The organism is Streptomyces sp. NPDC057438 (assembly GCF_042802995.1).
In the GTDB taxonomy this organism is placed as follows: domain Bacteria; phylum Actinomycetota; class Actinomycetes; order Streptomycetales; family Streptomycetaceae; genus Streptomyces.
This window is the reverse complement of sequence record NZ_JBHVDD010000081.1, coordinates 1-47507: the sequence shown is the minus strand read 5'-3', so window position 1 is coordinate 47507 and position 47507 is coordinate 1. Positions and strand designations below refer to the sequence as shown.

Genomic DNA, 47507 nt, shown 5'->3' with positions numbered 1-47507 from the left:
CGTGCCGTGGGGCTGGGAGGGGGTGCCCTCGGACCGGGGGAAGAACTCGTACCAGGAGCCGAACAGGGCGCGTTCGCGCTCCACCAGCAGGGGCAGGGGTTCGGAGGAGGTGACCAGCTCCCGCAGGGGGTGGCGGGCCAGGACCTCGTCCACCTCCGGCGCCAACGCCGCCGCCAGCCGGTCGGCGACCGGGAGGGTGTCGTCACGGAGTTTCCGTACGGCTGCCAGCAGCACCGCGTGCAGGTCCGCCTCGGGCACCCCGGCGGCGGCGCGCGCGTAGAGTTCGGCGCCCTCCTCCAGGACGAGCCCGGAGTCGATGCCGGCCGGGATCTTGATGCGGGCGGTGTGGCGCCAGGTGGCGACCGGGTCGCTCCAGGCCTCGACGCGGTACGTCCACCGGCCGACGGCGGTCGGAGTGACGCAGGCGCCCCATCGGTCGGTGCCGGGGGCCAGTTCGCGCATCGGGGTCCACGGGGCCGGGCGGCCCTCCGGATCCTTGAGCACCACATTGGCGGCGACCACGCCGTGCCCCTCCCGGAAGAGCGTCGCGGTGACCTCGAAGGTCTCGCCGACGACCGCCTTCGCGGGACGCCTGCCGCACTCGACGAGCGGGCGGACGTCCCTGACGGGGACGCGGCCGAGGGCCGGGGCCGGGATCGGACTCATGGGTCTCACCTCCGCCGTGCTCGGGATCGGCGCTGGGCCGAACGGGTACTGAACGGGTCCTACCGCCCCGCCGCGAAACGCTGCCCGGACGGCGGACCGCGTCGGGCGGAACGGGGCGTGCCGGGCTGGTCCTGACGGGTCTTGCCGGTCTGCTCCTTACGGCTCCTGCCGTGCTGCTCCGGCTGGGGGCGGCCGGTCTGCTCCTTACGGCTCCTGCTGTTCTGCTCCGGCTGGGGGCGGCCGGTCTGCTCCTGGAGATAGGCGGGCAGGCTCGTCTGCAGATAGCGCTCGGCGGCCGTCACGGCCTCGCGGGCGCACCGCTTGCCCATCAGCACGCACAGCGTGTAGCCCGAATCCTCGAAACTGTCCCGGGCCGCGCGGTCGGTCGGGGACGCCAGCATCGCGCGCTCCCAGGTGCGGTAGCGCCGCAGATGTCTGGCCACCTCGTTCTTGGCGGGCAGCAACATGCGCTGGTCCCTCCCGGCACTCTCGACGGAGCACGCTTCCCGTGGGAGGTCGTGCACGGAGGGGCACCGGCGCCTCGCGGGGCCGATGCCTTCACTCATGGTGCACAGGTGGCGACCGGGCGTCTTGTTGGCACTTCAACTACCTTGGCGGACGCTCGTGTTGCACGAATGGCGTAGCACTCCCACTCTGGGAGCTGACTCAGAAGTGATCGGTGCTCACGCTTCGTGCTCATGGGGCGGGAGCTTCGCCGGTGAGGAGCCAACGACGATGAAGACCGCAGTGCCTCGCTACTACCACCTCGACGTGGAGGTCGGTCCCGAACGGGTCGGCCAGGTCAAGCGCATCCTGGCCGCCCACCTCCGGTTCTGGGACCTGGAGACCCTCGCAGGAACCGTCTGCCACAGTGCCGAACTGCTGCTGCGCGCGATCGACGAACACGCGACGGACAAGAACACCTCGATCGAGATGTGGTGGAACGGCCAGCACCTCATCGCGGCGGTCGGCGCGAACGACCGGGAGATGCGCCCGGACCGGGAACTGCGCCCCTGCCTGACCCGTATCGCCGCGCTCAGCGACGGCTGGGGCTGTTGTACGACGGCCGCCGGCAGCACGGTCGTCTGGTTCACCCAGCGGGCGCCGGTCGACCAGGGCGTTCCCCTGGTCCCCACCGTGCCCGAGCCGGCCCTGCGCGAAGTGCTCCAGGTCCCCCGCGAAACGCATGTCGCCCTGCTCGCCGGAGTGCCCGGCGACGAGACGGCGGACCCGTGCGAGGCCGCGCGGTGACGCTGCGACCGGACCGGACAGGGGTGCCCGTGTGGACCGGGCACCCCTGTCCGCTGGGTGCCTCCTTCGACGGCACCGGCACCAACTTCGCGCTGTTCAGCGAAGTCGCCGAGCGCGTGGACCTGGTCCTCGTGGACGATGACGGCGCCCACCGACCCGTCCCGCTCACCGAGGCCGACGGATTCGTCTGGCACGGCCACCTCCCCGGCGTCGGGCCCGGACAGCGCTACGGCTACCGCGTGCACGGCCCCTGGGACCCCGCCGCCGGCCACCGCTGCGACCCGGCCAAGCTGCTGCTGGACCCCTACACCCGGGCCGTGGACGGGCAGACGGACAACCACCCCTCCCTGTACGAGCCCGGTGGCGACAGCGCCGGACACACCATGCTCGGCGTGGTCACCGACCCGTACTTCGACTGGGGCGAGGACCGCCCGCCCCGGCGGGCTTACGCCGAGACCGTCATCTACGAGGCGCACGTCCGCGGCCTCACCCGCACCCACCCCGAGGTGCCGCCCGAACTGCGCGGCACCTACGCGGGGCTGGCCCACCCCGCCGTCGTCGAGCACCTCACCTCGCTGGGCGTGACCGCGATCGAGCTGATGCCCGTGCACCAGTTCGTCCAGGACGGCGTCCTGCTGGACCGCGGCCTCACCAACTACTGGGGCTACAACACCATCGGGTTCTTCGCCCCGCACAACGCCTACGCCGCCCACGGCACCCGGGGCCAGCAGGTCACCGAGTTCAAGTCCATGGTCAAGGCCCTGCACGCGGCCGGCCTCGAAGTGATCCTCGACGTCGTCTACAACCACACCGCCGAGGGCAACGAGAAGGGCCCCACCCTCTCCTTCCGCGGCCTCGACAACTCCTCGTACTACCGGCTCGTGGACGGCGACTGGGCCCACTACTACGACACCACCGGCACCGGCAACAGCCTGCTGATGAGGCACCCGTACGTCCTGCAGCTGATCATGGACTCGCTGCGGTACTGGGTCACCGAGATGCACGTCGACGGGTTCCGCTTCGACCTCGCGGCCACGCTGGCCCGGCAGTTCCACGAGGTGGACCGCCTCTCGGCGTTCTTCGACCTGATCCAGCAGGACCCCGTGATCAGCCGTGTCAAGCTGATCGCCGAGCCGTGGGACGTGGGCGAGGGCGGCTACCAGGTGGGCAACTTCCCGCCGCTGTGGTCGGAGTGGAACGGCAAGTACCGGGACGCCGTACGGGACTTCTGGCGCGGGCGCCCGCACACGCTCGGCGAGTTCGCCTCCCGCCTCACCGGCTCCGCCGACCTGTACGAGCACAGCCGCCGGCGCCCGCGCGCCAGCGTCAACTTCGTCACCGCGCACGACGGATTCACCCTGCGCGACCTCGTGTCGTACAACGACAAGCACAACGAGGCCAACGGCGAGGGCGGCCGGGACGGCGAGAGCGTCAACCGGTCCTGGAACTGCGGGGTCGAGGGGCCCACCGACGACCCGCGCGTGCGCGCGCTGCGCTCCCGTCAGCAGCGCAACCTCCTGGCCACACTGCTGCTCTCCCAGGGCATCCCGATGATCGGGCACGGCGACGAGTCGGGCCGCACCCAGCTCGGCAACAACAACGCCTACTGCCAGGACAACGGGATCTCCTGGCTCGACTGGCGGCCGGACCCCGAACGCGACGCGCTCCTGGCGTTCACCCGCGGCCTCATCGCGCTCCGGGCCGCGCACCCGGTGCTGCGCCGCCTCCGGTTCTTCCGCGGTGACACACCGACCCGCGCGGACCAGCCGCTGCCCGACCTGGTGTGGCTGCTGCCGGACGCCGCCGAGATGACCGACGCCGACTGGGACCGATCCGACGCGCACGCCGTGGCCGTCTTCCTCAACGGCGACGCCATCGCCGAACCCGACCCCCACGGCGGCCGGGTCGTCGACGACTCCTTCCTGCTGCTGCTCAACAGCCACTGGGAGCCGAGGGAGTTCCGCCTGCCGGGCACCACGTACGGCGAGCGGTGGGCGAGCCTCCTCGACACGGCCGCGGAGCCGGACGGCGTCCCCGACGAGACGGAGCACAAGGCGGGCGCGGCGATCACCGTCGAGGCCCGGAGTCTGGTCCTGCTGTCCCGGCCCTGCCGGGGCACCTGACCCGGGCCGGGGTCCGGCGCGGGTCAGCGCCTGGTGCGTGAGGTGATCGTGAACTGGGCCCCGTCCGGGTCGCGCAGCACCGCCTCGTCCGCGTCGTGCGCCAGGATCGTGCCGCCGTGGTGCTCGGCGGCCTCGACGCAGGCCGCCACGTCGGAGACGGAGAAGTGCACCTGCCAGTGCGGACGGATCGTGGGGTCCGGCGCGGCCTCCAGCGCGCCGGAGGTGATCCGGGCCACGGCCTCGCCCTCGCTGCGCAGCACCACCTCGTTCCCCTCGTAGTGGACCTCGCAGCAGCCGGGCTTCTCGGTGGCCCACTCCAGGACCTCGCCGTAGAAGATCGCGGCGTCGAAGGCGTCACGGGTGTGCAGCCGGATGAAGGCGGGGGCGGCCTTGCGCCAGGTCTCCCAGTCGGTGAACAGGGCGCCCTCCCAGATCCCGAAGGAGGCACCGTGCCGGTCGGCCAGCAGGGCCGCCCGGCCGGGCGGGAAGGACAGGGGGCCGACGGCGACCGTGCCGCCGCGCTCCCGGGCCCGGGACGCCGCCGCGTCCGCGTCGGACACCGCGAAGTACGGGGTCCAGGCCACCGCCATCTGCCACAGGGACGCCACCCCGGCGATCCCGGCCACCGGCACCCCGCCCGCCAGCGCGATCCGGAAGTGGTCGCCCAGTTTGGCCGTACGCCATCGCCAGCCCAGCACGGCGGCGTAGAAGTCCTCCGTGGCCGGCAGGTCCCGGCTGGTGAGGGTCACCCAGCAGGGGGCCCCGAAGACGGAATGGCTGGAGACGACGTGCTCCGCGCCCCCGAAATTGCTGTCGCTGTTCATGGCAGTCGCGTCCTGGTCTCGTCCGCCGGCACACCCCGGCCGCACTCCAGTGTCCAACCGGATCCGGGGCCGGCGCGCGTCGAGTACCCCCGAGTCGGCGTTCCGATCCCGGTGGGCGGGCGATCTTCGGACGACCGTTCGGGTGATGACCAGGAGCTACGGGCCCTTACCGGGTGCCCACGCCGCGCGCATGCGCCAGGAGGCCGATCAAGGGAAAATTCTGCCCATGGCCGACACAACGGAACGTTCCGGGCCCGGGCCGGGCGCATCCGGCTCCGCCGCGCCCCACCAGACACTCGCTCTCGTGGCGATGATGTTCGCCGTGTCGATGACGTTCATCGACCAGACGATCGTCGCCATCGCGGCCCCCAGCATCGTCGACGAACTCGGTCTCTCCTCGTCGGGCATGCAATGGGTGGTCAACGCCTATCTGCTCGCCCTCGCCGCGTTCTTCGCGCTCGGCGGGCGGCTCGCCGACATCCTCGGTCACCGACGGATGGCGGTGACCGGCACCCTGCTTTTCGTCGTCTCCTCCGTACTCTGCGGCTGCGTCCCCGACGACGGTTTCGCGCTGGGCTGGCTGATCGCCTTCCGGGCCACGCAGGGCCTGGGTGCCGCGCTGATGTTCCCCGCCGCGCTCGCCGTCGTCATCGCCGTCTTCCCGGTCGACAAGCGGGGCCGGGCCCTCGCCCTCTTCTTCGGGCTGACGGGCGCCCTCACGGCGCTAGGCCCGCTGCTCGGCGGCTGGCTCACCGGCTGGACCTGGCGGGCGATCTTCTGGGTCAACGTGCCCGTCGCCATCGTCGCGCTCGTCCTCACCGCCCTCGCCCGCATCCCGCACCAGGCCCGCCGTGAACGTCTCGACGTGCCCGGCGCCGTGCTCGTCGCCGTCGGCATGGGGCTGAGCGTGCTCGGCCTGCAACAGGCCTCCGCCTGGGGCTGGAGCAGTGTGGCCACCTGGGCCTGCATCATCGGCGGGCTCGCGGTCCTGGTGCTGTTCTGCGCCTACGAACTGCGCGTCGACGAACCGCTCATCAAGCTCCACGTCTTCCGCGACAAGGCGTTCAGCGTCGACGCGGCGGTCCTGTTCTTCGCGATGCTCGCCTTCGTCCCGCTGTTCTTCTTCGCCTCGGTGTACGCGCAGGTCTCGCTCAGCGCCTCACCCAACCAGGCCGCGCTGTTCCTGCTGTACTTCTTCATCGGCTTCGCCATCGCCTCCCAGTGGGGCGGCCGGATCCTCGACGAACGCGGCGCCCGGCCCGCCCTGAAGCTCGGCACGGCCCTCGGCGCGGTCGGCTTCGCCCTGTGGGCGAACAAACTGACGGACCTCTCGATGCACGACCAGTGGCCCTACGTCGCCCTCGCCGGCGCCGGCATCGGCTTCCTGCTCGCGCCCGCCTCGACCGACGCCGTGAACCGCTCCCTCAACGCCTCGTACGGCGAGGTCACCGGCATCACCCAGACCGTCCGCAACTACGCGGCCGCCGTGGGCCTCGCGGTGTACGGCACGATCCTGACGCACGTCACCACCGACAAGGTGGTGGAGACGCTCACCTCGAAGGGGGTGCCCGACGCCACGGCGCGGGACGTGGCCCGTGACATCTCCGAGTCGGTCACCGGCAATCCGGACGGCCAGGCGCCGAGCGGCGAGGGCCCCGTCGGCACGGTGGTGCGGGACTCGACGGACGCCATCCGCATGGACTTCGCCGAGGCCAACCAGTGGGTGTTCTACGGGATGGCCATCGCGCTCGGCATCGGCTTCCTGTGCGCGCTGCGGCATCCGGGCACCCGCGTCACCGAGGAGAAGCGGACCCCCGACCGGCAGCCCGTGCACCACTGAGGCCGGACGGCGGGGCGGCCCGGGAAGCCTGCTCCCCGGGCCGTGCCGCGCGGCGTCCTACGTCGACTCCCGCCGCACCAGTTCCGTCGGGAGGATCACCGCCGCCGGGTCCTCCCCGCCGATCTGGGCCAGCAGCACCCGCACCATCTCGGTGCTGATGCGGTCGTAGGGCTGGCGGATGGTGGTGAGGGCGGGAACCGCCTCGGTCGCCGCCGCCGAGTCGTCGAAGCCGCCCACGGCCACGTCCTCGGGAACCCGGCGCCCCGCCCGGCGCAGCGCCGCCAGGGCGCCCTGCGCCATCAGGTCGGAGGCCACGAACACGGCGTCCATGTCGGGGGCCCGCTCCAGCAGCAGGTCGGTGCCCGCCTCGCCGCTGGCCCGGCTGTAGTCACCGGAGACGATGAGCCGCTCGTCGATCCCGATGCCCGCCTCCCCGAGGACCTCCTTGTACCCGGCGAGACGGTCGACGCCGCCGGGGGTGTCCAGCGGCCCGGTCACGACACCGACGCGGCGGCGGCCCAGCGACAGCAGATGGCGCACCATGTCCCGGGCGCCGTCCCGGTCGTCGGCGGCCACATAGCTCACCTTGGAGCCGGGAGTCATCGGCTTGCCGCACTGGACCAGGGGGATGCCCGCCTCGCGCAGTTCCCGGGCGACCGGGTTGCCGGAGTGGCTGGACACCAGCAGGACCCCGTCGACGTGGCCTGCCGTGATGTAGCGGGTGATCCGGCGCCGCTCGTCCGCCGTGCCGGCCACCATCAGCAGCAGGGGGATGTCGTGCGCGGCCAGGGCCTGGGTGCAACCGCGCAGCAGCACGTTGAAGTTGGGGTCCTCGAACAGCTTCTCCTGCGGTTCCGTCAGCAGGAAGCCGATCGAGTCGGAGCGGCCCGTGATCAGCGAGCGGGCGTGCCGGTTGACGACGTAACCGGTCTTCCGGATCGCGGCGTTGACCGCCTCGGCTGCCGTCGGGCTGACGTAGTGGCCACCGTTGAGCACACGCGAGACCGTCCCCCGGGAGACTCCCGCCTCGCGCGCCACATCGTGAATGGTCGGCGCCCTGCGCCTGCCCCCGGTGTTGCTCATGGTCATGACTTTACGGCTCCGGAGAGCAGATCGAGGCTCCAGAAGCGCTGCACGACCAGGAAGAGCGCGATCAGAGGGATCACCGCGAGCAGGGCGCCCGTGATCACCAGGGTGTAGAGCGCCGGGGTGTTCGCGCCCTGTTCGAGGAGGGTGAACAGGCCCAGGGTGATCGGGAACTTCTCGTCGTCGCTGAGCATGATGTACGGCAGCAGGAAGTTGTTCCAGACCGCCACGAACTGGAACAGGAAGACCGTCACCAGGCCCGGGACCATCATCGGCAGCGCGACCCGGGCGAAGATCCGCCACTCGCTCGCCCCGTCCATCCGCCCGGCCTCCACCACGTCGGCGGGGACGGCGGCAGCGGCGTAGATCCGGGACAGATAGACGCCGTACGGGGAGAGGATCAGCGGCAGCAGCACCGACCAGTGGCTGTCCGCGAGGTCCGCCTTCGCCATCAGCAGGTACTGCGGGATCGCCAGGATCACCGGCGGCATCAGCACGCCCGCCATCAGGACGTTGAAGACGGCCTCGCGGCCCCGGAAGCGGTAGATCGCCAGCGCGTAGCCGCTGATCGCCGAGACGGCGGTGGACAGCAGGGCGCCGAGACCGGCGTAGAGGGCGGAGTTGCCCATCCACTGCCAGTAGATGCCGTCGCGGTAGGCGTTGAGGTCGGACAGGTTGTCCGAGAAGCCGGTGCCCGGCAGGAAGGTGAAGGTGGAGAACAGCTCACTGCCCGACTTGGTGGCCGCGATCAGCACCCAGGCGACGGGCAGCAGACAGTAGAGCGCGCCCAGCAGCAGGGTGAGCGTCGGGACGAGCGCGATCCGGCGGCGCAGCGGCGGGCCCTGGGCGGTGCCGGGCGTGGTGCCGGTCGCCGGGGCGGCCTTGCGGACGGCAAGAGAACTCATCGTGCTGCCTCCTGCTTCTGACGGGAGTTCGCGGCCCTGAGGAAGCCGAAGGAGAGGACCAGGGTCGCCACGGCGATGATCACGGCACCTGCTGCCGCCGAGTGGATGTCACCCTCGCCGAACGCGTCCCGGTACACCTTCATCAGCGGACTCCACGTGGTGGAGACCGAGTTGGTGAGGGGCTTGAGGGTGGTGGGCTCGCTGAACACCTGGAGTGTGGCGATGATCGAGAAGAAGAAGGTGAGCACCAGCGAGGGCGCCACCATCGGGATCTTGATCCGCAGGGCGATCTGCAGCGGGCTCGCGCCGTCGAGCTTCGCCGCCTCGTACACCTCGGCCGGGATCGCCTGCAGCGAGGTGTAGATGACGATCATGTTGAAGCCGGTGCCGCCCCAGATCGCGATGTTCGACAGCGCCGCGTACAGGCCGCCGCCGTCCAGCAGGTCCGGCTGGGGGAGGCCCAGCTTGTCCAGCAGGAAGTAGAAGGGGCTGACGTCGGGGAGGTAGAGGAAGCCCCAGAGCAGGGCCGCCACGACGCCCGGGACCGCGTACGGCAGGAAGATCGCCAGCCGGGTGAAGGGGGCAAGGCGCACCTTGTCGCTGTCCACCATCAGGGCGAGGACCAGCGCCAGGCCGAGCATGACCGGGACCACGATCGCGCCGTAGCCGAGGACGCGCAGGGCGCCGGCCAGCAGCTCGGAGTCGGTCAGCGCGTCGGTGTAGTTCTCGATGCCCGCCCACACCTCGCTGCGCGCGCCCGAGCCGAGGCCGAGCCCCTTGACCTGCACCTTGTGGAGGCTGAGCCAGACCGCGTAGCCGATCGGGAGCGCGAAGAAGAGTGCGAACAGGATCGTCGCGGGGAGGAGGAAGGCGTACGGGGCCCCCTTGACCCCGTACGACCTCCGGCGTGCCGTTGTCACTGAGCGACCTCGAAGCCCTGCTTCTTCATGTCGGCGACCGTGTCGTCCTGCATCGTCCTCAGGGCGGTGCCGAACCCCGACCTGTTCTTCGCGGCGGCGCCGAACGCGTCCTTGAAGGTGGTGTACGCGACGTTCACGTTCGGGCCCCACGCGGAGGGCGCGGTCGTCTTCGCGATCTCGGAGGCGACGCCGTAGAAGTCGGCCTGGTTGGAGAAGAAGGCCGGCGGCTGGGCGAACGCGTCGCTGGTCTGCGCGGTGGTGGCGGCCGGGTAGATGCCGCCCTCCTTCGCCAGCGCCGTCAGCGCGTCGGGGTCCGTGTTCAGCCAGGTGGCGAACTTCGCGGCGGCACCCTTGTTCTTCGAGTCCGTGGTGACGGCGGTCGAGGAGCCGCCCCAACTGCCGGTGGTGTTCTCCGAGGCCGACCACTGCGGCAGCGGCGCCACCTTCCACTTGCCCTTGGTGTCGGGTGCGGCGGTGGTCAGCGTGCCCGGCGCCCACACGGCGCTGACCCAGGCGATCTGCTTGCCGGTGTTCAAAGCCTTGTTCCAGGCCGGGGTGTACATCGGCTGGTTGTCGACGGCGCCCTCCTTCACCAGGCCGCCCCAGAAGTCGGCGACCCGCCGGGTGGCGGTGTCGTCGATGCCGACCTTCCACTTCTGGCCCTCGGTGGTCCACCACCGCGCGCCCGCCTGCTGGGCGAGGCCGGCGAAGAGGCCGGAGTCGTTCGCGGAGAACGTCGTCAGATCGATGTCCGCGTCCGCCTTCTTCAGCTTGCGCGCGGTCTCGGCGAACACGTCCCACGTCTTCGGAACGGTGAGGCCGTACTTCTTGAAGAGGTCCTCGCGGTAGTAGAACATCATCGGCCCGATGTCCTGCGGTATCGCGTACACGGCGTCCGAGCCCAGCGTGGTCTGCTGCCAGACACCGGTGGCGAACTTGTCCTTCGCGTCGCCCGCCTCGCCCGCGATGTCGGCGACGGCGTCATTGCTGACCAGCGTCGGCAGTGCCTGGTACTCGGCCTGCACCAGGTCGGGGCCCTTGCCCGCCTTGTGCGCGGTGAGGATCTTGGTGACCAGGGTGTCGCCGGAGGCCTGCTTCTTCACCGTGACGGTGATCTGCTGCTCCTTGCCGGGACCCTTGTTCCACAGGTCCACGACCTTGTCCATGCCCGGCGTCCAGGTCCAGTACGTCAGCTTCGCGGGCCCCGCCTGGGACTCGCTGTCGTCGTCGGACCCGCCACAGGCGGCGAGTGTGGTGGCGCCGAGCGTGACGGCGACGGCGGTGGCCACGAAACGCCCGTGCTTCGTGATGTTGGGCATGGATCCTTCTCCCCTGACCTGGGTCCTCGGCTGCTGCGAGGACCGTGCCATGCTTCTGTGAGCGTTCACAGTAGAGAAACATTCTGGACACTTGTCAATGGTTGTTGCTGTGCGGTTACTGACTTCGGCTTGTCAGGGTGACGGTGGTTCGTCGAGGGCCAGGCCGGTGCCGGCTATGAAGCCGTCGAGGGTGTCTGGCCGGTACTGAAGGCGCTTGAGCCTGTTGCGTACGAGAGTCTCAAGCCGGTCGAGGGCGACGACGGCGAGGTTGGCCAGGCTGCGTTTGACGTGCGCCCATACCCACTCGACGGGGTTGAGGTCGGGTGAGTAGGCGGGCAGCAGGAACACCGTCAGCCATTCACGCTCGGCGATCAGCTCGCCCATGGCGCGGGAGACGTGGGTGTTCAGCCGGTCCCATACCAGCACGATGGGCGCCTTGACGAGCTGGTGCACGCCGTCGATCAGCGCGATGAAGTCCCGCTCGCCCATGCTGCGACGTCTGCCTTTGCCCGCTCGGTGCGTGCGTAAGCGGTGGCACAGCCGGGTCCGAAAACCGGGCCGCATCGCGATCAGCCCGGCCACCGACAGGCGTCCTGAGCGCCGCCCGCTCACCGTCACGACCGGGGTGCGGCCGCGTCGGCCCCAGGTGCGTCCTTTGGGCGGCCGCCGGGTGAAACCTGCCTCGTCCTCGAAGCAGATGTAGCCCCCGCAGGCCGCCCGGGCTCTTTTACCTCCGCCCAGGTTGCCTCCTTCCACGCGGTCACGGCCTGCTCGTCGCGCTCGGCGACCCGCCGCGCGGGAACCTGCGGACTGAAGCCGAGCCGATGCATCAACCGCGTCGCACCCGAGACGCTGTAGGAGACATGGAACTTCCGGCCGATCAGCGTGGCCACCCTCGCCGCGGTCCACACCTGGTCCTCCACCCATCCATGCGCGGCCGGCCCCTGCTCGAGATACCCGGCGAGCTTCTCCAGGCAGCGCGGTGACAAACGGCACCGCGACCCGCCCGGGCCACGGGAGGCCAGAGCCTCACGACCGCCGTCCCGCCACAGCTGGTGCCACTGGTAGGCCGATTTCAGGCTCACCCGCAGGCGTCTTGCGACTTCCCGCGGCGTGATCTTCTGCTCGAACAGCTCGGCTGCCTGCATCCGTACCGTCTCCCGGCGTTGCCGCCCCGCAGGGGTCAGCCCGCCCCCATCCGCATACCTCACACAGCACGAGATACAGCCACCGCTCCGGGCCCCTCAGGGACTTCGCGAAGATTCACCCTGACGAGCCGAAGTCAGTATGTTGGGCTCAAGCACCGCCGATCCTGTGTGTGCACGTTCCCAAATGATCAACACAATGGGAGAGATCCATGCCGGAGACCACCCCCACGGGCCTCACCAGGCTCGCCTTCGGTGGGGACTACAACCCCGAGCAGTGGCCGGAAACCGTCTGGCAGGAGGACGTCCGGCTGATGCGCGAGGCCGGCGTCACGATGGTGAGCGTCGGGATCTTCTCCTGGGCCCTGCTGGAGACCGAGCGCGGGGTGTACGACTTCGCCTGGCTCGACCGGCTGCTCGACCTCCTCCACGACCACGGCATCCGCGTCGACCTCGGCACCCCCACCGTCGTCCCGCCCGTCTGGTTCTACCGCGAGCACCCCGAGGCGCTGCCCGTGACCGCCGACGGCACCCGCTACGAGTTCGGCTCCCGGGGCGCCATCTGCCACAGCAACGCCGACTACCGCGCCGCCGCCGCGACCATCACCACCAGGCTCGCCGAGCGCTACGCCGGCCACCCGGCGCTCGCCCTGTGGCACGTGCACAACGAGTACGGCGTCCCCGTCTCCGCCTGCTACTGCGACTCCTGCGCCGCGCACTTCCGCCGCTGGCTGGAGCGTGTGTACGGCGACGTCGAGGCGGTCAACGAAGCCTGGGGCACGGCCTTCTGGGGCCAGCACTACACGGACTTCGCGCAGATCAACCCGCCGCGTACGACCCCCACCGTCGGCAACCCCGGCCAGGCACTCGACTACAAGCGGTTCGCCGACGAGACCGTCCGCGAGAACTTCGTCGCCGAGCGGGACATCCTGCACCGCCTCGCCCCCGGCATCCCGGTCACCACCAACTTCATGACCGCGCTCAGCCAGTGCGACTCCATGGACTACTGGGCCTGGGGCCGCGAGGTCGACCTCGTCACCAACGACCACTACCTGATCACCGACGGCCGCCGCACCCACGTCAACCTCGCGATGGCCGCCGACCTCACCCGCTCCGTCGGCGCCGGCGCCCCCTGGCTGCTCCTGGAACACTCCACCTCGGGCATCAACTGGCAGGCCCGCAATCCCGCCAAGGCCCCCGGCCAGATGGCCCGCAACTCGCTCGCCCATGTGGCGCGCGGTTCCGACGGCGCCATGTTCTTCCAGTGGCGGCAGTCCCGGCGCGGCGCCGAGAAGTTCCACTCGGCGATGCTGCCGCAGGCCGGCACCGAGTCGCGCGTGTGGCGCGAGGTCGTCGAACTGGGCGCCTGTCTCGACTCGCTGAGCCAGATCCGCGGCAGCCGGACCGTCGCCGACGTCGCCGTCCTGTGGGACTGGCACTCCTGGTGGGCGCAGAACCTCGCCTGGCGCCCCACCGAGGACCACGACGCCCGCGAACGCGCCGACGCCTTCTACGCGGCCCTCTACGACCGCCACCTCACGGTCGACTTCGCCCACCCGGAAGCCGACCTGTCGGCCTACCCCCTGGTCGTCGTCCCCGCGCTGTACCTGACCACCGAAGCGGCCGGGAACAACCTCGAGGAGTATGTCGACAACGGCGGCACCCTCGTCGTCTCCTGCTTCTCGGGAATCGTCGACGAGCACGACGCCGTCCACGAGGGCCCCTACCCGGGCGCCCTGCGGGACGTGCTCGGCCTGACCATCGAGGAGTTCTCGCCGCTGCAGGCCGGGGAGAGCGTACGGATCACCGGCCCCGACGGCTCCGAGCTGACCGGCGACGTGTGGACGGAGTTCGTGGTGCCGCGCGGCGCCGACCCCGTGTGGACGTACGCCGACGGCCTCACCGCCGGCCGGCCCGCCGTCACCCGCCACCGGCTCGGCGAGGGCTCCGCCTGGTACGTGTCGACCCGTCTCGACGCGCACGGCCTGGACGCGCTGCTCGGCTGGGCCGCCGACGACGCGGGCCTCGCGCCCCGCGGCGACCTGCCGCGCGACGTCGAAGTGGTGCGCCGCGCGGGGGAGTCGGGCGACTTCCTCTTCGCCATCAACCACACCGCGGCCGACACGAAGGTGCCGCTCGACACCGAGGGCACCGAACTCCTCACCGGCGAACGGACGGCGGGCCATCTCGCCGTCCCCGCCGGCGGCGTCCGGGTCGTACGCCTCGACCACTGATCACCGCGTACGATCCGACGCCCGCCACCCCCCCCCCGAACACCGGCCGGATCTCTGGGGACTTCCGGCCGGTACCGGCGGCGCCGCGCCCACGGCCTTCGGGTGCGGCGCCGCCACGGCACCGTGCAACCAGGTCCCCACCTTCGTCGAAGGGACGACGATGTTCCACGCGAGACGCGCCCTCCGGGCCCTGCTCATACCGCTGTTCGCAGGTCTGGCACTGACCACCCTGCCCGCCGGCCCGGCAGCCGCGGCCTCCACCCTCACCAACGGGGGCTTCGAGTCCGACGGCACCGGGACCGCGACACCGGCCGGCTGGTCGACCTATTCGGCGACCGGGCAGAACTCCGCCTCCTTCACCGAGTCCGGTGGCCACGGCGGCAGTTACCGCCTCAGCCACTGGTCGGCCTCGGCCTACAAGGTGGAGACCTACCAGTACCTGTCCGGCCTGACCAACGGCACCTACAAGCTCACCGCCTGGGTGCGTTCCGGCGGCGGCCAGAACTCCGCGTACCTCGCGCTGAAGAACTGCGGCAGCGCCGAACAGCGCACCGACATCCCGGTCTCCTCCAGCGGCTGGATCCGGATCGTCACCTCCATCGCGGTGACGAACAACCAGTGCACCATCAGCGTCAACTCCGACGCAGGCGCGGGCAACTGGCTCAACGTCGACGACCTGACCTTCACGTCCGGCTCGACCGGCCTGTCCATCAAGGGCTCCGACGTGTCCTCCCTCGTCAAGAGCGAGGCCAGGGGCGGGGTCTACAAGAACAGCTCCGGCACCACCGGCGACGCGCTCGCCATCCTGAAGAACGCCGGTCAGAACTACGCCCGCCTCAAGGTCTGGGTGAACCCGGCCGACGGCTACAACAACAAGGCGCGCGTGCTGGCCGCCGCCAAGCGCGTCAAGGCGCAGGGCATGAAGCTGCTGGTCGACTTCCACTACTCGGACACCTGGGCCGACCCGGGCGCCCAGACCGTGCCGTCCGCGTGGGCCGGGCACAGCTACAGCCAGTTGAAGGCGGACGTCTACAACCACACCCACGACGTCCTCAGCGCCCTGAAGTCCCAGGGCACCACCGCCGACATGGTCCAGGTGGGCAACGAGATCAACGGCGGCATGCTCTGGTCCGCCGGCTCCACCTCCAACTGGCCGCAGCTCGCCGGACTGCTCAACTCCGGCTACGACGCGGTCAAGGCGGTCAACTCCGGCACCCGGGTGGCGCTGCACCTCGCCAAGGGCGGCGACCTGTCCGGCACCCGCTGGTGGTTCGACAACGCCGTGTCCAACGGCGTCAGGTTCGACGTCATCGGGCTGTCGTACTACGGCTACTGGCACGGCACGCTGGCCGACTTCCAGACCACGCTGGACGACGCGGCCGCCCGGTACGGCAAGCCGGTGTACCTGGCCGAGACGGCCTACCCGTTCCGGCTGGACAGCAAGGACGCGCACGAGAACATCATCGACCTGCCGAGCGAGCTGGTCGCCGGCTACCCGGCCACGACCGCCGGCCAGACCCGGTGGATGAAGGACGTCGCGAGCATCGTCGAGGCCGTCCCGAACGGCCGTGGCCTCGGGATCTTCTACTGGGAGTCGACGTGGACCGCCGTCGCGGGCAACGGATGGGACCCGACGGACGCGGGCTCCGGCAACGGGTGGGAGAACCAGGCCCTGTTCGGGTACGACGACAGGGCGCTCCCGGCGATGGCCTGGTTCGGTCACCGGTAGGGGACCGGCGCTGAGTCCAGGGCCGCACGTCCCGGCGTGCGGCCCTTCGGGTGTTCAGCAGGCTGCCGTCCCAGGAAGTCGTGCAGCGAGCCGGTCAGGGCGGTCACGAAGGCGTCCCGGACCGGCTCCGGCACCCGGTCCAGGGAGAGGTACGGGTTGAGGTCCTCCAGCTCGACCAGGAGCAGGTCGCCCTCCCGGGTGCGGCAGGCGTCCACCCGCTGGATGCCGTGGTCGAGGGTGTTCCAGTCGATGAACCGCCGGGCGAAGGCGAGGTCGGCCGCCGAGGCCGTGTAGGGCTCCAGGACCCAGCGCCGGGCGGGGTCCGGCGCGTACAGGGCGTACTGGAAGGTGTCGTCGACGTAGTAGAAGGAGACCTCGTAGCGGAAGTCGACGCGGGGCTGGACCAGGTCGTCGCCCCAGGTCAGATCCGTGAGTTCGGCACCGGTCAGGAAGCGCAGGCCGATCGAGTCCGCGCCGGTCCTCGGCTTCACCGCGTAGGTGTCGGTCTCGGGCAGCCGTCCCAGGCCCTCGGCCCTGTCGACGGTGGGGACGACCGGGTACCCGGCCTCCGTCAGGTCCACCAGGTACTGCTTGCCGGTCATGTCGGCCCGGCCGGTCAGCGGGTTGTAGACGGGGGTGCCGAGCGCCTTCGCCCGAGCGCGGAAGGCGTCGTACGCCTCCGGGTGGTGCAGGACGGGCCCGCTGTTGCGGACCACGGCCGCGTCGAAGCCGTCCAGCAGGGCCGCGGCGTCCAGCGGGTGGCACAGGGCGAGGTCGAAGTCCGCGCGCAGCCGGGAGGTGAGGAAGACGTCCTCGTCGCCGTAACGCCGCCCGCGGGCCGGATACGCGAGGTCGGTGACGTACAGCAGGCGGGGGCGGGCGGGCACGGCGGTCTCCCTGGTCGGTGACGGCCAACCTAACCCGAGGTCATGGGGTGCGGCCCGGCCGCCTGCCAGGATGGACCGGCGCGGGCAGCGGGCGGACGACCAGGAGGCGGACATGACAGGCGGGGCGGGCAGGACGGGCGCACGGGGCGCCGCACTCACGGCGGCGGCCTTCGTCGGGATCGGCGGGCGCGGACCCGAGGACGTGATCGCCGACGAGCGCGGACGGGTGCTGACCGGTGTCGAGGACGGGCGCGTCCTGCGGGTGGACGGGCTCGCGGAACCGGGGCGGGCGCGGGTCGAGACGGTCGCCGACACGGGCGGCAGGCCGCTCGGCCTCGAACTCCTCCCGGACGGTGATCTGTTGGTGTGCGACGCCGAGCGGGGACTGCTGCGGGTCACGGCCGGCGACGGCACGGTCCGGGTGCTCGCCGACGAGGCGGGCGGCGAGCGGCTGCGGTTCTGCAGCAACGTCGTGGCGCTTTCCGACGGGACCGTGTACTTCACCGTCTCCAGCCGTCGGTACCCCCTCCACCACTGGATCGGCGACATCGTCGAACACACCGGGACCGGGCGGCTGCTGCGCCTGGCGCCGGGGGAGCCGACGCCCGAAGTGGTCCTGGAGGGGCTCCAGTTCGCCAACGGTCTCGCGGCCTCCGCCGACGAGTCCTTCCTCGTCGTCGCGGAGACGGGTGCCCGGCGGCTGACGCGCGTCCACCTCGCCGGGGCACGGGCGGGCACGAGCGAGCCCTTCGCCGAGGATCTGCCGGGTACGCCCGAAAACATGTGGCGCGGCCCCGACGGGCTGATGTGGGTGGCGTTGGCGGGACCGCGCATCGGCGCCCTCGACCGGCTGCACCGCGCGAGCCCCGCCGTGCGGCGGGCGGCGGGCCGGGTCGCGGTACGGGCGCCGTTCCGGCCTCTCGGCTTCGCCGGGGTCGTCGCGGTCGACGACCGGGGAGACATCGCCCACACCCTCATCGACCGCCGGTCCCGCTTCCGTATGGTCACCGCCGCCTGTGTGGTCGACGGCCGGCTGATCCTCGGGAGCCTGTGGGAGCGAGGCGTCGCGGTGTGCGAGCTGCCGCCGGTGGCGGTGTGACGACAGGCCCCGGAGAGGAACGTCGTGGCCCGGGGGTGCGCCCGGGCACCGGCCGGGTGCGCGGCGGAGCACGGCCGCGTTACGCTGGCGACCGGCCGCGATCCCTCGCGGCGCGGCGGTGGGGCCCGCCGTACCCGAACCGCGGCACCGGTGCCGACAACGGTCCCTGCTTGCGACGGAGCGCGCCCGGCGGACGCCGGGCCCCGGCGAGTAGGAGAGACGCACAGCCATGTCGGCCCCCCACCCCGAACCCGAAGCCCCTTCGCCGGGCGCGACCGAACCCGCGCTGTCCCCCGACGCCCCCGTGGCCGATCCGCCCCGGCCCGCGCGATGGCACGGACAGGCGCCCGTGGTCGCGGTCGTGGCGGCCGGCGGTGGCATCGGCGCGACGGCACGCTACGGCGCCTCCCTCCTGTGGCCCACGGGAGCGGCCGGCTTCCCCTGGACCACGTTCTGGGTGAACGTCGCCGGCTGCTTCGTGATCGGCCTCTTCATGGTCGTGATCACGGAGGGACGGCCCGCCCACCGGCTCGTGCGGCCCTTCTTCGGCACGGGCGTCCTCGGCGGCTTCACCACGTTCTCGACGTACGCCGTCGACATCCAGCGCCTGATGGAGGAGGACCGTCCCGGTACCGCCCTCGCCTATCTCGCCGCGACCCTCCTCGCCGCCCTGGCGGCAGTCTGGCTCGCGACGGCGACGGCCCGCCGGCTGCTGCGGGCCGGGCCTGCCGCCCTGACCCGGACCGAACCGGACCCGGCAACCCGCGAGAAAGGTAAGAGGTCGTCGTGAACTGGGTGCTCGTCATCGTCGGCGGCATGGTCGGCGCGCCCCTGCGCTACCTCACCGACCGCGCCGTGCAGTCCCGGCACGCCACCGCCTTCCCGTGGGGGACGCTCGCCGTCAACGTCACCGGATCCCTGGTCCTCGGCACCCTCACCGGCGCCGTCGCCGCCGGTGCTGCAGGCTCCCACCTGCAACTTCTGCTCGGCACCGGACTGTGCGGGGCGCTCACCACGTACTCGACCTTCTCGTACGAGACCCTGCGGCTGGCCCAGGACGGCGCCCGTGTGCCCGCCGTCGCCAACGTGGTCGCGAGCGTGACGGCGGGCCTGGGCGCCGTCGCCGTGGGACTCGCGGTGGCACGGGCCCTCTGGGGCTGAGCGCGGCCCTTACCCGGCCGTAGTACGACTGCCTCCCCGGCGCGATCACGGTCGCCGTGAGCCGTGGCGGTCACACCTCAGCCATGCGCCCCCCGGCCATGTCCTCGCCGAGCAGAACTGGACCCCATGAGCACCATCAGCGTCGGTCAGGCCGTCGTCCTCGGAGCGGTGGAGGGCGTGACGGAATTCCTGCCGGTGTCCTCCACCGGCCATCTGAAGATCACCGAAGGTCTCATGGGGATCCAGGTCGACGACAGGGCCGTCGTCGGGTTCTCGGCGGTGATCCAGGTCGGCGCGATCGCCGCGGTGCTCGTCTACTTCCGCAAGGACATCGCGCGGATCGGTTCCGCCTGGTTCCGGGGGCTCCTCCACGCGGGGGAGCGGCAGGACCGCGACTACCGGTTCGCCTGGTGGGTGATCGCCGCGACGGTCCCGATCGTGCTGGTGGGGCTGGCCGCCCGGTCGCTCATCGAGGGGCCGCTCGCCTCGCTGTGGGTGGTGGCCGGTTCGCTGATCGTCGGCAGCGGTGTGATGTGGGTCGCGGAACAGGTGGGCCGCCGCCGACGCGCGGAGGAGGACACCCGGTTCAGGGACGCGATGCTCGTCGGAGGTTCGCAGATCCTCGCCCTGCTCTTCCCCGGTTTCTCCCGCTCCGGCGCCACCATGTCCACCGCGCTGCTGCTCGACCTCGACCGGGTCGCGGCCACCCGGCTCTCGTTCTTCCTGGGCATTCCGGCCCTGACCGGCGCGGGGATCTACGAGTTGAAGGACGCCCTCGGCGCGGGGGTGGGCGCCGCCCCGCTGATCGCGGGAACGGCCGTCTCCTTCGTGGTCGCCTACGGCTCGGTCGCCTGGCTGCTGAAGTTCGTGACCAGGCATTCCTTCAACGTGTTCATCGGCTACCGGATCGTCGTCGGGGTTCTCCTCCTCGGACTGCTCGCCGCGGGCGGGCTGAGCTGACCGGCTCGAAGATCGAATTCCTGACCTCTTGACAGCCCCCTCCCGTCACCCGCAGGATCACCCCCGTGAACCTGTCAGACAGCCAGACAGGTGGCTCGGCACCCCGGCGCGTCAGCGCCATGGAAGCGGTGCTCACCCACCTCCGCGACGCCATCGAGCGCGGCAAGTACGCCATCGGCGACAAGCTCCCCTCGGAGGCGGAGCTGTGCCGGCAGCTCGAAGTGAGCCGTCCGGTCCTGCGCGAGGCGCTGCGGGCCCTGCAGGTGATGGGCCTGACCCAGTCCCGCACCGGCAAGGGCACCTTCGTGATCTCCAGCGCCGTCGAGGACCCCACCTTCGGCGACTTCACGGCCAGCGACCTGCTGGAGGTGCGCCGCCACGTGGAGATCCCGGTCGCCGGGTACGCGGCGGTTCGCCGCACCCCGGAGAACCTGGACCACCTGGCCCATCTGCTGGACCGGATGGAGCGGGAGACCGACACCACGGCGTGGGTCGCGATGGACTCCCTCTTCCACCTGGCCGTGGCCGAGGCCGCCCAGAACCCGGTGTTCCGCCGGGTCATCGAGGAGATCCGGGACGCGCTGGCCCGCCAGTCGGCCTTCCTCAACGAACTGGGCGGACGGCGCGAGCAGTCCAACCGTGAACACCGGGCCATCGTCGAGGCGCTGATCGACGGTTCCGAACACGACGCGGTGGAGGCCATGTCCCACCACCTCGACCGCGTCGAGACCACCCTCACCGACATCGTGCGTTCCCCGCGCACGGAGAGTTCCACGGAAGGCGGACCCGAGGCGTGAGCGAGCAGTCCCTCGAGAAGGACGACGTGAAGGCCGGGCAGTCGCCGGCCCACGTCGACGCCGGAGACGCCGGCTACAGCAAGTCCCTGAAGTCCCGCCACGTCAACATGATCGCCATCGGCGGAGCGATCGGCACCGGCCTGTTCCTCGGCGCCGGCGGCCGCCTCGCCGACGCCGGGCCGTCCCTCTTCATCGCCTACGCGGTCTGCGGAGTCTTCGCCTTCCTCGTCGTCCGCGCCCTCGGCGAACTGGTCCTGTACCGGCCCTCCTCCGGTGCCTTCGTGTCCTACGCCCGGGAGTTCCTCGGCGAGAAGGGCGCCTACACGGCCGGCTGGATGTACTTCCTGAACTGGGCCACCACCGGTATCGCCGACATCACCGCGGTCGCCCTGTACACCCACTACTGGGGCATGTTCTCCGACATCCCCCAGTGGGTGATCGCGCTGATCGCGCTCGGGGTCGTCCTCGCCGTGAACCTGATCTCTGTGAAGATGTTCGGCGAACTGGAGTTCTGGTTCGCGATCATCAAGGTCGGTGCGCTGGTCACCTTCATGCTGATCGGCATCTTCCTGCTGGTCACCCAGCAGCCCGTCGACGGCCACACCCCCGGCCCGTCCCTGATCACCGACAACGGCGGCATCTTCCCCAACGGTCTGCTGCCCATGCTGCTGATCATCCAGGGTGTCGTCTTCGCCTACGCCTCCGTCGAACTGGTCGGCGTCGCCGCCGGTGAGACCGAGAACCCCGAGAAGATCATGCCGAAGGCGATCAACTCGATCATGTGGCGTGTCGGCCTGTTCTACGTCGGCTCCGTCCTGCTGCTTGCGATGCTGCTGCCCTGGTCCTCGTACAAGGCGGGCGAGAGCCCCTTCGTCACGGTGCTCTCCAACATCGGCGTCCCCGCGGCCGGCGGCATCATGAACCTGGTCGTGATGACAGCGGCCATGTCCTCGCTCAACTCGGGTCTGTACTCCACCGGCCGCATCCTGCGCTCGATGGCGATGGCGGGCTCCGCCCCGAAGTTCACCGGCGTGATGAGCCGCAACCAGGTCCCCTACGGCGGCATCCTGCTCACCAGCGGTATCTGTGTGCTCGGTGTCGGACTGAACTTCGTGGTCCCGGCCGACGCGTTCGAGATCGTGCTCAACTTCGCCGCCATCGGCATCATCTGCACCTGGGGCATGATCATGATCTGTCACCTGGTGTTCTGGCAGAAGACCGAGAAGGGCGAGCTGACCCGGCCGAGCTACCGGCTGCCGGGCTCCCCGTGGACCGAACTGGTGACTCTCTTCTTCCTCGCGTCGGTCCTGGTCCTGATGTACGCGGACGGCGGCGCGGGCCGCACGACCGTACTGTGCCTCCCCCTCATCGTGCTGGCGCTGATCGCGGGGTGGTTCGGCGTCCGTCGCCGGGTCGCCCAGCAGTCGGCCGGAGTGAAGAAGTGATCCACGCAGTGACGTACGACCCCACGACCACCGGCGCCGCGGCGATCCCTGCGGCTCCGGTGGCCGCGGCCCCCGTGATCCGGGAACCGCTCCACGCCCCCGTCGCCCACCTCGTACGCGGAGGTGTCATCGAGGGTGTCCACCACGGCTCGGTCGTGGTGCTGGGCGCCGACGGGGAGGTGGAACTCCAACTCGGCGACATCGAGGCGGCGTTCTACCCCCGGTCGGCGCTCAAGCCGGTCCAGGCCGTGGCGATGCTGCGCGCCGGACTGCCGCTGGACGGCGCACTGCTGTCCCTGACCGCGGCCAGCCACTCCGGCGAGGAACGCCACCTCGCCGGAGCCCGGCAGATCCTTCAGCTGGCCGGGGCGAGCGAGGACGACCTGCGCAACGTCACCGACATGCCCTTCGACCCGGCGGTCCGGGACCAGTGGATACGCGAGGGGAGGCAGCCCTCCCGTCTCGCGCAGAACTGCTCGGGCAAGCACGCGGCCATGCTCTACACCTGCCGGCTCAACGGCTGGTCGTTCGACGACTACCTCGACCCGGCCCACCCGTTGCAGCAGGCCATCGCGGAGATCGTCGAGGACCTCACCGGGCAGGCCGTCGCCCGGGTGACCGTCGACGGCTGCGGCGCCCCCCTCTTCTCCGTCTCCCTGCACGGCCTGGCCCGTGCCCTCGCTCGGATCACCACCGCCGCCGAGGGCACCCCCGAGCGCACGGTCGCCGACGCCGTGCGCGCCCACGCCGAGATGGCGTCCGGCGCCGGGCGCGACGTGGCCGAGCTGATGCGGGCCGTGCCCGGACTGCTCACCAAGGACGGCTTCGAGGGCGTCCAGGTCGCCGCCCTCCCCGACGGCCGGGCCGTCGCCGTCAAGATCGCCGACGGCGCGAACCGGGCGCGGGTGCCGGTGACGGCCGCCGCGCTCGTGTGGGCCGGGGTCGACCCCGAGGCTCTCGCCGCGTTCTCCGGTGAGGCGTTGCTCGGGGGCGGGCGGGAGGTCGGGCGGGTCGGCGTGGTGCGGGCGCTGGATCCGTTGCCGCGACTGCCCTGACCGTCGGGTGGGTTGTCGACTGCCGGCCCGGTGGGGCTTCTCGCGCAGTTCCCCGCGCCCCTGAAAGCCCAGGCCCTGCGGGCCTGAAAGACCAGGCCGGCCGGCGTGGCCCTGAAAGGCGGCCGGCGTCGGGCCTGAAAAGCGGTGGGCGCAGCCCCGGCTTTTCAGGGGCGCGGGGAACCGCGCGACCAGCCCCCACGCACCCGCACCCCACCATGGCCCCCCATCAACCACCACCCACCCGCACAGCACCAAGGAAAGGCCCACCCCGCCATGACCGCCGCAGCCACCCGCAGCGAACACGACCTCCTCGGAGACCGTGACGTCCCCGGCGACGCGTACTGGGGCGTGCACACCCTGCGCGCCACGGAGAACTTCCCCGTCACCGGCACCCCGATCTCCGCCTATCCGCACCTGATCGACGCCCTGGCCGCCGTGAAGGAGGCCGCCGCCCGCGCCAACGAGGAACTCGGCCTGCTCGCCCCCGACAAGACCGCCGCGATCGTCGAGGCCTGCCGGGAGATCCGTGACGGCAAGCTGCACGACCAGTTCGTCGTGGACGTGATCCAGGGCGGCGCGGGCACCTCCACCAACATGAACGCCAACGAGGTGATCGCCAACCGGGCGCTGGAGCTCCTGGGCCACGCGAAGGGCGAGTACCGGCATCTGCACCCCAACGAGGACGTCAACCTCGGCCAGTCCACCAACGACGTCTACCCCACCGCCGTGAAGGTCGCGACCGTCTACGCCGTGCACGAGCTGCTCAGGGCGATGGCGGTGCTCCAGGACTCCTTCGCCCGCAAGGCGGTCGAGTTCCGTGACGTGCTGAAGATGGGACGCACCCAGCTCCAGGACGCGGTGCCCATGACGCTGGGCCAGGAGTTCTCCGCGTACGCGGTGATGCTGGACGAGGACCGCAGCCGTCTCGCGGAGGCCGTGGAACTGGTCCACGAGATCAACCTCGGCGCCACCGCCATCGGCACGGGCCTCAACGCCCCCGCCGGATACGCCGAGTCGGCCCGCCGCCACCTCGCGGCGATCACCGGGCTGCCGCTGGTGACGGCCGCCAACCTGGTGGAGGCCACCCAGGACTGCGGCGCGTTCGTGCAGATGTCGGGTGTGCTCAAGCGGGTCGCCGTGAAGCTGTCGAAGACCTGCAACGACCTGCGGCTGCTCTCCTCGGGGCCGCGCGCGGGCCTGAACGAGATCAACCTGCCGCCGGTGCAGGCCGGTTCGTCGATCATGCCCGGCAAGGTCAACCCGGTGATCCCCGAGGTCGTCAACCAGGTCGCCTTCGAGGTGATCGGCAACGACGTCACCATCACCCTGGCCGCCGAGGCCGGACAGCTCCAGCTCAACGCCTTCGAACCGATCATCCTGCATTCCCTGTCGGAGTCCCTCACCCATCTGCGGGCCGCCTGCCTGACCCTGGCCGAGCGGTGCGTGGACGGCATCACCGCCAACACCGAGGCGCTGCGGGCCAGCGTGGAGAACTCCATCGGCCTGGTGACCGCCCTCAACCCCTACATCGGCTACTCGGCGGCCACCGACATCGCCAAGGAGGCCCTCGCCACCGGCCGGGGCGTGGCCGAACTCGTCCAGGAGAAGGGGCTGCTGCCCGCCGAACGGCTCCGGGAGCTGCTGCGGCCCGAGGTGCTCGCGGGCAGCGGCGGGCCCCTCGGCTGATGGGATCGCCCACCTACCAGGCGGTCCTGGAACGCATCGCCGAGGAGGTCGAGAGGACTCCGGGCCGGGGCCGGCCGGCCGACTACATCCCCGCGCTCGCGGCGGTCGACCCGCGCCGCTTCGGCATGGCCGTCGCCGAGCCGGACGGCACGGTGTACGGCGTGGGGGACTGGCGCGAGCCGTTCTCCACGCAGTCCATCACCAAGGTCTTCACCCTCGCCCTCGACCTGGCCCGCGAGGGTGACGCCCTCTGGGAGCACGTGGGCCGCGAGCCCTCCGGCAACCCCTTCAACTCCCTGGTCCAGCTGGAGTACGAGAGCGGCATCCCGCGCAACCCGTTCATCAACGCGGGTGCCCTCGTCGTCACCGACCGCCTGCACACCCGTACCGGCGACGCGGCCGGTGAACTGCTCTCCTTCCTGCGGTCGGAGAGCGGCAACCCGGACCTCGGCTTCGACGCGGAGATCGCCGCCTCCGAAACGGCCCACGGGGACCGCAACGCGGCCCTCGCCCACTTCATGGCCTCGTACGGCAACATCGACAACCCCGTACCGGTCCTCCTCGACCAGTACTTCCGGCAGTGCTCCCTCACCGCCTCCTGCGCCGACCTGGCCCTCGCGACCACCTTCCTGGCCCGCCACGGAGTCCGCGCCGACGGCACCCGGCTGCTCACGCGAAGCCAGGCCAAACAGGTCAACGCGGTCATGCTCACCTGCGGGACCTACGACGCGGCGGGCGAGTTCGCCTACCGCGTCGGTCTGCCCGGCAAGAGCGGCGTGGGCGGCGGCATCATCGCCGTCGTACCGGGCCGTTGCGGACTGTGCGTGTGGAGTCCGGGACTGGACGAGCGGGGCAACTCGGTGGCGGGCGTGGCAGCGCTGGACCGGTTCACGACCCTGACGGGACTGTCCGTCTTCTGATCCCCGGCCGGTCACCGCCGTCCCCGCCGGGACGGCGGTGACCGCACCTGGTCACGTCCCGGTACCCGGCAGGAAGGCGCCCTGTCGCCCGCGCGCCACCCTGCCTCGCCACGCTGACCGGGTGCCGGCCATCGCCTTCCCCGTCGACCTCCGCCGCTGCCGGGCCATCGGCCTCGCCGGAACCGCCTTCCTGGCCCTCGGAGGCGAGACCGCCGGCGCCCTGCCGGTGCGTGACCTGCTCACGCCCACCTCCGGGCGCGGCGCGCTGGGTCTGGTCGCCGTCTACTTCGGGGTCGTCCTGCTGACCGCTGCCTGGGCGCTGCTGGGGAAGGTGATCCGCGGCCCCGAGCCGCCGGCGCCCCGGGCCCTCCTCCTCGTCCTGGCCGTCTGGGCGGCGCCCCTGCTGCTCGCGCCGCCGCTGTTCAGCCGGGACGTCTACAGCTATCTCGCCCAGGGCGCCATGGTCGACGCGCACATCGACGTCTCTCTGCACGGCCCCGCCCGGCTCGGCGGGCCGCTCGCCGACGAGGTGGCCCCGATGTGGCGGCACACCGCGGCCCCGTACGGCCCGGTCTTCCTCGCCGTCGCCTCCGGGCTGTCCGGCCTCACCGAGGGGCGGGTCCCGGCCGGGCTGATCGGCATGCGGCTGATCGCGCTGCTCGGGGTGGCCCTGATGGCCGTGGCGCTGCCCCGCCTGGCCCGGTACGGCGGAGCCGACCCGGCCGTCGCCCTCTGGCTGGGCGCGCTCAATCCGCTGGTGCTGCTGCACCTGGTGGCGGGGGCCCACAACGACGCGCTGATGCTGGGACTGCTGGGCATCGGGCTGGTGTGGGCGCGAGGCCGGCCGTACCTCCTCGGCGTCGTCCTCGTCACCCTCGCCGCGCTGGTCAAGGCCCCCGCCGTGCTCGGCCTGGTGGCGGTGGTCGTGGCGCGGGGCCGAACCGGACGGGTGCGCACGACCGCCGCGACCCTGGCCGTCGCGACGGCCACCACGGTGGCCGTCACCGCCCTGACCGGCACGGGATACGGCTGGATCGCCGCCCTGCGCACCCCGGTGTCCCCGGGGAACTGGTCACCCGCCAGCGTCCTCGGCCGCGCGACCGGCACCCTGCTCCACGACCTCGGCAGCGACCTGGCCCCCCTCGCCCTCCCGGCCTGGCGCGCGGCCGGGCTCCTGCTGACCCTCGCCGTCGTGCTGTTCGTCTGGCTCCGGCTGAGACCCGGCCCGGTGTACGCGACCGGCCTCAGCCTGGCCGCCGTGGCCGCGCTCGGCCCCGCGATCCGCCCCTGGTACGCCCTGTGGGGGCTGTTCCTCATCGCCGCGGCCGCCCGGGACACCTCCGTGCAGCGCCGGGCCGTGGCCGTCAGCGGGGTGCTGGCGCTCGTCGTCCTGCCGAGCGGCTACCCGGCGGACACCGAGCAGATCGTGCTGGCGGGGTGCGGGGCGGTGCTCGCGGTGGTGGTGCTGTGGCAGGCCGAACTGGGCTCCCGCGCGCAGGTCCTCGGGAGTAGGGCATGAGCGGGCCGCCACCGGGGCGCCGCGGGCCGTGCGCCGACCGCGCCCGTGTCCTCCTGGTCCTCGCCCTGGCCGCCGCCGTCACCGTGTTCACCGCGACCGTCCCGCTGCTGCGGGACTGGTTCGACCTGCGCGTCTACCACGGCGCGATCGACTCGTGGGTCCACCACGACGGCCGTCTCTACGACTATGTGGTGCCGGGCACGACGTACGGATTCACCTATCCGCCGTTCGCGGCCGTCGCCATGCTGCCGATGGCGCTGACCGGCCTGCCCACCGCGATCGCGCTGTGCCTGGCACTGAACCTGACGGCGCTCGCGGCCGTCCTGTACGTGCTGGCCGGCCCGCCGCCGCGCCGCTTCGGCTGGTTCGGCGCCTCGCACGTCCTCTGCGCGCTCGCTCTGTTCGAACCGCTGCGCGACACCTTCAGCTTCGGCCAGGTGAACCTCCTGCTGCTCGCCCTGGTGCTCGCCGACGCCCGGCTGCTGGCCACCGGCCGGGACCGCCGGGCGGGTGTCGGCATCGGTCTCGCGGCGGCGGTCAAACTGACACCCGCGATCTTCATCGTTCTGCTGCTGCTCGCCCGGCGGTGGCGGGCCGCCGGGCTCGCGACCGCCGTCGCCGCGGCCGCCACCGCGGCGGCGGCCTGGATCGCCCCGGCCGCCTCGCGCTTCTACTGGACCGAGGCCGTGTGGGACACCGGCCGTATCGGCCGCCTGGACTACGTCTCCAACCAGTCGCTGCAGGGGGTCCTGGCCCGGCTCGCGGCCCCGCACGAACCGAGCAGGGCCGTCTGGGCGCTCCTCGTGCTGGTGGTGCTGTGCGTGTGGGCGTGGCGGGCCCGTGCGGCGGTGCGCGCCGAGGACTGGACGGCCGCGTTCGCCCTGACCGGGCTGACCGCGTGTCTGGTCAGCCCGGTCACCTGGGTGCACCATCTGGTCTGGCTGCTGCCGTCCTTCGCCGTCCTGCTGCGACAGCGCCGGATGCTGCCGCTCACGGTGGCGCTCTACACCGTGCTGTGCAGCAGCGTCGTGTGGCTCTGGGTCGACGACGCCTCAGGCCCCGGCGGCCTCGTCGGCGGCAACGCCTATGTGTGGATCACGCTCGGACTCCTGCTGTGGCTGCCGGCCGGTCAGCCGTGGGTGGGCCGGCGGCGCATGAGCCGCAGCGCCAGTGCCACGGCCGCCGCGCCGCAGCCGGCCGCACCGGCGACCGCGCCCACCAGCGGCAGGCCGGGCGAGGTGGCCGCCTCCTTCTCCGGGCGGACGGGCGATCCCCCGGGGCCGGCCTGAGGAGCCGCCGCCGGGCGGGGCGGCAGCAGCGACCCGACGGCGTCGACGTGACCGGCGGCCCGGAACCCCCAGTCGAGAAGGGAGCGCGCCTCCTCGTACACGGCGTGGCCGCCGCCCGACTCCGGCCGCATCACCGTCACGACGAGGGTGCGGCCGCCCCGCTTCGCGGCGGCGATCAGGGTGTTGCCCGCGTTGGTCGTGTAGCCGTTCTTGACGCCGACCAACCCGGGATAGCGCTCGACCCCGGCGCCGGTGAGCAGCCGGTTGGTGTTCTGGATGCCGTACGACCAGCCGCCCGCCGGGAACTTCGCGGTGGCCGTGGCGCAGTACCCGGCGAACTCCGCGTTGCGCAGCCCGGCCCGCCCGAACACCGCCAGGTCGAACGCGGAGGACACCTGGCCGGGCGCGTCGTAGCCGTCGGGCGAGACGACACGGGTGTCCCGCGCGCCCAGGGCGCGGGCCTTCGCCTGCATCTGCTCGGCGGTGACTTTCCAGCCGCCGTTGAGGGAGGCGAGCACGCGTACGGCGTCGTTGCCCGAACTGAGGAAGACCCCGCGCCACAGGTCGGCGACGGTGTACGTGCTGTTCTCCTTGATGCCGACCAGGCTGCTGCCGGCGCCGATGCCCGCGAGCTCCTCGCTCTTGACGGTGTGTCGCAGTCCCGCCGGCAGCCCCGGCAGCACGGTCAGGGCGAACAGGGTCTTCAGTGTGCTCGCCGGCGGCAGTCTGCGGTGCGCGTCGTGCGCGGCCAGCACCTCGCCGCTGCCGGCGTCCGCCACGAGCCACGACCGCGCGGAGATGTCCTGCGGGGTCCGGGGTGCTCCGGCCCGCGGTCGCACCTGGGTCCCCTGCCGGAACAGCGGCGACGGCTCCTGCGTGGCCTTGGCGTCCTGCCGGCCCGTCCCGGCCGGGTGCCCGGCCCCTTCCGGGTTCGTCACGGCGGCCAGGGTCCCGAGCGCGCAGACGGCGGAGCAGCAGACGACGAGGCGGGCGACCCGGCGGGCGACTCGGGGGACGCGGGATGGGAATCCGATGGTCATATCGCAAACGTAGGAAGAGGCGGGTCCCGGTCCGGGATGCCAGGGCCGAGCGCCCGGATCGAGCACCCGGATGCCTCATGTCGTGCCGCCGGAAGTCAGGAGGCCGGCAGCGTGGGCTGCACCTGCCGCAGGAAGGCCGCGTTGTCGGGGGTGGCGCGCAGCCGCTCCAGGAGGGTTTCGAGGTTCGCCTGTCCCTCGCGCGATCGCAGGGCCCGCCGCAGCCCTCGTACGGCCGTCGACTCGGCCGGTGCCAGCAGGAGTTCCTCACGGCGGGTGCCGGACGGGGTGATGTCGACGGCGGGGAAGACCCGCCGGTCCGCCAGGGCGCGGTCGAGGCGCAGTTCCATGTTGCCGGTGCTCTTGAGCTCCTCGAAGAAGAAGTCGTCGGCCCGGGACCCGGTCTCCACCAGGGCGGTGGCGAGGATGGTGAGGGAACCGGCTTCCTCGGTCAGCCGGGCGGCGCCGAACAGCCGCTTGGGGCCGTGCAGGGCGGCGGCGTCGACACCGCCGCTGAGCGTGCGGCCACCGGCGGCGGCAGCGTTGTTGTGGGCCCGGCACAACCTGGTCAGGGAGTCCAGCAGGATCACGACGTCCTCGCCCTGTTCGACGAGCCGCTTGGCGCGCTCCACGACGAGTTCGGCGAGCGCGATGTGCTGCTTGGGGGACCGGTCGAACGTGGACGCGTACACCTCGCCCCGCACGGAGCGCCGCATGTCGGTCACCTCCTCGGGCCGTTCGTCGAGGAGCACCACCATCAGGCGGGCCTGCGGGTGGTTGGCGGCGATGGCGGCGGCCACCTGCTGGAGCAGCACCGTCTTGCCTGTCTTGGGCGGGGCGACGATCAGTCCCCGCTGCCCTTTGCCGACGGGGGCCAGGAGGTCGACCAGACGGCCCGTCAGGCCGCTGGCCGGGTGTTCGAGCCGCAGCCGCTCGCGCGGGTGCAGCGGGGTGAGGTCGTGGAAGTGCGGGCGCCGGCCCAGTTCCTGAGGCGTACGGCCGTTGATCCGTTCGACCCCGGTGAGGGCGCGCCCGCCGTCGCGTACGCCTTCGACGGTGTCGCCCTTGCGCAACCCGTACCTGCGGATCAGCGCGGCGGGGACCTGGGGGTCGGCGGGGGAGGGCAGGCAGCCGTCGACGCGCAGGTGTCCCTGCCCGCCCTGCGCGGTCTCCAGGACGCCGGTGACCCGGGCGGGAGGCTGTCGATCGGTGGAAGCGCGTTCGAGTGTGGTGCTGGTCATGAGTGAGGTCCTTTCGAGGACGGGTGGAAACGTGTGAGGGAAGGGGGAGAGGCACACACCCGGGGTACGGCCGAGCCGTGCACGGCCGCGCATGAGCAGCGGAAACCGTGCGACGCGGGTGGTGCGAGGAGACTGACGGCCGGTCGGAGACGACGGGCGGTTCAGTGAAGGGATCTCGGGATCCGAGAGAGAGTGGCACCGGCGCCCCGGAGGGGGCGATACACACGGGCCGCCATAACCGTACCACCATCGCCGGCCGGTTGGGGGGAAGTTCCTTACCGATGGCTTACCCGTGGCCGGTGAACCGATCTCGTGTGGACCTCGTACAGAGGGGCGCACCGCCAGCGGTCCTCGCACGGAAGGAACGTCGCGTGTCACTGTTCACGCGCTCCAGCCCCTCACCCGACACGGACGACACGGACGGCGCCCCCGGCATGGGCGGGACGGACGGGACGAGTGCGCCGTCGACGGCAGAACCGTCGGCCGCTCCGACCGCCGGCCCGGCGGCCGACACGTCGGCCTCGGACGCCTCCGTCGCCGGCGCTCCGGCGGCGCCCGGCCGGCCGTCGCGCCGATGGCGGCGGTACCGCGCGGCGTTCCGGGAGAAGCACCCGCGCGCCGCACGCGCGTGGTCGTGGGGTGTCACCGCGCTGGCCGCCGCCCTGGTGTTCTTCGCGCTGTTCATGCCGGGCAAGGCCGAGTACTTCGAGGCCCGGCAGTTCCTGCGGATCCCCGTGGAACCGATCCTCGCCGCCGCCCTGCTGCTGGTGCTGCCGCGCCGGCCACGGCTTGCGGGGGCGGTCGTCATCGGGCTCGGCCTGGCCGTCCTGGTGGTCGTGAAGGCGCTGGACATCGGCTTCAACCAGTTCCTCGGCCGCGGTTTCAACGTGGTCCTCGACTGGGGCCTGCTCGACGACGCCGAGTCCTATGTGCGGGACACCCTCGGCGGAGCGGGCGCGCGGGCGGCCGTGTCCGGCCTGGTGGCGCTGGTGCTGCTGCTGTTCGCCGTCATGGCGCTGGCCGTGGTGCGGCTCACGAACCTGCTGGTGCGCGACCGGGAACGGGCGACGAAGGGCGTCGTCGTCGCCGGCACGGTGTGGATCACCTGTGCGGCGCTCGGCCTGACGCCCCTCGACGACACCGCGGTCGCCTCCAGGAGCACCATCGGTTTCGTGCAGGACCGCTGGGGCCGGGTCCAGGAGACGCTGCGGGACGAGGCCGCGTTCGCCGAGGAGGTCAAGAAGGACCGGTTCGCCGATGTGCCCGCCGACCGGCTGCTGACCGGGCTGCGCGGCAAGGACGTCACGATCGCCTTCATCGAGAGCTACGGGCGCGCCGCCCTGCAGGACCCCGCCGTCGCACCCGGCGTGAAGGGGGCCCTCGACGAGGAGGGCAAGGCGCTGGCCGAGGCCGGGTTCGCGGCGAGGAGCGGCTGGCTGACCTCCGCGACGTACGGCGGCAGCAGTTGGCTCGGGCACTCCACGTTCCTCACCGGCCTGTGGATCGACAACCAGAGCCGCTACCGCACGGTCACCGCCGGCGACCGCCTCACCCTGCCCGGCGCCTTCGCCAAGACCGACGCCTGGCGCACGGTCGGGGTCGTGCCCGGCGTCCGGTACAACTGGCCCGAAGGCCACTTCTACGGCTTCGACAAGGTCTACGACTCCCGAGATGTCGGTTACCGGGGACCGAAGTTCAGCTGGTCGACCATGCCCGACCAGTACGCGCTCACCGCGTTCGAACGCCTGGAGGCCGCCAAGAAGCGTGACAAGCCGCTGATGGCGGAGATCATCCTGACCTCCAGCCACCAGCCGTGGGCACCGCTGCCGAAGATGGTCGGCTGGGACGAGGTCGGCGACGGCTCGGTCTACAGGGCCGTCGAGAAAGCGGGCAAGGACCCGGCGGACGTGTTCACCGACCCCGTCGAGGTGAAGGAGGAGTACGGCAAGTCCGTCCAGTACTCGCTGCACAGCCTCCTGCAGTACCTGGAGAGGTACGGCGACAAGAACTCGGTGCTGGTCTTCCTGGGCGACCACCAGCCCATGGCGAGGGTCAGCGGCGACGGCGCGAGCCACGACGTACCGGTCACCATCGTCGCCCATGACCCGAAGGTGCTCGACCGGATCGACGACTGGGGCTGGTCCGACGGGCTCAGGCCCGGCGCCGACGCCCCGGTCTGGCGCATGGATTCCTTCCGTGACCGCTTCCTCACCGCGTACGGCGAGGAGCCGAAGGCGGCCGGTACGCCCGCGCCGTAGCCCTCCGCACCGCGTGGGCGGCTGCCCGGAACGGGGACCGGGCAGCCGCTCCGGCGGTCACCCGCGAAGCTCGAAGACGCCGTACCCGAAGCCCTGGGCGGTGATCGTACCGTCCGAGACCACCACACCCCGTGCTTCCAGCGTCCCGGGGACGGCGGGCTCGTACGGGCAACTCGCCGTGTGCCGCTGCGGGTTGACGACCACCAGGTAGCGTCCGCCCCGCACGTACACGAACGGGTACCCCGCGTGCAGGACCTCCACCGAACCGCCGGCGCCCAGCTCGGGTGTGCGCCTGCGCAGGGCGATCAGACGGCGTACGAGATGCAGGAGCGAGGTGTCGTCGGCGCGCTGGGCTGCCACGTCAGGGCGGTCGGGGGAGGGGTCGACAGGGAGGTAGAGGCGGTCGGCGGGGGCGCTGGAGAACCCCGCGTTCGGGGTCCCGTCCCACTGCATGGGCGTGCGGGAGCCCGCGCGGTTGTAGCGGGGGCCGAGGACGCTGCCCTCCGTGTCGGGCAGGCCCGGGACGTACCGCATGCCGATCTCGTCGCCGTAGTAGATCGCCGGAAGCGTCGGCCAGGTCATCTGGAAGACGAAGGCGGCGGGGAGCTGGCCGGCCGTGCGGGGGCCGCAGTTGAGGCGGGAGAAGTCGTGGTTGGCGGTGGGCAGCGCGATCGAGCCAGCGCCGCCGACCGCCGCGGACGCCTGCCGCCAGGCCTCGACGAAGGGGCGCGGCGAGCCGTGGCCGCTCGCGTCGAAGAAACAGTCGAGCGGGTCCCACTGCTCGTGGACCGTGCCCTCGCCGTTGTTCCACAGTGAGCGCAGGGCGAGGCCGTCGGTGGCGCCGCCGAAGTGCAGGAAGAAGTCGGCGTGGAACCCGGCCGGGACCGACACCTCCGGCTCGCCCCACTCGGCGAGCAGCACGGCGTCCGGGTGGGCGGCGTCCAGCCAGTGCCGCAGCTCCGTCCAGAGGCGAGAGGTCTCGACCCTGTCCGGGTCGTCCTTGACGAGCGAGGCGGCCATGTCGACGCGGAAGCCGGCCACACCGAGGCTCAGCCAGTGGTCCATGATCGTGCGGAGGGCGTGGCGGTTGGCGCGCGGGCCGTCGGCGTCGACCGGCAGCCGCCAGGGCTCGGCCGGATTCCCGCGCGCGTAACCGAAGTTGAGGGCGGGCTGGGAGTCGAAGAAGTTCGGGAGATACGCGCCGGGGCGGCTGCCGGGGGAGGCCACGAAACCTTCGGGACGGCCGTGCGGCGCCCAGATGTAGCGGTGGTCGTCCGGGTCGTTCGCGGACGCCCGGAACCACGGGTGGTCGACGGAGGTGTGCCCGGCGACCAGGTCCAGCAGGATCCGGATGCCGCGGGGGGCCGCCTCGTCGACGAGCCTCGCCAGGTCGTCGTTCGTGCCGTAGCGCGGGGCGACGTTCAGATAGTCCGCGACGTCGTATCCGGCGTCGCGGAACGGCGAGACGAAGCAGGGGTTCAGCCAGACGGTGTCGACGCCCAGCCAGGAGAGATGGTCGAGGTGTTCGGCGATTCCGGCGAAGTCCCCGATGCCGTCCCCGTCGGAGTCGGCGAAGGACTGCGGATAGATCTGGTAGAAGACGGCGTCGGCCAGCCAGGTCGGGGCGGGACGGAACGAGGTCATGGCCAGACCCTAGGCGACGGCGTGCGCCGACCGCTGCCCCGAGTCAGGGCCTAAGCTGACGTGATGTTCACCCCGCAAGGCCCCAGCCTCCGCGAACTCGCCGTCCAGGCCCTCTCCTCCGTAGAACACGGCTACGACCTGCTCGCCCCCAAGTTCGACGAAACCCCGTTCCGTACCCCGGGCCCGATCCTGGAGGCGGTCGAGGCGGCCCTGTCGTCGCTGGGGCCCTTCGTGCACGGCCTGGACCTCTGCTGCGGTACCGGCGCCGGTATGGAGGTGCTGCGCGAGGTGTGCCGGGAGGGTGTCACCGGCGTCGACATCAGCGCGGGGATGCTGGCGGTGGGCAGGCGGCGGCTGGGCGGTCCCGGCAACGGCCCCGGTTCCGGCGCTCCGCGTGTGTCGTGGGTGCGCGGGGACGCCCTGGCGCTGCCCTTCGCCCCCGTCTTCGACGTGGCCGTCAGCTTCGGCGCGTTCGGGCACTTCCTGCCGGAGCAGCTGCCGAGGCTGTTCAGCGAGGTGCGCTCCGTACTGCGGCCCGGCGGACGCTTCGCGTTCCCGCTGCCCGCGCCCGCCCCGCCCAGCTCCCCCTGGTACTGGGCGGCGCTGGGCTTCGACGCGGCGATGCGGGTGCGCAACGCCCTCTGGCGACCGCCGTTCGTCATGTACTACCGGCCGTTCCGGCTCGGCGTGGTGCGGGACGAGCTGGAACGCGCGGGCTTCGAGGTGGAGTCGTACGCGCTGCCCGAGTTCGGTCGGCGGACCGACGGCAGCCCGCGCTGCCGGATGGTGGTGGCCACCCGCACGGGGTGAGCGGCCGGGGTCCCGTGCGGCAGCGCCCGGACGAAGCGCCGCCGTTCGCCGGGACGGGGGCCGCCCGGCCTCCCCGAACATTCCCGACTGGTCGGACAGGGCCGGTAGGAGTGGTGCGACGGAACCACTCCTACCGGTCCCGGTCCCGGGACAGGAACACGGGCGGGGTGGGCTCCGCGCGGGCCGGGACGACGTGCCAGTAGTCCCTGGTCTCCACGGCGAGGCCGGTCGCGTCGAACCGTACGAAGACGCAGCCCGCGAGCGTCTGCGGCTCCCGGCCGACCTCCGACAGCACCCGGAACTCGGCGACGGCCACCCCGTCCTGTCCGATCACCGGGTCCGAGAAGCGCACGTCGTCCACCCGCTCGCCGGTGAAGGACCAGCGCAGATACCCGGCGAGTTCGTCACGGCCCCGGTGCGGCTCCCGGAAGGGCATCGACCGGTGGACGCAGTCCGTCGCGTACAACTCCAGGATCGCCTCGACGTCATGCGCGGCCCACGCCCGCTGCCACACACTGACGAACCGCCGGGCGGCCTGCGCCGTGTCCATCGTCCCGGCCCCCTCAGAGCTGCGCGGCCAGCCAGCGCAGCTTGACCGCCTCCTGGTAGGGGCCGCCGCCCTCGTGGTCGTTGAAGTCGTAGACCTCGATGCGCTTGTTCGCCTCGGCCCAGGCGTTGAAGGCCGCGAAGACCGTGGACGGCGGGCAGGTCTGGTCCTCCAGCGCCGCCGAGAACAGGGCGGCGGCCCGGCCGCGCGCGGCGAAGTGCACGCCGTCGAAGTAGGCGAGGGTGCGCCCGACCTGCTCGGTACGGCCGCGGTGGGTCTTGAGGTACTTGCCGATCTCGCGGTACGGGTCGCGGTCGGTGATCGTCGTGGAGCGCGGGAAGTCGCAGAGGAAGGGCACGTCGGGCGCGACCGCGACCAGATCGGGAACGAGTCCGCCGACGGCGATGGAGATGCCGCCTCCCTGGCTGGAACCCACGACGGCCGTGCGCGCCGCGTCGGTCCGCGGATGCGAGCGGGCGGCCTCGACCGCGCGTACGGCGTCGGTGTAGACCCGGCGGTAGTAATAGTTCTCGGGGGCGTCGACGCCCCGGGTCATGAAGCCGGGGAAGGCGGGGGCGCCCGCCACCGGGTCGGGGGTGTCCCCGCCTCCGCCCCAGGCGCTGCCCTGGCCCCGGGTGTCCATGACGAAGTGGGCGTAGCCGGCCGAGGCCCACAGGAGATGGGTGTGGGGCAGGCCGCGGCCGCCGCCGTAACCGATGAACTCCACGACGGTGGGCAATGGTTCGCCGGCGCCGGCCGGGAGGGCCAGCCAGCCCTTGACGGGGTGTCCGCCGAACCCGGAGAAGGTGACGTCGTACACCTCGACCGTCTTTAGGTGGGTCTCGACCGGCTCGAAGCGGGCGTCGAGGTCGTGCTCGCGGGCCTCCTGGAGCGTCTTGGTCCAGAAGGCGTCGAAGTCCTCGGGCTCCGTCGAAGCGCTTCGATAACCGCGAAGCTCGTCCAACGGCAGGTCGAACAGGGCCATGAAGGACCACCTTGTGAGTTCTGAGGTGCGGATGATCACACCGTACGTGGGGCGCCGCGGGCCGCCAAGGGGCTGTTTTCGCGCCCGCGACGGCCCGCGCGTTCACCTGTGGTCGGCGCCCGCCAGGGCCCGAAAGCCCGCCGGGCTCGACACGATGCCCGGGTTCCGCAGCGGGAACCACGTGAAGTCGGCCCTCGGCCGGATGGGAATCGTCCGCGCTCCCGTGTCGTGCCCGGTGCAGGGCCCCGGTGGCAGGCCGCGGTACCGGGTCCGGGACGTCACGCCCAGCGGTGGCCCCAGTCGGGGCCCGTCCGTGCCCACTCCCGCTCCCATTCGGCCAGCCGGTGCCGGATGGCGACCCGGCGGACGACCAGGTGCCCGAGCAGGACGACGCCGACGACGCCGCCGGTGGCGCAGGTGCCCATGGCGAGCGCGTGCTGCCAGACGGCGGTGTCGGTCGGGGGCGGCTGGACGCTGCGGCCCGCGTCGTCCAGCCAGACGTCGGCGCGGTCGCCGCGCTCGGTGCCGGCCGGCACCCGCGCCTCACCGGTGCGGGAGCCGCCGTCGGGCTCCGTCCAGCGCGCCCGCACCCAGAAGGCGGGCTGTTTGTCCTCGTGTGCCGAGGGCACCGAGGCCGGGGCCTTCTCGACGATCACGGCGCTCACCCGGTCGAGCGCGGCCCGCTCGGCCGTCGCGTGGGCCCGCGCGTCCGCGTGGGCCCACCGGCCCACCACCACCCCGGCGGCCGGGGCGGCGAGGGCGAGGAGCAGCACGACGCACAGGACGGTCCACGCCTCGACGACGTCCGAGCGGCGGCGCAGCGGATTGGCCCGCCAACGCCACCCGAACACCTGGCCTCGCATCTCGCCCTCCCTCGCCGGTTCGGTCCTCGTGTACGAGAACCCCGGTCTGGACTGGTCCGCACTTCCGGTGTACCCGAAAGAGGGCGTGATGGCATGGTTTGCGCCGTAAATCATGGGGCCGCGGCGGTCTGCGGGTACGAGATCCGGTCGTGCGGAGGGGACCCGGTCGTGGGAACGGGGCCCCCGCGAAGGTCAGCCGAACCGTTCGATGCGGATGCGGTCCACGGGCTGTCCGGCCGCGACCAGGAGCCGCGAGGCGTGCTCGGCGAACGCGTTGGAGCCGCACACGTAGGCCTCCCATCCGCCCGTCGGCGGCGCGGCGAGCAACGGTGCCACATGGGCCGCCGACAGCCGCCCCACCGGCACCCCCTCGGGCGCCCGGCGGGTGAACACCGCCGTCGTCTCAGGGCCGTACTCCGCCGCGTAGACCAGCTCCCCGGGCCCGCGCGCGGACACCAGCAGCCGCAGCGGGACGTCGAGCCCGCGCGCCCGGTGGTGGCGGATCATCGACATGAGCGGTACGACACCGGAACCGGCGCCGACCAGCAGCGCGGGCCGGTCTCCGGGCCAGGCGAAGAAGCCGCTGAGCGGGCCCCGCACCTCGACCTCGTCGCCGGGCCGGGCCTCGGTGTGGAACCACCCGGAGACCTCGCCGCCCTCGACGTGGTCCAGGGTCAGCTCGATGTGCCCGCTGCCGTCCGGCGGTGACGCCAGCGAGTAGTGGCGCTGCGCCGTGTAGCCGTCCGCGGCGGTCAGCCGCAGCATCAGGTGCTGTCCCGGCAGATGCCCCGCCCACCCGGGCACCGCGAACCGGAACGTGGCCACGGCCGGTGTCTCGTGCCGGATCTCCGTGAGAGTCGCCCGCTGCCACAGCGACGCGGCCCGGTCGCTCACGGCGATCCGGCCGGGCACGGCGAACCGTGTGGGCGGAGTGAAGGCCGGCCCGGGCGCAGGGGTGACGACCGTGTGCGTCGTTGTCTCAGTCACCGGAGTACCGCTGCTCCTCCCACGGGTTGCCCCGTGCGTGATAGCCGTTCTGCTCCCAGAAGCCGGGTTCGTCGTGGTCGAGGAGCCGTAGGCCCGCGATCCACTTGGCGCTCTTCCAGAAGTACAGGTGTGGCACCAGCAGCCGTGCCGGGCCGCCGTGCTCGGCGGGCAGCGGCTTGCCGTCGTACTCCCACGCGATCCAGGCGCGTCCGTCGGTGAGGTCCGCGAGCGGGAGGTTCGTGGTGTAGCCGCTGTGCGCGTACGCGACCGCGTGGGTGGCGGACGCGTCGGGCCGGGCGGCGTCCAGGAGGACGTCCAGCGAGACGCCCCCGAACCGCACGCCGAACTTCGACCAGCTCGTCACACAGTGGATGTCACCCTCGTACGCCGACGCGGGCAGCGCGCGCGCCTCGTCCCAGCCCCAGGTGCGCGGATCCGCCACCAGACCGTCGATCCGGAAGGTCCAGTCGGCGGGCGTGAGGTCGGGGGTGACCTCGGCCGACAGGACGGGCCAGTCGTCGCCGGCGTCGTACTGGCCGGGCGGCAGTCCGGGATGGTGGACGCGCGGGCGTCCGGTGAAGCCTCGGGTGACGTTCATGGGGTCCCACGTGACGACGGTGAATGCTGAGTCGTCCCACCGTACGTGCCCGCGGCGGGTGCCCGGGCCCCGGGGCCCGAGGGCGATCGTTGCGGCCGTATGAACTCTTCGGCGGCCCGGGAATACAAGCTCGGCGATCTCCCTTGCCGTGTTCAGTCGCATCAGAACAGAGTGGAGAGCGCATGTCCGAGTACGCGAGCGGCAGTGAGGGTGCGGGTGTCGTGCCGCACGTCCTGGACAACCCCGCCCTCGCCTCCCTCACCGGGCCGCACGCCCACTTCGCCGAGCGGCGGGGCCGGGTGCTGCGCTATCCCCTCGCCGTGTCGCCGTGGCTGGCCCTCCCCGACGAGCCGGACGCGGACGACTGGGCCGACCTCGCGGCACTGGCCGGCCCCGGCGCCGAGGTCCCGGTCCCGGCCTACACCGGGGGCTTCCCGGCCGACTGGGAGGTGACCTTCGATCTTGAAGGCGTGCAGCTCGTCGACGACCAGGTCGCCGCGGCCCCGGACGACGAGGCCGTACGACTCGGCGCTGCCGACGTGCCCGAGATGCTCGACCTCGTCGAGCGCACCCAGCCGGGCCCCTTCCTGCCCCGCACCGTCGAGATGGGCACCTATCTCGGTGTCCGCCGCGTCGGCGCGCTGGTCGCGATGGCCGGCGAGCGGCTGCACCCGCCCGGCTGGACCGAGATCAGCGCGGTCTGCACCGACCCCGCCTTCCGCGGCGCGGGCCTCGCCACCCGCCTCGTCCTCGCCGTCGCCCACGGCATCCGCGAGCGCGGTGAGACCCCCTTCCTCCACACCGCCGCGACCAACACGACCGCCATCCGCCTCTACGAGACCCTCGGCTTCCGTCTGCGTCGCACCACCCGCTTCATGGCGGCCCGGGTGCCGGCGCTGGACGCGGGGGAGGAGCGGGTGGGGGTGTAGCGGCGGTGGAGGCGGGCGTGCGGCGGGACGCTTCGGCGAGCCGCTCGCGCCCTTGAGGGCCGGGCGCGACCATGGGGTAGGGTTGCCGGGCCAGTCAGCACGTGGACCGAGGAGGTGAGACCCATTACCGCTGTGTCAGGTCGGGTGCTCTCACCTCAACGCGGCGCGGTGCACGGCCGATAGGCCACCGCGGGAGCGCCCTTCGGCCCACCGAAAGGCTCTCGGCTGTCATGCCACTTCTCTCGATCTCCTCCGCCGTCACGGCACTTCGCGCCGCCGGGTGCGTCTTCGCCGAGGACGAGGCGGAGTTGATCCTCACCACCGCCCGTACCGCGGACGAGGCCGCCGCCATGGTCGACCGCCGGGTCGCCGGCCTCCCCCTCGAACTCGTCCTCGGCTGGGCGGATTTCGCCGGTCTGCGCGTCACCGTGGAACCCGGCGTTTTCGTCCCCCGCCGCCGCACCGAGTTCCTGGTGGAGCGGGCCCTCGCCGCAGTCCCCGGTGCCAAGGTCGTCGTCGACCTGTGCTGCGGCTCAGGCGCGGTGGGCGCCGCCCTGGCCGCGGCGCTCGACGGCGCCGCACTCCACGCCGCCGACATCGACCCGACGGCGGTGCGCTGCGCCCGCCGCAACATCGCCCCGCACGGCGGTCACGTCCACGAGGGTGACCTCTTCGCGGCGCTGCCCGACCGCCTGCGGGGCCGCGTCGACATCCTCGCGGCGAACGTCCCCTACGTACCGACCGGTGAGGTCCCGTTCCTGCCGAGCGAGGCCCGCGACCATGAACCCCTGGTCGCCCTGGACGGCGGCACGGACGGCCTCGACGTCCTGCGCAGGGTCGCCGCCGAGGCCACCGCATGGCTGGCGCCGGGCGGCTGTCTGCTCGTCGAGACCAGCGAACGCCAGGCGCCGCTCGCGCTGGAGGCGTTCCACCGCTCCGGCCTCACCGCGCACACCGCCGTCTCACGGGAGATGCACGCCCACGTGGTGCTCGGCACCCGGCCCTGAGGCACGCCTCCCGAGGAGCCGTCCCGAGGAGCGCCCGGCATGTGGCCTTGCCCTCAATCATTGTGCAACTAGTTGCATAAACGGTGTGGCGTCGTCTACAACCGTGCTGACGACGCCACGCACGGAGGGCCCCATGAGCCGTTACCCGCACCTGCTGAGCCCGCTGGACCTGGGCTTCACCACGCTCCCCAACCGTGTCCTCATGGGCTCCATGCACGTGGGCCTGGAGGAGGCCGAACGCGGCTTCGAGCGCATGGCGGAGTTCTACGCGGCACGGGCCCGCGGGGGAGTGGGGCTCATCGTCACCGGCGGCATCGCACCCAACGACGCCGGCCGGCCGGTCGAGGGAGGCGCCAAGCTCACCACCGAAGCCGAGGCGGACGAGCACCGCCTGATCACCGACGCCGTCCACCGCGAGGGCGGCCGGATCGCGATGCAGATCCTGCACTTCGGGCGGTACGCCTACCACCGCGACCTGGTCGCCCCGAGCGCCCTCCAAGCCCCGATCAGCCCGTTCGTCCCGCACGCGCTCACGGACGCCGAGGTCGAGCAGACGATCGACGACTACGCCAACGCGGCCCGCCTCGCCCGCCGCGCCGGGTACGACGGCGTCGAGATCATGGGCTCCGAGGGTTATCTGATCAACGAGTTCATCGCCGCCGGGACCAACCACCGCGACGACCGCTGGGGCGGCTCCTACGAGAACCGGATGCGCTTCCCCGTGGAGATCGTGCGCCGGGTGCGCGAGGCGGTCGGTGAGGACTTCATCGTCGTCTACCGGCTGTCGATGCTCGACCTCGTGCCCGGCGGCTCCAGCTGGGAGGAGGTGGTCACGCTGGCGAAGGCCGTCGAGGCGGCCGGGGCGACCATCATCAACACCGGTATCGGCTGGCACGAGGCCCGGATCCCCACCATCGCGACCTCGGTGCCGCGCGGCGCGTACACCTGGGTGACCAGGAAGCTCATGGGCGCGGTCTCGGTGCCGCTCGTCACGACCAACCGCATCAACACCCCCGAGCTGGCCGAGGAACTGCTCGCCGACGGCCACGCCGACATGGTGTCCATGGCCCGCCCGATGCTCGCCGACCCCGACTTCGTCAACAAGGCCCGCGAGGGGCGCTCCGAGGCCATCAACACCTGCATCGGCTGCAACCAGGCATGCCTCGACCACACCTTCGGCGGGAAGATCACCTCCTGCCTGGTCAACCCGCGCGCCTGCCACGAGACGGAACTCGTCCTCTCCCCGACCCGGCTGCGCAAGCGGGTCGCCGTCGTCGGGGCGGGCCCGGCCGGTCTCGCCTGCGCGGTGAGCGCCGCCGAACGCGGCCACGCCGTCACGCTGTTCGACGCCGCGAGCGAGATCGGCGGCCAGCTCAACGTCGCCCGCAAGGTCCCCGGCAAGCAGGAGTTCGACGAGACCCTGCGCTACTTCCGCCACCAGCTCGACGCGCACGGCGTCGACGTACGCCTGGACACCCGCGTCGCCGCCGACGACCTCACGGCCTACGACGAGGTCGTCGTCGCCACCGGGGTCACCCCCCGCACCCCCGAACTGCCCGGCGTCGACCACCCCAAGGTCGTCGGCTACCTCGACGTCCTGCGCGACGGCGTCACCGTCGGTGACCGGGTGGCGATCCTCGGCGCGGGCGGTATCGGCTTCGACGTCGCCGAGTACCTGACCGACGGCGGGGAGAAGACGAGCGAGGACCCGGCCGCGTACTTCCGGCAGTGGGGCGTCGACATGGACTACCGCGCCCCCGGCGGCCTCGCCGCCCCCGAGCGGCCCGCTCCGCCCCGCTCCGTGCACCTCCTCCAGCGCAAGACCTCCAAGGTCGGCGCCGGACTGGGCAAGACCACCGGGTGGATCCACCGCACCGAGCTGAAGCACCGGGGCGTCACCATGGTCCCCGGCGTCCGGTACGACCTGATCGACGACGCCGGACTGCATGTCACCGTCGACGGCGTTCGCCAGGTGCTGGAGGTCGACACGGTCGTCCTGTGCACCGGTCAGGACCCGTGCCGCGACCTGTACGACGACCTGGTGGCGGCCGGGCGCTCCGCGCACCTCATCGGCGGGGCCGACGTGGCGGCCGAACTGGACGCCAAGCGGGCGATCCTCCAGGGGACCGAGGTGGCGGCGGCGCTGTAGCCGCCCTTCCACGAGGTGCGCGGGGCGGTCGTGCGCCCCGGGCCTTCCTAGGATGAGCCCATGTCACTCCCGCACGCGATCCTCACCGCCCTGCTCGAGAAGCCGTCGTCGGGCCTTGAGCTGACCCGGCGGTTCGACCGGTCGATCGGCTACTTCTGGTCGGCGACGCACCAGCAGATCTACCGCGAGCTGGGACGGCTGGAGGGCGAGGGCCACATCCGGGCCCTGCCCTCCGAACGGCCCGCCCGAGGACAGAGGAAGAGCTACGAGGTCCTGCCGGCGGGCCGCGACGAACTGGCTCGCTGGACCGCCGCACCCCAGGACCCCAAGCCGTGGCGTGACGCGCTCTTCGTTCGGCTGCGCGCGGCGGCCGTGGTCGGCACGGCCGGTCTCCAGGACGATCTGCGGCGTCATCTCACGTTGCACCAGCGGCAGTTGGCGGAGTACGAGGAGATCGAGAGGCGGGACTTCGGGCCCGGCCGGAACACGGCCCAGGACCGGCTTCAGCATCTGATCCTTCGGGCGGGCATCGACCTGCAGACCTTCTGGACCCAGTGGCTGACCAACGCCCTGGAGGAGTTCGACACCCTGCCGAGGGCCGTCGGTGACGGGGGTGACGCCGGCGACGGCGCGGGGCCCTAGCAGGCGGTCAGAGGCGGTGCGGCTTGGCCCGGCGGCGCAGGTACCAGACGGCGGCGCCCGTGCCCAGGGCCACCAGCGCGCCACCGCCGACGAGCGTGACGGTGCCGTACTCGCGGGTCGCGCCGCCGACGCCGCCCATGACGCCCCGTGCGGGCGAGGCCGGGGCGGAGACGGCGGGGGTGGAGATGGCGGGGGTGGCGGCGGTGACGATGACGGACTGGGTTCCCGCCGTGGTCCCGTCCTTGCACACCGCGATCACGGTGTAGGTGCCCGGGCCCACGTTCGCCCAGGAGGCGGCCTGGTTGGTGCTCGTGCCGGTGAGGGTCGCCTGGCGCCCCTGGGAGAAGTTCGCCTGCCCGCTGGAGAGCAGCGAGGCGGTGCCGAAGGTGCCGTTGGCGCTGTCGGGGCAGTCGTCGGTGGTGACGGTGACGGAGGATCCCGTGGTGCTCACCTGGATGCCGGTGGGGGCCGCGGCGGCCGACGGAGTGGCCAGGGCGATCGGCAGCACCGCGGCGGCCGCGGCCGGGCCGAAGCGGAGGAGTAGCTGAGACGTACGCATGGTCTGCCCTCCAGCGGCACGGTGGCGGCACGTCCCTTGCGCCGCCGAGGATCGGGAGACCCGTGCTGCCTCAGGGCGAGCCAACGCGCCGCCCGCCCGGTCCGCACCCGGACGGCCCCCGAGCAGGTGACGCGTTCCGCCGAGCGGGGGACCCGGCGCACACCCCGTGGCGGCCGGCCCGGCTCAGCCTCCGGTGGTCACCGTCCGTTCCGGCGAGAATCCGCCCCAGGTCCCGTCCGGGAGTTTCGCGCGGATCCGCACCCGGTACGACACGCCGGACTCCCGGCCCGCGTAGAAGCCGTGCGCGGCCCGGCCCCGGGGCGGGGTCCCGCCCCAGACGAGCGTGGTCGCCGGACGTCCGTCCAGCTGGATCTCGTACTCCGTGATCACACCGTCGACGCGCGGCGGACGCCACGACAGCTCGATGGAGTAGGCCCCGTCGGCCCGGCGGGTGCCGGCGCGGAACCCGGTGGGCGCGGTGCCCCGTCCGTCGTCCGTCCCCGGCGCTGTGGTGAGCCGCACCGTCCCGCTCACGGGGGAGACGTTGTCCGCCGCATCCCGCGCCCGCACGGTGAAGGAGTACCGGGTGCCGGCCCGCAGGCCCGTGACCACGGCCGCCGTCTGCTGCCCGCCCACGCTGTGGATCTTCGAACCGCCCTGGAGGATGTCGTACGACACCACGCCACGGTCGTCGGTCGACGGTCCCCAGGACAGCTGGACCGCCCTGCTCCCGACCGCTCTGCCGTCGAGGAGCCCCGGACGGGTCGGGGAGCGGCGGTCCGCCGTCCCGGCGGCGGGCGTCGTGGCCCGGACCTCCGCACTGGCCGGGCCGAGGTTCCCGGCGGCGTCGCGGGCCCGGACCGTGAACACGTAACCGGTGGAGGGCCGGAGCCGGGTGATGTCGGCCATGTGCGCGCCGCCCGGCACCTCCTTCACCTTGCTGCGGCCCCGGTACACCGCGTACCCGGCGATGCGCCCGTCGCCCGGAGCCCGGTTCCACATGACGTGCACGCTGGTGGCGCTGCCCGCCTCGGCGATGACACCGGGCGGGGCCGGCGGCGGGCGGCGACCGGGGGCCTGGTCGATCGCGCAGCCCGACGTGAGGAGCAGCGAGCCGCAGAGCAGTGAGCTACGGAGCAGTGAGCTACGGAGCAGCGGCGCCAGGGCGGGTGTCGGCACGGGAACGCGTCGCACGATCCTGCCCCCTCGGTCGTCGAGCCACGACGGATTGGTCTGTACCTGACTCCATGTATGACACGACTGACGCGCTCACATCAAGGGGTGGGCGCGGACCGGTCCAACCGCCGCCCGGGTCCCCACGACGACCGCGACGCGGTGCACGGCACGGCGGACGGATACGTATGCTGGTGACCTGACACGGCATGAACTCGCCTGACCCCAAGGCCCGTTCGCGTCGTACGGCGCGGGCCGCTGTCGTCGCCGATCCCGCGCCGACGAGAGCGGCCGAGCGGCCGGGGCCGAACCGGCCCGGGCCCTCGGCCGCGCACCCGAGTGCGGCGCGCCGTGGCCCGTCCGGCCCCCTCCCGGTGGCCGTCCTCTCCGACCCCCACCACCTTTGGGTGAGTGCCCGTCATGTCCCCCAGGAGAGGGTCCTCATCGTGCGTCTCCGCTCGTTGACGCTGGCCGCGGTCGGCGCCGCCCTGCTGGCCCCCGTGGCCCTGCCCGCCCTGGCGGCCGACCCGCAGCGTCCCGTGCAGCGGGAGGGCGAGGTGACCGCGGCCCGGCTGCTGGCCAAGGCGCGGGGCTGTGTCCGGGTGTCCGAGGGGCTCTACAGCAGCGACGCGGGCACCCCCGCCGCCATCCCGGTCTGCGGTCTCGACGGTGCGGTGTTCTGGAAGGCCGACATGGACATCGACTGCGACGGCCGGCCGAGCCCGCACTGCAACCGCGACACCGACCCGTGGTTCCAGCCCACCACGTCGTTCCTGCAGTCCGACGGCCGGTACCTGCGCTCCGAGAGCCTGCCCTTCGTCGTCGTTCCCGTCGCGAGCCGTATCTGGGACCACCGGGTCCACGGCATCAGGGGCGGTTCGGTCGCCGCCGTCATTTACGAAGACCGCGTCCAGTACGCCGTCGTCGGTGACACCGGTCCCCAGAACATCATCGGCGAGGCCTCGTACGCCACGGCGAAGGCCCTCGGCATCCGCCCCGACCCGCGCACCGGCGGCACCGCGTCCGGCGTCACCTACATCCTCTTCGAGGACTCCAGGGTGACCCCGATCGAGGACCACGACGCGGCGGTGCGCCTGGGGGAGGAACGGGCGCGGACATGGGTCGGCGGCCCGGCGCTGCGCAGAGGAGCGGCGATGCGGGGCGGGGCCGCGAGCTGACCCGGTACACATGGTGGGGGCCCGTCACCGCGCGGTGACG

At 72.2% G+C, this 47507-nt stretch carries 42 protein-coding genes and 1 pseudogene; 23 read left to right on the top strand and 20 right to left on the bottom strand.

From position 1 onward, the window contains the following. Positions 1-666: maltotransferase domain-containing protein (locus tag ACFU5F_RS32945; protein WP_383895288.1), on the bottom strand; the 666-nt coding region annotated here is incomplete at its 3' end. Between the two features lie 59 nt (positions 667-725). Beyond that, positions 726-1133 (bottom strand): DUF5133 domain-containing protein, encoded by a 408-nt coding sequence (locus ACFU5F_RS32940; protein WP_383895285.1) that lies wholly within the window; start codon positions 1131-1133, stop codon positions 726-728. A gap of 268 nt (positions 1134-1401) precedes the next feature. Between ACFU5F_RS32940 and ACFU5F_RS32935 the strand changes: the two genes are divergently transcribed. Both ACFU5F_RS32935 and glgX read left to right on the top strand, forming a co-directional pair. Beyond that, a complete protein-coding gene (locus ACFU5F_RS32935; protein WP_383895283.1) occupies positions 1402-1917 on the top strand; it encodes a pep a2 in 516 nt (171 codons plus the stop codon). Between the two features lie 23 nt (positions 1918-1940). Beyond that, a complete protein-coding gene (gene glgX, locus ACFU5F_RS32930) occupies positions 1941-4040 on the top strand; it encodes a glycogen debranching protein GlgX (protein WP_383895280.1) in 2100 nt (699 codons plus the stop codon). Between the two features lie 23 nt (positions 4041-4063). Here glgX and ACFU5F_RS32925 read toward each other — a convergent pair whose 3' ends face one another. Continuing rightward, a complete protein-coding gene (locus tag ACFU5F_RS32925) occupies positions 4064-4864 on the bottom strand; it encodes a VOC family protein (protein ID WP_383895277.1) in 801 nt (266 codons plus the stop codon). 226 nt (positions 4865-5090) lie between these two features. On the opposite strand from ACFU5F_RS32925, the gene ACFU5F_RS32920 reads away from it, so the two are divergent. Next, the gene (locus ACFU5F_RS32920) at positions 5091-6704 is read left to right on the top strand and encodes an MFS transporter (RefSeq protein WP_383895275.1); all 1614 of its coding nucleotides are present in this window, start codon (positions 5091-5093) and stop codon (positions 6702-6704) included. A gap of 57 nt (positions 6705-6761) precedes the next feature. Here ACFU5F_RS32920 and ACFU5F_RS32915 read toward each other — a convergent pair whose 3' ends face one another. From ACFU5F_RS32915 to ACFU5F_RS32890, 6 genes are all read right to left on the bottom strand, one after another. Further along, positions 6762-7793 carry a LacI family DNA-binding transcriptional regulator gene (locus ACFU5F_RS32915; protein ID WP_383895272.1) on the bottom strand — a complete coding sequence of 344 codons (1032 nt, stop codon included), beginning with the start codon at positions 7791-7793 and terminating at the stop codon, positions 6762-6764. Beyond that, entirely contained in the window at positions 7790-8695 is a 906-nt protein-coding gene (locus tag ACFU5F_RS32910) for a carbohydrate ABC transporter permease (RefSeq protein ID WP_383895269.1), read from the bottom strand. The genes ACFU5F_RS32915 and ACFU5F_RS32910 overlap by 4 nt, the downstream gene beginning before the upstream one ends. Further along, positions 8692-9615 carry a carbohydrate ABC transporter permease gene (locus ACFU5F_RS32905; protein ID WP_383895266.1) on the bottom strand — a complete coding sequence of 308 codons (924 nt, stop codon included), beginning with the start codon at positions 9613-9615 and terminating at the stop codon, positions 8692-8694. The genes ACFU5F_RS32910 and ACFU5F_RS32905 overlap by 4 nt, the downstream gene beginning before the upstream one ends. After that, positions 9612-10934, bottom strand: a complete 1323-nt coding sequence (locus tag ACFU5F_RS32900; RefSeq protein ID WP_383895263.1) for an ABC transporter substrate-binding protein — start codon at positions 10932-10934, stop codon at positions 9612-9614. Before ACFU5F_RS32900 ends, ACFU5F_RS32905 begins: the two co-directional genes overlap by 4 nt. Positions 10935-11066: 132 nt before the next feature. Continuing rightward, complete coding sequence (locus tag ACFU5F_RS32895; protein WP_383895302.1) at positions 11067-11633, bottom strand: transposase; 567 nt, start codon at positions 11631-11633, stop codon at positions 11067-11069. Continuing rightward, a complete protein-coding gene (locus ACFU5F_RS32890; protein WP_383895299.1) occupies positions 11549-12121 on the bottom strand; it encodes a winged helix-turn-helix domain-containing protein in 573 nt (190 codons plus the stop codon). Before ACFU5F_RS32890 ends, ACFU5F_RS32895 begins: the two co-directional genes overlap by 85 nt. 170 nt (positions 12122-12291) lie before the next feature. Here ACFU5F_RS32890 and ACFU5F_RS32885 point away from each other — a divergent pair, with 170 nt between their 5' ends. Both ACFU5F_RS32885 and ACFU5F_RS32880 read left to right on the top strand, forming a co-directional pair. Continuing rightward, on the top strand, positions 12292-14313 hold the full coding sequence (locus tag ACFU5F_RS32885) for a beta-galactosidase (protein ID WP_383895260.1): 2022 nt from the start codon (positions 12292-12294) through the stop codon (positions 14311-14313). Between the two features lie 160 nt (positions 14314-14473). Beyond that, complete coding sequence (locus ACFU5F_RS32880) at positions 14474-16042, top strand: arabinogalactan endo-beta-1,4-galactanase (protein WP_383895257.1); 1569 nt, start codon at positions 14474-14476, stop codon at positions 16040-16042. Here ACFU5F_RS32880 and ACFU5F_RS32875 read toward each other — a convergent pair. Continuing rightward, positions 16033-16929 carry a hypothetical protein gene (locus ACFU5F_RS32875; RefSeq protein ID WP_383895254.1) on the bottom strand — a complete coding sequence of 299 codons (897 nt, stop codon included), beginning with the start codon at positions 16927-16929 and terminating at the stop codon, positions 16033-16035. The two genes, ACFU5F_RS32880 and ACFU5F_RS32875, sit on opposite strands and share 10 nt — an antisense overlap. 112 nt (positions 16930-17041) lie before the next feature. On the opposite strand from ACFU5F_RS32875, the gene ACFU5F_RS32870 reads away from it, so the two are divergent. The 11 genes and pseudogenes from ACFU5F_RS32870 to ACFU5F_RS32820 form a co-directional block, all read left to right on the top strand. Next, positions 17042-18028, top strand: a complete 987-nt coding sequence (locus ACFU5F_RS32870; RefSeq protein WP_383895251.1) for an SMP-30/gluconolactonase/LRE family protein — start codon at positions 17042-17044, stop codon at positions 18026-18028. A gap of 229 nt (positions 18029-18257) precedes the next feature. Then, entirely contained in the window at positions 18258-18818 is a 561-nt protein-coding gene (gene crcB, locus ACFU5F_RS32865; RefSeq protein WP_383895248.1) for a fluoride efflux transporter CrcB, read from the top strand. Next, on the top strand, positions 18815-19189 hold the full coding sequence (crcB, locus tag ACFU5F_RS32860; RefSeq protein WP_383895245.1) for a fluoride efflux transporter CrcB: 375 nt from the start codon (positions 18815-18817) through the stop codon (positions 19187-19189). Before crcB (ACFU5F_RS32865) ends, crcB (ACFU5F_RS32860) begins: the two co-directional genes overlap by 4 nt. Positions 19190-19315: 126 nt before the next feature. Next, on the top strand, positions 19316-20149 hold the full coding sequence (locus ACFU5F_RS32855) for an undecaprenyl-diphosphate phosphatase (RefSeq protein ID WP_383895242.1): 834 nt from the start codon (positions 19316-19318) through the stop codon (positions 20147-20149). A gap of 65 nt (positions 20150-20214) precedes the next feature. Next, on the top strand, positions 20215-20946 hold the full coding sequence (locus ACFU5F_RS32850; protein WP_383895240.1) for a FadR/GntR family transcriptional regulator: 732 nt from the start codon (positions 20215-20217) through the stop codon (positions 20944-20946). Then, positions 20943-22391 (top strand): amino acid permease, encoded by a 1449-nt coding sequence (locus tag ACFU5F_RS32845; RefSeq protein ID WP_383895237.1) that lies wholly within the window; start codon positions 20943-20945, stop codon positions 22389-22391. Before ACFU5F_RS32850 ends, ACFU5F_RS32845 begins: the two co-directional genes overlap by 4 nt. A gap of 8 nt (positions 22392-22399) precedes the next feature. Beyond that, positions 22400-23446 carry an asparaginase gene (locus ACFU5F_RS32840; protein ID WP_383895296.1) on the top strand — a complete coding sequence of 349 codons (1047 nt, stop codon included), beginning with the start codon at positions 22400-22402 and terminating at the stop codon, positions 23444-23446. 273 nt (positions 23447-23719) lie between these two features. Further along, positions 23720-25132 (top strand): aspartate ammonia-lyase, encoded by a 1413-nt coding sequence (gene aspA, locus ACFU5F_RS32835; RefSeq protein WP_383895234.1) that lies wholly within the window; start codon positions 23720-23722, stop codon positions 25130-25132. Continuing rightward, a complete protein-coding gene (locus tag ACFU5F_RS32830; RefSeq protein WP_383895231.1) occupies positions 25132-26052 on the top strand; it encodes a glutaminase in 921 nt (306 codons plus the stop codon). The genes aspA and ACFU5F_RS32830 overlap by 1 nt, the downstream gene beginning before the upstream one ends. 130 nt (positions 26053-26182) lie before the next feature. Next, positions 26183-27571, top strand: coding sequence for a polyprenol phosphomannose-dependent alpha 1,6 mannosyltransferase MptB (gene mptB, locus ACFU5F_RS32825; protein ID WP_383895293.1), 1389 nt, complete (start codon positions 26183-26185; stop codon positions 27569-27571). After that, positions 27568-28425, top strand: a pseudogene (locus tag ACFU5F_RS32820) (glycosyltransferase family 87 protein); the annotation flags it as partial. The gene mptB and the pseudogene ACFU5F_RS32820, both read left to right, overlap by 4 nt. Before the next feature lie 275 nt (positions 28426-28700). On the opposite strand, the gene ACFU5F_RS32815 reads toward ACFU5F_RS32820, so the two are convergent. Together ACFU5F_RS32815 and rho are read right to left on the bottom strand one after the other, a co-directional pair. Next, entirely contained in the window at positions 28701-29900 is a 1200-nt protein-coding gene (locus ACFU5F_RS32815; RefSeq protein WP_383895229.1) for a D-alanyl-D-alanine carboxypeptidase family protein, read from the bottom strand. Between the two features lie 95 nt (positions 29901-29995). Next, complete coding sequence (rho, locus tag ACFU5F_RS32810) at positions 29996-31138, bottom strand: transcription termination factor Rho (protein ID WP_383895227.1); 1143 nt, start codon at positions 31136-31138, stop codon at positions 29996-29998. 371 nt (positions 31139-31509) lie between these two features. Between rho and ACFU5F_RS32805 the strand changes: the two genes are divergently transcribed. After that, a complete protein-coding gene (locus ACFU5F_RS32805) occupies positions 31510-33396 on the top strand; it encodes a sulfatase (protein ID WP_383895224.1) in 1887 nt (628 codons plus the stop codon). Between the two features lie 57 nt (positions 33397-33453). Here the strand turns inward: ACFU5F_RS32805 and ACFU5F_RS32800 are convergent, their stop codons facing one another. After that, positions 33454-35040 (bottom strand): alpha-amylase family glycosyl hydrolase, encoded by a 1587-nt coding sequence (locus ACFU5F_RS32800; RefSeq protein ID WP_383895221.1) that lies wholly within the window; start codon positions 35038-35040, stop codon positions 33454-33456. 63 nt (positions 35041-35103) lie between these two features. On the opposite strand from ACFU5F_RS32800, the gene ACFU5F_RS32795 reads away from it, so the two are divergent. Continuing rightward, positions 35104-35850: a class I SAM-dependent methyltransferase gene (locus tag ACFU5F_RS32795; RefSeq protein WP_383895218.1), complete on the top strand. Its 747-nt coding sequence runs from the start codon at positions 35104-35106 to the stop codon at positions 35848-35850. Between the two features lie 130 nt (positions 35851-35980). Here ACFU5F_RS32795 and ACFU5F_RS32790 read toward each other — a convergent pair whose 3' ends face one another. From ACFU5F_RS32790 to ACFU5F_RS32770, 5 genes are all read right to left on the bottom strand, one after another. Continuing rightward, a complete protein-coding gene (locus ACFU5F_RS32790; RefSeq protein ID WP_383895216.1) occupies positions 35981-36400 on the bottom strand; it encodes a nuclear transport factor 2 family protein in 420 nt (139 codons plus the stop codon). Positions 36401-36413: 13 nt separating this feature from the next. Beyond that, positions 36414-37382 (bottom strand): acetylxylan esterase, encoded by a 969-nt coding sequence (locus ACFU5F_RS32785; RefSeq protein WP_383895213.1) that lies wholly within the window; start codon positions 37380-37382, stop codon positions 36414-36416. 278 nt (positions 37383-37660) lie between these two features. Beyond that, positions 37661-38245: a hypothetical protein gene (locus ACFU5F_RS32780; RefSeq protein WP_383895210.1), complete on the bottom strand. Its 585-nt coding sequence runs from the start codon at positions 38243-38245 to the stop codon at positions 37661-37663. Between the two features lie 192 nt (positions 38246-38437). Beyond that, the gene (locus tag ACFU5F_RS32775; protein WP_383895208.1) at positions 38438-39232 is read right to left on the bottom strand and encodes a ferredoxin reductase; all 795 of its coding nucleotides are present in this window, start codon (positions 39230-39232) and stop codon (positions 38438-38440) included. After that, a complete protein-coding gene (locus ACFU5F_RS32770; RefSeq protein WP_383895206.1) occupies positions 39225-39830 on the bottom strand; it encodes a sulfite oxidase-like oxidoreductase in 606 nt (201 codons plus the stop codon). The genes ACFU5F_RS32775 and ACFU5F_RS32770 overlap by 8 nt, the downstream gene beginning before the upstream one ends. A 182-nt stretch (positions 39831-40012) precedes the next feature. On the opposite strand from ACFU5F_RS32770, the gene ACFU5F_RS32765 reads away from it, so the two are divergent. The 4 genes from ACFU5F_RS32765 to ACFU5F_RS32750 all read left to right on the top strand — a co-directional run bounded on the left by ACFU5F_RS32765 (position 40013) and on the right by ACFU5F_RS32750 (position 44557). Next, entirely contained in the window at positions 40013-40759 is a 747-nt protein-coding gene (locus ACFU5F_RS32765) for a GNAT family N-acetyltransferase (RefSeq protein ID WP_383895204.1), read from the top strand. Between the two features lie 230 nt (positions 40760-40989). Beyond that, positions 40990-41766, top strand: coding sequence for a putative protein N(5)-glutamine methyltransferase (locus ACFU5F_RS32760; RefSeq protein ID WP_383895202.1), 777 nt, complete (start codon positions 40990-40992; stop codon positions 41764-41766). A 133-nt stretch (positions 41767-41899) separates the two neighbouring features. Continuing rightward, positions 41900-43915 carry an FAD-dependent oxidoreductase gene (locus ACFU5F_RS32755; protein WP_383895199.1) on the top strand — a complete coding sequence of 672 codons (2016 nt, stop codon included), beginning with the start codon at positions 41900-41902 and terminating at the stop codon, positions 43913-43915. Positions 43916-43975: 60 nt separating this feature from the next. Continuing rightward, entirely contained in the window at positions 43976-44557 is a 582-nt protein-coding gene (locus ACFU5F_RS32750) for a PadR family transcriptional regulator (RefSeq protein WP_383895196.1), read from the top strand. A gap of 7 nt (positions 44558-44564) precedes the next feature. Here the strand turns inward: ACFU5F_RS32750 and ACFU5F_RS32745 are convergent, their stop codons facing one another. Both ACFU5F_RS32745 and ACFU5F_RS32740 read right to left on the bottom strand, forming a co-directional pair. Further along, a complete protein-coding gene (locus tag ACFU5F_RS32745) occupies positions 44565-45116 on the bottom strand; it encodes a hypothetical protein (RefSeq protein WP_383895194.1) in 552 nt (183 codons plus the stop codon). Positions 45117-45299: 183 nt separating this feature from the next. Then, positions 45300-46310: a fibronectin type III domain-containing protein gene (locus ACFU5F_RS32740; protein ID WP_383895191.1), complete on the bottom strand. Its 1011-nt coding sequence runs from the start codon at positions 46308-46310 to the stop codon at positions 45300-45302. 425 nt (positions 46311-46735) lie between these two features. Here ACFU5F_RS32740 and ACFU5F_RS32735 point away from each other — a divergent pair, with 425 nt between their 5' ends. Continuing rightward, positions 46736-47467 carry a glycoside hydrolase family 75 protein gene (locus ACFU5F_RS32735; RefSeq protein WP_383895291.1) on the top strand — a complete coding sequence of 244 codons (732 nt, stop codon included), beginning with the start codon at positions 46736-46738 and terminating at the stop codon, positions 47465-47467. The last annotated feature ends 40 nt before the right edge of the window (positions 47468-47507 follow it).

Excerpts from the sequence above, each read along its gene's own strand:
- ACFU5F_RS32940 (WP_383895285.1), bottom strand. The coding sequence starts at position 1,133 with ATGTTGCTGCCCGCCAAGAACGAGGTGGCCAGACATCTGCGGCGCTAC.
- ACFU5F_RS32935 (WP_383895283.1), top strand. The coding sequence starts at position 1,402 with ATGAAGACCGCAGTGCCTCGCTACTACCACCTCGACGTGGAGGTCGGT.
- ACFU5F_RS32925 (WP_383895277.1), bottom strand. The coding sequence starts at position 4,864 with ATGAACAGCGACAGCAATTTCGGGGGCGCGGAGCACGTCGTCTCCAGC.
- ACFU5F_RS32920 (WP_383895275.1), top strand. The coding sequence starts at position 5,091 with ATGGCCGACACAACGGAACGTTCCGGGCCCGGGCCGGGCGCATCCGGC.
- ACFU5F_RS32915 (WP_383895272.1), bottom strand. The coding sequence starts at position 7,793 with ATGACCATGAGCAACACCGGGGGCAGGCGCAGGGCGCCGACCATTCAC.
- ACFU5F_RS32910 (WP_383895269.1), bottom strand. The coding sequence starts at position 8,695 with ATGAGTTCTCTTGCCGTCCGCAAGGCCGCCCCGGCGACCGGCACCACG.
- ACFU5F_RS32900 (WP_383895263.1), bottom strand. The coding sequence starts at position 10,934 with ATGCCCAACATCACGAAGCACGGGCGTTTCGTGGCCACCGCCGTCGCC.
- ACFU5F_RS32885 (WP_383895260.1), top strand. The coding sequence starts at position 12,292 with ATGCCGGAGACCACCCCCACGGGCCTCACCAGGCTCGCCTTCGGTGGG.
- ACFU5F_RS32880 (WP_383895257.1), top strand. The coding sequence starts at position 14,474 with ATGTTCCACGCGAGACGCGCCCTCCGGGCCCTGCTCATACCGCTGTTC.
- ACFU5F_RS32870 (WP_383895251.1), top strand. The coding sequence starts at position 17,042 with ATGACAGGCGGGGCGGGCAGGACGGGCGCACGGGGCGCCGCACTCACG.
- crcB (WP_383895248.1), top strand. The coding sequence starts at position 18,258 with ATGTCGGCCCCCCACCCCGAACCCGAAGCCCCTTCGCCGGGCGCGACC.
- ACFU5F_RS32855 (WP_383895242.1), top strand. The coding sequence starts at position 19,316 with ATGAGCACCATCAGCGTCGGTCAGGCCGTCGTCCTCGGAGCGGTGGAG.
- aspA (WP_383895234.1), top strand. The coding sequence starts at position 23,720 with ATGACCGCCGCAGCCACCCGCAGCGAACACGACCTCCTCGGAGACCGT.
- ACFU5F_RS32830 (WP_383895231.1), top strand. The coding sequence starts at position 25,132 with ATGGGATCGCCCACCTACCAGGCGGTCCTGGAACGCATCGCCGAGGAG.
- ACFU5F_RS32815 (WP_383895229.1), bottom strand. The coding sequence starts at position 29,900 with ATGACCATCGGATTCCCATCCCGCGTCCCCCGAGTCGCCCGCCGGGTC.
- rho (WP_383895227.1), bottom strand. The coding sequence starts at position 31,138 with ATGACCAGCACCACACTCGAACGCGCTTCCACCGATCGACAGCCTCCC.
- ACFU5F_RS32800 (WP_383895221.1), bottom strand. The coding sequence starts at position 35,040 with ATGACCTCGTTCCGTCCCGCCCCGACCTGGCTGGCCGACGCCGTCTTC.
- ACFU5F_RS32795 (WP_383895218.1), top strand. The coding sequence starts at position 35,104 with ATGTTCACCCCGCAAGGCCCCAGCCTCCGCGAACTCGCCGTCCAGGCC.
- ACFU5F_RS32790 (WP_383895216.1), bottom strand. The coding sequence starts at position 36,400 with ATGGACACGGCGCAGGCCGCCCGGCGGTTCGTCAGTGTGTGGCAGCGG.
- ACFU5F_RS32785 (WP_383895213.1), bottom strand. The coding sequence starts at position 37,382 with ATGGCCCTGTTCGACCTGCCGTTGGACGAGCTTCGCGGTTATCGAAGC.
- ACFU5F_RS32780 (WP_383895210.1), bottom strand. The coding sequence starts at position 38,245 with ATGCGAGGCCAGGTGTTCGGGTGGCGTTGGCGGGCCAATCCGCTGCGC.
- ACFU5F_RS32770 (WP_383895206.1), bottom strand. The coding sequence starts at position 39,830 with ATGAACGTCACCCGAGGCTTCACCGGACGCCCGCGCGTCCACCATCCC.
- ACFU5F_RS32765 (WP_383895204.1), top strand. The coding sequence starts at position 40,013 with ATGTCCGAGTACGCGAGCGGCAGTGAGGGTGCGGGTGTCGTGCCGCAC.
- ACFU5F_RS32760 (WP_383895202.1), top strand. The coding sequence starts at position 40,990 with ATGCCACTTCTCTCGATCTCCTCCGCCGTCACGGCACTTCGCGCCGCC.
- ACFU5F_RS32755 (WP_383895199.1), top strand. The coding sequence starts at position 41,900 with ATGAGCCGTTACCCGCACCTGCTGAGCCCGCTGGACCTGGGCTTCACC.
- ACFU5F_RS32750 (WP_383895196.1), top strand. The coding sequence starts at position 43,976 with ATGTCACTCCCGCACGCGATCCTCACCGCCCTGCTCGAGAAGCCGTCG.
- ACFU5F_RS32745 (WP_383895194.1), bottom strand. The coding sequence starts at position 45,116 with ATGCGTACGTCTCAGCTACTCCTCCGCTTCGGCCCGGCCGCGGCCGCC.